This is a genomic window from Salmonella sp. NW38 (genome assembly GCF_051807745.1).
Lineage (GTDB): Bacteria > Pseudomonadota > Gammaproteobacteria > Enterobacterales > Enterobacteriaceae > Salmonella > Salmonella enterica.
Genome location: NZ_JAMMTO010000010.1, coordinates 171,018 through 223,259 on the forward strand (window position 1 = coordinate 171,018; position 52,242 = coordinate 223,259).

The window sequence follows — 52,242 nt, forward strand, 5'->3', positions numbered from 1 at the left end:
ACTCCATCACCCTGTCGGGGACGGAAAAGCCGAACAGCAGCGCCAGTCCCAGCGGACAAAACGCGGGTAATAGGTATTTTTGGCTATGACAGAGGCTATACCAGCCCACAAACGCCCAAACAGTAAAGACGCCCCAGACGCAAAAAACTTTATAGGTTTCGATATGCGTCCACACCGGCGATTTCAGCGGGCCCCATGAGGAGACGACAAACGCTGCGACGATCCCGACTAACCCGAACACCAGGTTGATCCCGCCGTTGACACGTAGCGCGGCGACGCCTTCTTTTACGTTATGCAGGACGAAGCGCGCCATGAGTATCGCTATCGGTGCGAAACAGGAAAGAACATAGGTAGGCAGTTTCCCTTTCGCAATGCTGAAAAAGAGAAGCGGCATGATCGTCCATCCGAGCAAATAGAATGCGCCGTTTCGCTCGCGCCAGCCTAGTTTAAGCGCGCCAGGCAGTAACCCCAGCCACGGTAAACTTCCCGCGATCAGTACCGGCAGATAGTACCAGAAAGGGGCCTTATGCTGGGCATCGCTCATGGCGAATCGCTGGATATGCTCCACCCAGAAAAAGTAATGCCAGAAATCGGCTTCGCGTCGCGCAATGGCGATCGCCCAGGGAAGGACAACCACAAAGCAGCTCAAGACCGCCAGCCAGCCGTAAAGCAAAAAGTCCTTCCAGCGTTTCTGAACAATGACCCACGGCAACACGCTCACCACCGGTACGGCCAGGGCGAGGAAGCCTTTAGTTAATACACCCAGACCGCAGGTTGCACCCAGTAGCAAAAACATCCCAATCTTGCCCGTTCGGGTCGTGGCCTGCATCCCCTGCCAGAAACAACACATCCCGGCCGTAAGCCAAAGCGCGATCATCGGGTCGAGTACCGCATACGTCCCGATACTGTAAACGGCAAAGAGGGAGAGAAAGATCACGGAGGCGAGCAACGCGGTACGTTTATCCCGCCATAAGCGGAACGTCAGCCACGCCACCAGCGCTGCGGCCAGCAATGTCGTTAAAATAGCGCCAGCCCGCACGCCAAAATTGGTAGCGCCAAAAAGCCACTGACCCAGACTGTTTATCCAGTAACCGGCTATCGGTTTTTCAAAATAACGTAATCCCAGAAAATGCGGCACGATCCAGTCGCCAGACGCCAGCATCTCCCGACTTATTTCGGCATAGCGCGTTTCATCCGGCTGCCAGAGCAGGCGGCTATTGACAGGAATAACATAGTAGAGCGCGATAAATGCGGCGAAAGCCAGATAATAGCGTATCGATTTCATCATGAGGCGCTCGCGGCCTGTTGGCACCCCAGCCAACCTTCACGGCCAGGGATGTGTCCACGTACAATTTGCCCCAACGGCAGAGACTCAGGCGATGTCGGCAGCAGTTCGCCCAGAGGACAAAAGGTGATCCCCGCGTCACGTGCACGAACGAGCAAATCTTCAAACAGCGGCTGATGGACAATACCTTCGACTTCCGCATGGATGGTATATACCGGCGTGCCTTTGTCCTGCAACATACGGGAGATAATCCAGGTATTGAACGACTGTGCCTGAACGGCGGGGCCGATAACCTCATCCCATGTGGGTAAGGTGACGGGGATTTGCGGCGTCCCTGTCTGGCCCGGCATCAGTAGCGGACGGAATAAGGTGGTTCCACGGCAATCGCTGTTATACCGCAGGTTGAACGGCTCTTTCGCACGAACAACGCGCCCATCCGCTCGCCAGCCGGCCGCGGCTGAGCAGGTGACGGGTTTTCCGATAATGGCCTCAAGCGCCGTTATGCCGCGCGCGATATCTTCTTCAAGCTGGCGGATACTCCAGTGGCCGCTGTGAGTCTGCCACGCATGGTGATCCCAGGCATGTAGTCCCGTCTCATGGTATGTTGCCGTTTCACGAATAATCCCGGCATTGGCGTTGCCGATATTTTTTCCCGGCCAGGCAGTACCGGCCAGCAGAATATCCCAACCGTAGAGCGAAGCGGCGTTTGAACGTAGCATTTTCCATAAAAATCGCGGTTTTATCAGACGCCAAAGATGACGTCCCATATTGTCCGGCCCGACGCTGAAGAAAAAGCTGGCCTGAACGCCGTGGCGATGCAATGTCTCCAGCAGCCGGGGAACACCTTCACGCGTTCCTCGCAAGGTATCAACATCAATGCGTAAACCGACTTTCGTCATGATGCGCGTTCCGCGATATCTACGCTGCGCAAAAAGAAGTCCAGCGTTTCTTCAACCGTATCCCGCATCGCAATAGACGGTTCCCAGTCCAGACAGCGCCTGGCATTGTCGATACTGGGTTTCCGGTGTGCGACATCCTGATAACCCTTGCCGTAATAACTACGGCTTTCGACGGCCTGGAAACCGGCAAACGGTGGGAAATGGCAGCGCAGCGGATGCTTATCAAAACTGTCGAGCAACAGCGTCGCCAGTTCCTGAATACTGGCTTCGTTGTCAGGGTTGCCGATATTAATGATTTTGCCATCGCACCGATCGCCATCATTCACAATAATGCGGAATAATGCTTCGATCCCATCGCGAATATCGGTGAAACAGCGCTTCTGCTGACCGCCGTCGATAAGCTTTATCGGCGTCCCTTCTACCAGGTTCAGAATCAACTGCGTTATCGCGCGTGAACTGCCGATACGCGCCGCGTTCAGGCTATCCAGCCGCGGCCCCATCCAGTTAAAGGGACGGAAAAGCGTGAAGCGCAATCCCTCTTTTTCGCCATAAGCCCAAATCACCCGATCGAGAAGCTGTTTGGAAACGGAGTAAATCCAGCGTGGCTTATTCACCGGCCCGACGATCAGATTCGATTTGTCCTCGTCAAAAGAGGCGTCCGTACACATGCCGTACACTTCAGAGGTAGACGGGAAAACCACGCGTTTACGGTATTTCACGCAATAACGGATAATCCGCAGGTTTTCTTCAAAATCAAGTTCAAAGACGCGCAGCGGGTTGCGGGTGTATTCAATCGGGGTAGCAATCGCTACCAGCGGCAGTACGACATCGCATTTTTTGACATGATATTCGATCCATTCTGAGTGGATGCTGATATCTCCCTCCACGAAATGAAAGCGAGGGTGGAGCAGGAATCGGCTAATGGCGTTGCTGCCGATATCCATACCGTAGACCTCGTAATTCTCTTCATTCAGTAACCGTTCGGTCAAATGATTGCCGATAAAACCGTTGACGCCGAGGATGAGAACGCGAATGCGACGTTTACCGCTGGTCGCTGGTGGACGGTTCAAACGCGCGCCCGCCACCAGACCAAGCGTCTGTGCAAGCTGCGAGCCCTGTACAGTAATACCGTCTCCGGCCTGGCCGGTAATAATCTCCAGCGCGCCATCGGCGCAGGCGACCCGCAGCGGAGAGACCGAAATTACCGAGCCGGGAAGCGCGCCCTGCGCATCCGGACAAATTCGGGAAGACCAGATAGTGAATTTTTGCGAGCCGTTATAGCTGAACGCGCCGGGCCAGGGGGCGGCTACCGCCCGCACCAGGTTATGCACCGTGGAAACCGGTTTGTGCCAGTCGATAAGGCCATCTTCCGGCCTGCGGCGACCATAATATGTAGCGTCAGACTCTCGCTGGGGAACAGAAGGTATATCGCCGCATTTCATGGTGGGCAGGATGCTATTAAGCAACTGGCGCGCGGCCTGACATAGCTTATGATGCAGGGTAAGCGCAACATCGTCCTGCGCAATAGCAACGCGTTGACTGGCGACAATCTCTCCGGCGTCGGCACGTTTGACCATACGATGCAGCGTTACGCCCGTTTCGCTTTCGCCGTTAACCAGAACCCAGTTTAGCGGCGCACGGCCACGATAGGCAGGCAATAGAGAACCGTGCAGATTGAACGCGCCAGCCGGGGCGAGGTGCAGAATTTCTTCGCTTAACAGGTTGCGGTAATAGAACGAAAAAATAATATCCGGCGCAAGCTCAGCGATGCGGTCGACCCAGATAGGATGGTTTACGTTATCCGGCGCATAAACCGGAATACCTAATTCTGCCGCCAGCCGGGAGACGGAGCCAAAAAAGGTGTTTTCCGCAGGACTGTCGGCATGAGTGAAAATCGCGGCAATCTCATACCCGGCATCCAGTACGGCTTGCACGCCCTGACATCCCATATCGTGATAGGCAAAAATAACGGCTTTCATTGGTGACTTTCCTCAGTAAACGGCGTGCTTTCCGGGTAGATAACTTGTTGAACAAAATAGCGGGGGCGGGCGCGGACATCGTTATAAATGCGACCGATGTATTCGCCCAGCAGTCCCATACCGATGAATTGCGCGCCGATGAAGGTAAACAGGACGGCAAAGAGCATAAATACGCCTTCCGCCGCCCACTGCGGCCCCAGCGCCAGGCGAAGTACAATAAGCAATACCGACAGGCTAAACCCGCCGATGGCGATAACGCTGCCCAGCAGGCTCAACAGGCGCAGCGGCGTCGTCGTCAGGCAGGTCACCAGGTCATACATCAGGTTAATGAGACGCATAAAACTGTATTTAGAGTCGCCAAATTCACGTTCAGCGTGATGCACCGGGATCTCGGTAGCCCGACGAGCGAAAATGTTGGCCAGAATAGGGATAAAGGTGCTGCGTTCATGGCAGCGCAACATGGTATCGATAATAGGGCGGCGATAGGCGCGTAACATGCAGCCGTAATCGCCCATCGCTTTGCCCGTTGTGCGCTGGATCAGCAGATTAATGATTTTTGACGCCGATTTGCGAAACAGGCTGTCCTGTCGGTTCTGTCGCACGGTGCCTACCACATCGAACCCTTCATCGGCTTTCGCCACCAGGCGCGGGATCTCTTCCGGCGGGTTTTGCAGATCGGCATCCAGCGTAATGATAAGATCGCCGCTTACATGGCTAAACCCCGCCATAATCGCTGCATGTTGACCGTAGTTACGGTTGAGTAAAATAGAGATGATATGGCTATCGGCCTCCTGGGACGCCTTAACCATCAGCTCCGCCGAGCTATCGCTGCTACCATCATCTATCAATAAAATCTCCCACGCTTTGCCCAGACTCTCGCAGGCGGTGGTGGTGCGTCTTATCAATTCCGGCAGGCTTTCCTGTTCGTTATAGACAGGAATAACCACCGAGACTTTTTTTATGGGGGCGGCGTCAAACATGCTTATTGTCCTGCTATCTGATGAAGGGCGGTAATGACCCGATCAAAGTCACTCTCGGTCATGTCCGGGAAGAGCGGCAGTGAGCAGATCCGCTCGCTGTTCCACTCGGTGTCAGGCAGCGTGAGCGTTGGGAAACGTTCGCGATAATATTTTTGCGTATGCGCGGCGCGGAAATGCAGCCCTGTGCCGATGCCTTTCGCTTTCAGCGATGCCATCAGAGCATCCCGGGTAATACCGCAGCGGGCTTCATCGACCCGGATAATGAATAAATGCCAGGCGTGAATATGTTCCCACGACGGAAGGCTCAGCGGCTGAAAAGGCAGGTCTGCCATTGCCTGGTGGTACTGCGCTGCGATGGCGGCGCGGCGAGCGTTAAGCGCATCCAGTTTCTGTAACTGAGCAAGCGCGATAGCGGCGTTGAGGTCGGGCAAATTATATTTGTAGCCCGGCGCCAGGACTTCCGCTTGTGGCGCGCGTCCTCCGCTCTGTCGATCCCAGGCATCAACGCCAAGCCCGTGAAACTTGAGACTGCGCAGTTTATCGGCGAATTGCGGGTTATCCGTGACGACGATACCGCCTTCAGCGCAGGTAATGTTCTTAATGGCGTGGAAGGAGAAAATCGCGGTGCCCCGGGCGCCAATGTGGCGACCTTTGTAGCTGGTTCCTGTCGCGTGCGCCGCGTCTTCAATCACCGGAATGCCATAACGCTCGCCAAGAGCGTAAATAGCGTCCAGATCGGCGGGCGCGCCAGCGTAGTGGACGGGGATAATTGCTTTGGTTTGTGGCGTAATCGCGGCTTCAATATGTTCAGGCGTGACCATCAGCGTATCGCGATCGACATCGACCATGACGGGGTTCGCGCCGAGTAAAACGATCATATTTAGCGTAGAAACCCACGTCATTGACGGTGTAATGACCTCGTCGCCTTCACCAATGCCCAGCGCCATCAACGCGATGTGCATACCGGCAGTGGCTGAACTGACGGCAACAGCATATTGATTGCCTGTTAGCCGACAAAACTCCGCTTCCAGTTCCTGATTTTTCGGGCCGGTTGTTATCCAACCTGAGTCCAGTACGGTCTTAACGGCAGCGAGCTCTTCCGCGCCCATCGCCGGACGAGAGAAAGGCAAAAAGTCCGACATCATTTTTCCTTCAGCCATTGAAAGCCGCTTTTCAAATATTTCGGGAATAGAAAAGGGCTTATTTTTTAACGCATTTAACTGAACCCTACTGGATGAATATTAAATTAACATTAAGAAATTAAGGTGAAGTAAAAAGATAATTTTTAACGGAATTATGCTTTGCTTTCGCCGAAAGTTTAAGGCATTTTATGCATGCCCAAAAGCTGTTTTTATGTTTCTGGTCTGGTCTTCCGTCGCGGGATTTCATTTTAATCGTATTGCTATTAAGTTAGCTGCACTGTTTGCCTGAGAGGTTAATGTGCTGGCATTTACCCTACGCTTTATTAAAAACAAACGCTATCGCGCGACTCTGGCGGGGGCGTTGGTTATTATCGCCGGGTTGATCTCACAACATGCCTGGAGTGGTAACGGTCTACCGCAGATTAACGGTAAAGCGCTGGCGGCGCTGGCGAAGCAGCATCCGGTAGTAGTGTTATTCCGCCATGCCGAGCGGTGCGATCGTTCCGATAATACCTGCCTGTCAGACAGCACGGGGATTACGGTCAACGGTGCGCAAGACGCCAGAGCGCTGGGTAAAGCCTTCAGTGCCGATATACAAAATTACAATCTCTATTCCAGTAATACGGTGCGCACCATCCAGTCGGCAACCTGGTTTTCTGCGGGCAGGTCGCTTACGGTGGATAAAAAAATGATGGATTGCGGCAGCGGTATTTATGCTTCAATCAATACGTTACTGAAAAAGTCGCAGAATAAAAATATAGTCATTTTTACCCATAATCATTGTTTGACGTATATTGCAAAAAATAAGCGCGGCGTAAAGTTTGATCCGGACTATCTTGATGCGCTCGTTATGCATGCGGAAAACGGAAAACTCTTTTTAGATGGTGAATTTGTTCCCGGCTAGCCGGCATGTTAAAAGCGTAAAGACAGCCTGAAGCGGCTGTCGTCATTATAATAACCCTTTCAATGCTAATGTGTGGCGTGTCGCTACATTCAAATCATACAGCGCCAGTTCTTCTGGCTTGACCCAGGCGTAGTCCTGAAATTCGTCGTTAATACATATATCGCGATTAGCGGAAACACAGTCGAAGATGAGATAAATCATATAAATCTCTTCTTGTCTGCCATCAGCGTACGTTTTAACACGGATATCGTCGCGGAAGGTCCATGGCGTAATATCGCTCAGAATCAGTTGTTCGCCGAGTTCTTCCCGAATCTCCCGACGCAGCGCCTCTTCAATGTGTTCGCCTGGCTCGACCCCACCGCCCGACAGCGCCCACTGACCGGGAAAGACGCCGCGGTTGTCGGCCATTTTGCACAGCAGATAACAGCCATCATTTTGAATTAATGGGCAAACTATAGTTCGTTGACGCATAAGTCGCTTCCTTAAACCACCAGGACATCAGCTTAACAAATCATTCTGCGAAATTCTTTGTGAAAAATGGAAGCGATAACGCAGACTGCGTTTTTGGTTAATTTTGTTGATGCAGGCGTCGCCATGTGATGGCGCAATGATGCGTCATGGCGAAAGTAGTATTTCGTTACAATATGTTTTTGGAATGGTTTCTTAGTGCATTGATTCCTCAGCGTCTGGCAGTACAATTCTGCCGTTTTGGGGAGTTTTTCTTTATGTGCTTGCTGGAAAGGGTAAAAATGAAAAAAAGCATATTATTAGGTTTTGCCGGAATGCTGTTCGTTTCTGCATCGGCGCAGGCTATCAGTATTAGCGGCCAGGCGGGCGAAGATTACACCAACATTGGCGTGGGTTTTGGTACGGAATCGACGGGACTGGCGCTAAGCGGTAACTGGATGCACAACGATGATGATGGCGATGCTGCGGGCGTTGGTCTGGGGCTGAACATTCCGGTGGGACCGCTGCTGGCGACGGTCGGCGGTAAAGGTATTTATACCAATCCGAAAGACAGTGATGAAGGCTATGCGGCGGCTGTCGGCGGTGGGTTACAATGGAAAATCGGCGACAGCTTCCGTCTGTTCGGCGAGTATTATTATTCACCAGATTCGCTGTCCAGCGGTATCGAAAGTTATGAAGAAGCGAATGCAGGCGCGCGTTTCACCATTATGCGCCCGCTGAGCATTGAAGCCGGTTATCGTTACCTGAACCTGGCGGGTAAAGACGGCAACCGCGACAATGCGATTGCTGACGGCCCTTATGTTGGCGTAAACGCCAGCTTTTGATGCTAACGGCGCGGCAATCGTCGCGCCATATTCCTCCTTTTCCCGTCATTCTTCTTTCCACGTCATATTCGTCTTTGCGTTATAGTGTTTTCATCATAAGAGCAGGAGAACACAATGCTAAATGTGGAAATGCTATCCACCGGGGATGAGGTGTTGCACGGACAAATCGTTGACACCAATGCCGCCTGGCTGGCTGATTTTTTCTTTCATCAGGGCGTTCCGTTATCACGGCGAAATACGGTAGGCGATAACCTGGACAGTCTGGTCGCTATCTTGCGTGAACGCAGTCAACATGCTGATGTTTTGATTGTTAATGGCGGGTTAGGGCCGACCAGCGATGATTTAAGCGCGCTCGCCGCGGCAACGGCAAAAGGCGAAGGATTAGTACTGCACCAGGCGTGGCTGACCGAAATGGAACGTTATTTTCAGCAGCGCGGTCGTGTGATGGCGCCGAGCAACCGTAAACAGGCGGAACTGCCTGCCAGCGCGGAGTTTATTAATAATCCGGTCGGCACTGCCTGTGGATTTGTGCTACAGCTCAACCGCTGCCTGATGTTTTTCACCCCCGGCGTACCGTCTGAATTTAAGGTTATGGTGGAGAAGGAAATCTTACCGCGGTTACGCGCGCGTTTTTCGCTGCCGGAGCCGCCGCTTTGCCTGCGGTTAACGACTTTTGGACGTTCAGAAAGCGACCTGGCGCAGCGTCTCGACGCACTGCCGTTGCCGCCCGGCGTGACGATGGGGTATCGCTCATCAATGCCGATCATTGAACTGAAGTTGACCGGCCCGGCGACGCAACGGGAGGCGATGCTGGCGTTATGGCCAGAGGTCAAACGGGTTGCCGGACAGAATCTGATTTTTGAAGGTACGGAAAACCTGCCAGCGCAAATAGCCCGCCGCCTGCAGGAAAGGCAGTTGAGTCTGACGTTGAGCGAGCAATATACCAGCGGCTTACTGGCGCTACAGCTTTCCCGCGCCGGGGCGCCTGTTCTTGCCAGCGAAGTCGTTCCCTCTCAGGAAGAGACGCTGGCGCAAACGGCGCACTGGACGACAGAACGGCGCAGCAATCATTATGCCGGTCTGGCGCTGGCCGTGTCGGGGCTGGAAAACGAACATCTTAATTTCGCGCTGGCGACGCCGGATGGCACGTATGCCTTACGCGTGCGTTTTAGCGCCAATCGGTATAGTCTGGCAATACGTCAGGAGGTCTGCGCGATGATGGCGCTAAATATGCTGCGCCGCTGGCTTAATGGCGAGGACATTATCAGCGAGCATGGCTGGATAGACGTGGTTGAATCATTGACGGCATAGAACTTTTAGTGGGAAGGCCTGGCCTTCCCATCCTTATATACTTATAAATTCTTCGCAGAGCATCATTTCAGGATAAGAGCCTATCCCACCAGGCGTAATTGTTGAAGCCAGTTTGGGGCCGGCCAGCGCGCAGAAACCGGAGCGTACACGTAGTACGTGAGGATTTTGAGCACTGCCCGGTCCCAAAATGGCGAATAAAATAGCCTAATGGGATAGGCTCTAAGTACTCACTATTACTGGAGACTGTATTCATATATTTGTCGCCGGGTTTGGGTGTTAAATAGTGCTTGTTCCTCTACTGAAAGCGTTAAGAATTTTTCCGCAAATTCTCGTAGTGTGGTAACAGGATCGTTTTGTCCGGCATTCGATAAGAGTTGAATTGTATGGTAACAAAATAGACCACAGCCGTTGGGTACATTGTTCTGTAAATTCATTTCAATAAAATTAACCTCATCGCTTTCTGATATGCCTGCAATTTTTGCTGCTTCTATAATCTCTTGCTTAGTATTTTCATTTAAATCATAATAAGTATTAAATATAAGGCATTTTATTTTTTCTGCAAGTTTATAAAATAAACAGAGAAGCCAGTGATCTCCTGTATTTACCAGGAAGACTTCATTGTGAGATAATCCTGATTGAGCAATCTTTTCAAGTAGCTGAGTGCTTAATATATTTTCTTTGGTGGTAGGATGAATAAGCCCAATAGGATAGTTTACCGAGAGAAAAGGTGATTCTTGAACCAGACCTTGCGTTGCAGCTGCTAGCTCATCTGACGACATCATTCGCGCACCACACCAAAGGTTTTCAACTCCCACCTGTTCTTGATCTGTCTGAGCGAACTGGTCGCCCATAATTTTATGTGCTATTTCTATTTTTTTAGAAAGGTCGGTTGTCGCGGAACCGGCCATATAAAGTAATCTGGAAGGGGCATGTAGCTTTTTCCACTCAGTATTATTTTTTGTTATATCGTTATTGGCGATTTGATGTAATACAAGGCAAGCCTGATTGATTTTTTTGTCTATATCTGGAGATCCCGATCTTTTTCCGCTAAAGAGATCAAAAAGTAATTTCTCAACTTTATGTCCCAGGTCATCGTTGCGTAACGCAAGATTGCATAACAGATCAATACAATTCTGATTACCGTTCTCTACTTCGCCAATCAACAACGCAAGCGCCTCATCGCTCACCTCTTCTGCATATAAACTGTGAAATTGCGGTGTGCTCAATCGGTAAAGTGAATTTACACATATATTCATTTTGCTCTGTTTCCTGGTAGGTGAAAGTAACGAATATGATGTCATGTATAATTATTTGTAAAAATATTATTGTTAGTGGGAGATATATTAAATCAGGCATAGACCTGATTTTATTATTATTCACATAACACTCAATTATTATTGGAGATATTCAGTTATCCCCCTCTTTAAAGGAGGCTGGTAACGCGGCGATACAAGAGATATTGCTCTATAAACAGTAACGTCGTTATCTGTCATGCCACCGTGGGTTAGCGGTCATGGTTAACCAAATAGGGCAGGTTATTGCAAAGAGACATCCGCGTTTATACCCAAAATAATCCGTAGCCAACACATAAGCAACTTGAAGTATGAAGGGTATATGTCTGATAGAAAATCGTCCCTGGTGAGTAGGGTAATAGCGCCGGAGGGGCTCCGGCGCTTTTTACTTAGCCGAGCGCCTGGGCCAGTAGCGTAATGGGGTGCTCGCAGCGTTTGCTTGTAGACATCTCAATTTGCCACTTACAGGTTTCACAATCGGTGACGACAATGTCGGCGCCGCTCTCTTCAATCTGGCGGAACAGCGGCGCGCCGATGGACTGTGATGTCGGATAGTTTTCCTTTTTAAATCCATACGTACCGGCAATGCCGCAGCACTGTGAATCAAGTACCGTCAATTCAAGCCCCGGAATTTGCCGCAACAGTTCAAGCGTGTAAAGCGTCCAGCCCATTTTTTCCATATGACACGGCGTATGGTAGACCACTTTCAGCGGCAAAGGATTAAGCGGCAGCGTTTTCCCGGCATCCAGTTTGCGCCATAGCCAGCGGGTGGCCAGCTCGATATGTTCGCGCAGCCCGGCGTTGTCCACGTCCAGCACTTCAGGATATTCATCGCGCAACGCAAACGTACAGGTGGATGACGTGGCGATGACCGGAATACCTTTGACGGCAATCGCCTCGCGTAGCGACTCCACATTGCTGATAGCCTGCTTGCGAGCTTTATCCGTAAAACCGTTAGCGATCAGCGGCACGCCGCAACATTTCTCTTTACTCAGTAACTGTACGCCGGTACCCATTGCGTTCAGCACCTTAATCAGATCTTTTCCGAGCTGCGGATGGTTGTAATTCACAAAACAGCCATGGAAAAAGGCGACCTGATCTTTGTATTTAGCCTGCTGCGCCGCCACGCTACGATACCAGCGGCGGAAGGTGCCGAAAGAGTATTTTGGTAAGGTGCGGCGATGATCGATTTTGAGCGCGTAATCAAGCAACTGGCGCACTGGCTTTAATGCGGTGGCGGTATTGACCACCGGCGCGAACGGCGTTGAAACGCTGCCCATCAGATCGGTATGGCTGAGAATAAAGTTACGCAATGACGGGCGCGTCGTATCGTATTTCGCGCGGGCGCGCTGGATGATATCGCCAATCTTCACGTCCGACGGACAGGCGACCTCACACCGTTTGCAGTTAATGCAATATTTCAGCGCCTCATCATACAGGGCGCCGTCTTTCAGACGCAGGCGTTCGCCATCCGGTCCGGCCTGTTTAGGGCCAGGGTAGCCAGGATTAACGCGGCTGACCGGGCACGCGGTGGTGCACACCGTACATTTAATACAACTTTCAAAACGTGTGTCGCTCATTGCTGTTCTCCTGCACGCTCAGCGATATGGTGCGCGGCCTGGAGGGCGCTGACTGCGCAGACGCCGCCGCCGCATCCCTCAGCTATAGGATCGAATCCCGCCAGCACAGAACCTATTGCATACAGATTTTCTACCGTGTTGCCCGCAAGGGAGGGGCGGAAAGCGTCATCCGTCACGACGCCAAACTGCTGCCAGGGCTGTGGGTCGAAGAAATGTTGTTGATACCATTCGGCGCGGGTGGCCGTTTGCTGTACGTCGAGCCCTAAAATAGGTTCGCGGATCCCTTCGCGCTCGGCAACCAGACCGCTACTAAAGAAGCTACCGCTGGCAAGTACGGCAAAACGCGGGCGCAGTGGGATATCGGCATGGTTGCGGGTCCATATTTCGCTCACGGTACCGCGACGGCAGGTGACTTTCTTCACTTCATCGCCCGGCATCCAGATGCCGCCCTGACGAACAAACTGGCGCTGGAGCTGATTGTGCAGACGAATACCGAGCACCGATGGCGGCAGCGTCGGCAGCAGCGTGAGCGCGCAGGGCAGACGTTCGTTAAGCCAGCGCCACAGCGTATCGTTCGCCAGCCCGAAACAGGCGGGCATGATGATCATGTCGCAGTTTGTCGCTATTGGCGACAGCGCGTCGTACAGCAGCGGCCATTTTTCTTCGTTATCAAGCAGACGCGCAATATTGACCGCGCGAAATTCCGTCGGGTTATCACGCAGTACGTCCAGTTCCGGAAGGTCGATTTCTGCGGTTTCCACGTTGAGATCGCGTTGACGCAGCGACGCTGCCGCAAGGTGCGCCTGGAAATCCAGTAATCCGCTAACGCCGACGACGCAAATTCGCTGTGCGGATAACGGCCAGACCGGTACTTCCGGCGAGCTAAGCCAGGTTGAACGCAATGTGCCAAGCGGCGTGACACGCTGGTGCGCCTGCTGTACGTCGCCGTATAACTGCGCGCCGCTGGCGTTAAGTAGCGTTTGCGCCTGTTGCGCCAGCGTAAGGACTTTTTGCGCGCCCAAACGTGAATAAGGATGTTCAGGTGCCTGGCGGCGCAGCGCATCAAGCCCGGCGGTAATGTCGGTCACCGATTGGCCGTCGGGCAGGGCGCTGAGTAGATCCAGCGAGCCGGAGGAAAAATGCAGTGCGCTTTGTCCGCGGGTGACGATGGCGCAGCGTAATCCATGCTGCTGGAGTTGCAGTCCGCACAGCAAACCGGCGAGACCGCCGCCCATAATAACCGTATCAAATTTCATCCTGGTGCTCCTTCTCCAGACCGCATAATCCCTGATAAACCCAGCGCGTGAATTCGCTTTCGCGCAGCGCGTCTCCCCAGGCGACAGGTTGTACGCCTTTCCAGCGCTCATTCAGAAATTCAGAGAGTTGCGTAATAGATTGCGCCGCGGTCGTCACATTAAAACGCTGCAATAGCCCGGCCGCGCGGCAGGCGCACAGCTCGCCCTGGCAAGTGCCCATCCCTACGCGGGTGCGACGACGCAGATCCAGCAGGCTATTCACGGTTAAGTTTTCGACGGCATACTGCACTTCTCCCGCCGTGACGGCCTCGCATTCACAGACCAGGCTACGGTGTTGGCGGCCTTCGCTCAGCCACCCCGGCGTGCGATCGCCATGCCGATAAACCGCCGATCCGCGTAGCGGCGCGGGAAGCGAGATAATGCGTTTCAGCGTATGTTCCGTAGACTCTTTTGAGCCAGGCAACGGCGTATCCGCCGTGATGCAGGGGCGAGTATTGCCCAACTTGCGGCACACGGCGTCGGTCGCCCATTCCGCCATCAGGCGGTAAGTCATTAGCTTCCCGCCGGTAATGGTAATGAAGCCATCAAGCCCGTCGCGTTCGGCGTGGTCGAACAACACAATACCGCGGCTGACGTTACGACCGCTGGGATCGTCATCGCTGGCCACCAGCGGGCGGACGCCGGAATACGCGCGCAGAATACGCGTCTTCGCCATGACAGGGGCCAGTTTTTCCCCTTCACGCAGCAGGATATCGACTTCATCTGCGGTGACGCGGTTGCTGTCTATCTCATTGTAATCAATATGGGTAGAGGTAGTGCCGATCAGTGAAATTGTATCGCCAGGTACCAGAATGTCGGCATCCGATGGTTTCCGGCAGCGGTTAATGACATGCTGGTTGATCCGATGGTCCATGATCAACAGCGAGCCTTTCGCCGGGAACATGCGAATACTCAGGTCGGCGTATTCGGCGATCCGTTGCCCCCAGATACCAGCCGCATTGACCACCACCGGCGCGTGAAGCGTCTGGGTTTCGCCAGTGAGATGGTTGCGCACATGGACGCCGCAGACCGTTGCGCCTTCACGAATGAGCCCGGTCACTTCATGCGCCGTTAACACGATTGCGCCATGTTCTCTGGCATCCAGCATATTGGCGGCGGTAAGGCGGAAAGGGTCCACGGTGCCATCCGGCACTTTTACCGCACCGATGAGCGCAGGGTTAACGGAAGGTTCGATGATGCGAGCCTGCTGCGGATCGATGGCTTCAGCGCGAATGCCCGCCGCTTCACAGGCGCGAATAAAGGTGGCCTGAAACGCAAGATCATCTTCCGGTAACGTAATAAACAGACCATCCGTCGGTTCGACGCAATGGCGGGCGATCCGTTTTAAAATCTGGTTTTCACTAATGCACTCGCGCGCGGATTCCGCATCGGTAACCGCATAACGAGCGCCGCTGTGCAGCAGCCCGTGGTTACGCCCGGTTGCGCCGGTCGCTATATCATGCCGCTCCACCAGAATGACACGTAAACCGCGCAGCGCGCAGTCGCGGGCGATCCCTGCGCCTGTTGCTCCACCGCCAATGATAATCACGTCACTTGCTTGCGAGTCGCGAGTTTTCATTGTTTTTCCTCACAGTTCGTTTTTTATCATTTAGCCATACAAATCATATGGAATGTTTGATTTCGCGCATAATCGCTCACTATTCGAAAATGAAACGTGATTTCGTGCGCCTTTCTGAACATTAGTCATAAAACTGTAACAATATGTGCTGTAATTCACATTAACGTGACGTATCTTTACTTAACATCGCGGCCACACTGGGAGCAGCGGGGTTGTTTGAACAAACTGCGGTGTTTACCTCTAAATAAAATACGGGCCACGGAGGCTACAATATGTTGAGTATTTTTAAACCAGCGCCGCATAAAGCGCGCTTGCCAGCGGCGGAGATTGATCCGACCTATCGCCGATTACGCTGGCAGATTTTCTTGGGGATATTCTTTGGCTATGCCGCGTATTATCTGGTGCGCAAGAACTTTGCCCTCGCGATGCCCTACCTGGTAGAACAGGGTTTTTCACGCGGCGATCTGGGCTTTGCGCTGTCCGGGATTTCCATCGCTTATGGTTTTTCGAAATTTATAATGGGTTCGGTGTCCGATCGCTCGAATCCGCGCGTTTTTCTGCCGGCAGGGCTGATTCTGGCCGCAGCAGTCATGTTGTTTATGGGCTTTGTACCGTGGGCGACATCCAGCATCGCCGTGATGTTTGTGCTGTTGTTCCTTTGCGGCTGGTTCCAGGGGATGGGGTGGCCGCCGTGCGGACGTACGATGGTTCACTGGTGGTCGCAGAAAGAACGCGGCGGCATTGTGTCGGTCTGGAACTGTGCGCATAACGTCGGCGGCGGGATCCCGCCACTGCTGTTCCTGCTGGGGATGGCGTGGTTTAACGACTGGAAAGCGGCGCTCTATATGCCAGCCTTTGGCGCGATTGTGGTGGCGCTGTTCGCTTTCGCAATGATGCGCGATACGCCGCAATCCTGCGGTCTGCCGCCTATCGAAGAGTATAAAAACGACTATCCGGACGACTACAACGAAAAAGCGGAAGAAGAGCTGACCGCGAAGCAAATCTTCATGCAGTACGTACTGCCAAACAAACTGTTGTGGTACATCGCTATCGCCAACGTGTTTGTTTATCTGCTGCGCTACGGCATCCTCGACTGGTCGCCAACGTACCTGAAAGAAGTGAAGCATTTCGCACTGGATAAATCCTCCTGGGCCTACTTCCTGTATGAATACGCGGGTATTCCGGGCACGCTGCTGTGTGGCTGGATGTCGGATAAAGTCTTCCGCGGCAACCGTGGCGCGACCGGCGTGTTCTTTATGACCCTGGTGACTATCGCGACCATCGTTTACTGGATGAACCCGGCAGGAAACCCGAACGTTGATATGGCTTGTATGATTATCATCGGCTTCCTGATCTACGGCCCGGTAATGTTGATCGGTCTGCACGCGCTGGAACTGGCGCCGAAAAAAGCGGCGGGTACGGCGGCGGGCTTTACCGGTCTGTTTGGTTACCTGGGCGGTTCTGTCGCTGCAAGCGCCATTGTGGGTTATACCGTTGACTTCTTCGGTTGGGATGGCGGCTTTATGGTGATGATTGGCGGCAGCATTCTGGCGGTAATCCTGCTGGTGGTCGTGATGATTGGTGAAAAACGCCATCATGATGAGCTGCAGTTAAAACGCAACGGAGGCTAATAACATGAAAACCACACTGAAAAACCTTAGCGTGGCGTTAATGTTGGCAGGAATGACCATCGGAAGCGGCGCCGTGGCGGCTGAAAAAGTCGTTATCGCCCACCGTGGCGCCAGCGGTTATCTGCCGGAGCATACGCTACCGGCGAAAGCGATGGCGTATGCGCAAGGGGCAGATTATCTGGAACAAGATTTAGTGATGACAAAGGACGACCATTTGGTCGTCCTCCATGACCACTACCTTGACCGGGTGACTGACGTCGCTGATCGTTTTCCGGACCGGGCGCGTAAAGATGGGCGCTATTACGCTATCGATTTTACGCTGGATGAAATTAAATCCCTGAAGTTTACCGAAGGGTTTGATATTGAAAACGGCAAAAAAGTACAAACTTATCCGGGCCGTTTCCCGATGGGAAAATCTGATTTCCGCATTCATACCTTTGAAGAGGAAATTGAATTCGTTCAGGGATTAAATCACTCTACCGGTAAAAATATCGGTATTTATCCGGAAATTAAAGCGCCGTGGTTCCATCATCAGGAAGGGAAAGATATTGCCGCGAAAACGCTGGAAGTGCTGAAGAAGTATGGTTACACCGGCAAGCAGGACAATGTCTATTTGCAGTGTTTTGATGTCGCTGAGCTGAAACGTATTAAGAATGAACTGGAACCCAAAATGGGGATGGATCTCAATCTGGTTCAACTTATTGCGTATACCGACTGGAATGAAACACAGCAGAAACAGCCGGACGGTCGTTGGGTAAATTACAACTACGACTGGATGTTTAAGCCGGGCGCTATGAAGCAGGTGGCGGAATATGCGGACGGTATTGGTCCGGATTACCATATGCTGGTCGCGGAAGGCTCAACGAAAGGGAATATCAAGCTGACTGGAATGGTGCAAGACGCACATCAGAATAAGATGGTAGTGCATCCTTACACCGTGCGTGCCGATCAATTGCCGGACTATGCCACAGACGTTAATCAGTTGTACGACATCCTGTATAACAAGGCGGGCGTCGACGGGCTGTTCACTGACTTCCCGGATAAGGCGGTCATGTTCCTGCAAAAAAATGACTAAAGGTTTGCCATAGTAGAAGTGACGCGCCGGATGAGGGCATAAACGCCTCATCCGGCCCGGCGCAACGTTTGCCAGCGTAAGTCTGGTAAACGCAATGCCATCAGGCGGTGTTGTTTTATAGCAAACCCTCATCGGTCAGTGTTTCCATACATTTTTGTAATAAAAATAGCGGACTTCCTTCTACCGGCGGTTCTTTTGCTAACAGGGAAATTTGTCGATAAAAGGTGGGTTCCAGCGCCACGGAGCATAATTTTCCTGTCGTGGCTTTTAAGGTTAATTCTGGCAATAAGGCGATACCTAATCCCTGGCGAATAAAATTCAGCGCAGTATCGGGATGGTTAAATTCATATTTAAATATCGGCTCAATACCCTTTTCTTTAAACAACGCCATAATGCTTAATTCATAACGACCTTTACTGACAATAAGTGGTTCGTCCATCAGTTCTTCGACCGTTACTGTACTATTGGCCGCCAGGGGATGATTTTCAGGCACCACTACGGTGAATTTATCCCGGTAAATGGGGACGCAATACATACCGTTGACCGGAAAAGGAACGAAACCGGCATCAATACTTCCGTCCTGCAGCGAATCAATAATAGCCGTACTATTCTCTTCATAGGGGATAATTTTTACATTTGGATGATGGCTTTCAAAATAGCGAATGACGCCGGGTAAAATGCAGGCGCAGGCGCTGGGAAAACAGCCAATCCGTAGCGTACGGGCCGGGTTCTTTTTTTCTTGTTCGGCAATCTCTTTTACCGCGTTGACGTCGCGCTGGATCGCGCGTAAATGCCTGACGATGCGGCTACCGGCGGCGGTAAGCTCAATCTCTTTACGACGCTCACGAATCAATATGTCAACGCCGAGCTCCTCCTCAAGCGCGGAGATGGCCTGACTGACGGCGGATTGCGTCATGTATAGCCGTTTGCTGGCCTCGGTAAATCCGCCGTACTCCAGTACGGCAAGCAGGGCGTGGATTTGGGTTAGCGTCATTAGTAAAACCTAATCAATATAATTAAAACGATTAATTTTTCTAATATAGTGCGCTTGTTTATACTGTGATTCTATCGAATACATCACATTTTGACGCACCTGATAGGTGTTCAGTTGAGCTGAGCGTTGCCTGCGTGCGCCATCTGAACGGGTCGTTAAGAATGAAAGAAAAATTATGGACGAAGGATTTTTGGGCAATCACCATAGTCAGTTTTATTATCTTTTTTGTTTTTTATGTACTGCTAACTTTATTACCCATTTATATCGCTGACCGCCTGCATGCTTCTGCAGATAAGGCCGGGCTGTTAGTGACATGTTTCCTGGCCGCGGCAATTGTTATTCGGCCATTTGCCGGACAGTGGGTGGGAAAATATTCGAATAAAAAGATTCTGGTGCTCTCTTCTCTGGCTTTTTTGGTGATTACCGCGCTGTATCCGGTTTGCCATTCTATCGAGTCGCTGCTCTTTATCCGCGTACTTCATGGGATTACGTTTGGTGTTATTACCACGGTAAAAGGAACTATTTCAGCGCGGTTAATTCCGGCCTCCCGACGTGGAGAGGGCATCAGCTTTTTCTCTTTAGCGATGGGCCTGGCGATGGTCGTAGGACCGTGGATCGGTTTGAATATGGCCCGCTGGAACGCGTTCACTGCCGCATTCTGGCTTTGTTCCGCTGTAGCGGCGTTAGGGATTGTGCTTTCCCTGATTGTGACGGTCCCTCCGGTAATTCGTCATGCCGATGGTTCGAAGCCGAATCTGGGTTTTGCCGCGATGTTTGACCGCGCCGCCTTGCCTTTTGCGCTGGTCACCTTTTTTATGACTTTCTCCTATGCCGGCGTATCGGCTTTCCTGGCGCTGTATGCGCGTGAGCTGGATTTAATGGCGGCGGCCAGTAATTTCCTGCTGTGCTACGCGATTTTCCTGATGATATGCCGTACCTTCACCGGGAATATTTGTGATAAAAAAGGGCCGAAATATGTTGTTTTCCCATGCCTGTTGGCTTTTACCATCGGTCTGGTGGCGCTGGGCTACACCAATGGCAGCATCATGATGATTATTTCCGGCGGTCTAATCGGTATCGGCTACGGTTCGGTCACGCCGGTTTTCCAGACGCAAATTATCAGCTCGGTTGAACCGCATAAAATCGGCGTGGCGAATTCACTGTTCTTTAACGCGATGGATGCCGGAATGGCGATTGGCGCCTTTATCATGGGAATGATGGTTGAGTCGGTTGGCTATCGTATGATTTATGTCGCTGGCGCGGTGCTGGTGGTACTCGCTGGCGCACTGTATGCCGTGCAGATGAAAAAACGTGGCGTGATGCCTTTGGTTTCCACCAGCGAGTTGCACTGAGTTACATCTCGATTTCGATATCGCCTTTTGCCCTGCAGCAGCAGGGCAAAATCTCTCCCGGCTGGATAAACGCTAAAGGTTCCGTAATCCAGTCAACCTGACCGGCAACCAGCCGGGTTCGACAGGAGCCGCAATAACCTTCGCGGCACTGATACTCCACCTCAACGTTATGCGATTCCAGCGCGGCCAGCAGAGAAGGGTGTTCATCCTGGCACAGCAGCTGTGTGCCAGTGATACGCAGCGTGACGCGTCCCATCAGAGCTGGAAATTACTCAGATCGTCGGTATCGACTTCCGAATCGATTTGTCCGACCAGATAAGAGCTAACTTCCACTTCCTGTGGCGCGACCTGAACGTTATCGGACACCAGCCAGGTATTGATCCACGGGATTGGGTTGGAGCGGGTCTGGAACGGCAGATCCAGCCCTACCGCCTGCATACGAATATTAGTAATATATTCAACGTATTGACACAGGATATCTTTATTCAGGCCGATCATCGAACCGTCGCGGAACAGATAGTCCGCCCACTCTTTTTCCTGCTGCGCCGCCTGCACGAACAGGTCATAACATTCCTGTTTACACTCTTCGGCGATTTCCGCCATCTCCGGGTCGTCCACGCCGCTACGCAACAGGTTCAGCATATGTTGCGTGCCGGTCAGATGCAGAGCTTCGTCACGGGCGATCAGACGGATAATTTTGGCGTTGCCTTCCATCAGTTCACGCTCGGCAAATGCGAAAGAGCAGGCGAAGCTGACGTAGAAGCGGATGGCTTCCAGCGCGTTCACGCTCATCAGGCACAGATACAGTTTTTTCTTCAGCTCACGCAGATTCACGACAACCGTTTTGCCATTAACGGTATGGGTGCCTTCACCGAGCAGATGCCAGTAACTGGTCATCTCAATAAGTCCGTCGTAGTAGGCGGAGATACCTTCGGCGCGCTTCTGAATTTGCTCATTGGTCACGATATCGTCAAACACGACCGCCGGATCGTTGACGATGTTACGAATAATGTGGGTGTAGGATCGTGAGTGAATCGTCTCAGAAAACGCCCAGGTCTCTACCCACGTCTCCAGCTCCGGGATGGAAATGAGCGGCAGCAGGGCGACGTTCGGGCTACGTCCCTGAATGGAATCCAGCAGCGTCTGGTATTTGAGGTTGCTGATGAAGATATGTTTTTCGTGCTCCGGCAACGCCTGATAATCGATACGATCGCGGGAGACGTCGACCTCTTCCGGACGCCAGAAGAAAGAGAGCTGTTTTTCGATCAGTTTTTCGAAGATGTCATATTTCTGCTGGTCATAGCGTGCAACGTTGACCGGCTGGCCAAAGAACATGGGTTCCTTGAGCTGATCGTTTTTCGTCTGTGAAAAAGTGGTGTATGCCATTGAAGTGAATCCTTTATGGGATGAGCGCCGGATGGCGGCGCAAGCGCCTTATCCGGCCTACAAACCGTACAATCGTAGGCCGGGTAAGCATAGCGCTACCCGGCACTATTCATCAGATCTTACAAGCGCCGCTTTCGCAGCCATCGTCCTGAATAGAAGGCGCCAAATCGTCCTGCGCATCTTCCGCGCCGTCGCGGGTATTTTGATAGTACAGAGTTTTCACGCCAAACTTATACGCGGTGAGCAAATCTTTCAGCAGTTGCTGCATCGGCACTTTTCCTGACGGGAAACGTGACGGATCGTAGTTGGTATTGGCGGAAATAGACTGATCGATAAACTTCTGCATGATACCCACCAGTTGCAGATAACCGTCGTTGTTCGGCATCTCCCACAACAGTTCGTAAGCGTCTTTCAGATGCTCATAATCCGGCACGACCTGACGCAAAATACCGTCTTTCGAGGCCTTGATGCTGACGTAGCCGCGCGGCGGCTCAATGCCGTTGGTGGCGTTGGAGATCTGGGACGACGTTTCCGACGGCATTAGCGCCGATAGCGTGGAGTTACGCAGACCGTGGGTTTTGATCGACTCACGCAGCTGTTCCCAGTCGTAGTGCAGCGGTTCGTTGACGATCGCATCCAGATCTTTTTTGTAGGTGTCGATCGGCAAAATGCCTTTTGCATAGGTGGTTTCGTTGAACCATGGGCAGGCGCCTTGCTCTTTCGCCAGTTCGTTGGACGCTTTAAGCAGATAGTATTGAATGGCTTCAAAGGTTTTATGCGTCAGATTATTGGCGCTGCCGTCGGAATAACGCTTACCGTTTTTCGCCAGCCAGTAGGCGAAGTTAATCACGCCAATGCCCAGCGTACGACGGCCCATTGCGCCGCGTTTGGCAGCCGGAATCGGGTAATCCTGATAATCGAGCAGAGCATCCAAAGCGCGTACTGCCAGAATAGCCAGTTCTTCCAGCTCGTCCAGAGTTTTAATGGCGCCCAGGTTGAATGCAGACAGCGTACACAACGCAATTTCGCCGTTTTCATCGTTGACATCGTGCAGCGGTTTGGTCGGCAGGGCAATCTCCAGACACAGGTTAGACTGGCGTACCGGGGCGACAACCGGATCGAACGGACTGTGAGTATTGCAGTGGTCAACGTTCTGGATATAGATACGACCGGTAGAGGCGCGTTCCTGCATCATCAGCGAGAACAGTTCGACCGCTTTCACACGCTGTTTGCGGATGCTGTCGTCGTTTTCATATTTCACGTACAGGCGTTCGAATTCGTCCTGGTCGGCGAAGAACGCATCGTATAGTCCGGGTACATCAGACGGACTGAACAGCGTAATGTCGCCGCCCTTCAGCAGGCGGGTGTACATCAGTTTGTTGATCTGTACGCCGTAATCCATGTGACGTACGCGGTTGCCTTCCACGCCACGGTTGTTTTTCAGCACCAGCAGGCTTTCCACTTCCAGGTGCCACATCGGATAGAACAGTGTCGCCGCGCCGCCGCGCACGCCGCCCTGCGAGCAGGATTTCACCGCCGTCTGGAAGTGCTTGTAGAACGGAATACAGCCGGTGTGGAAGGCTTCGCCGCCGCGAATCGGGCTGCCCAGCGCACGAATGCGTCCCGCGTTGATACCGATACCGGCGCGCTGAGAAACGTATTTCACGATAGCGCTGGAGGTGGCGTTGATGGAATCCAGACTGTCGCCACACTCGATCAGTACGCAGGAGCTGAACTGACGGGTTGGGGTACGCACGCCGGACATAATTGGCGTCGGCAGCGAGATTTTGAACGTAGAGACCGCATCGTAAAAACGTTTTACATAGTCAAGACGCGTTTCACGCGGATAGTTCGAGAACAGGCAGGCCGCTACCAGAATGTAGAGGAACTGCGCGCTTTCATAGATTTCGCCGGTCACGCGGTTTTGCACCAGATATTTCCCTTCCAGCTGCTTAACGGCAGCGTAGGAGAAGGTCATATCGCGATCGTGAACGATAAACGAATCCATCTGCTTGAACTCTTCTTCCGTGTAGTCTTCCAGCAGATGATTGTCGTATTTGCCAAGCTCAACCATTTTTACCACATGGTGGTAAAGTGCGGGCGGCTCAAACTGGCCGAAGGCTTTCTTACGCAGGTGGAAAATCGCCAGACGTGCAGCCAGGTATTGATAATCCGGCGCATCGCGAGAGATCAGGTCTGCGGCAGCCTTAATGATAGTTTCATGGATATCGGAGGTCTTAATCCCATCATAAAACTGAATATGCGAGCGTAGCTCGACCTGAGAAACCGATACGTTATTCAGTCCTTCTGCCGCCCAATCAAGCACGCGATGAATTTTGTCGAGATTGATGCGCTCAGTACGGCCGTCACGCTTTGTCACCAGCAGACTCTGATTCATGTGGTTTTCTACCTGTTTACCTGTCCGTGAAAGAAAAAATATCCCCCCGCTTATCCACAACGCCACGTTGTGACTAACTCTGTGGATAAATACTATATATAGGGGGTAATCGATAAGTGAAACGCTATATGGTGAGTATTCTAGTAGGGATTCTTTTGAGTACAAGAGTTGATTTTGGCGTTAAATTGCGGTTGTAAAAGAGTAAGAATCGCTAAATGCGCGTCTGATAAGGCCTGGAGAGGATGTCAACAATTCATAAAAAAAAATCAAAATTTGATCGAATGCTGATTTCTTCATCGAAGAGAAAGGTTGCGCCCGATGATCTAACGCAACCCTTATAGGAAAATTCTTTGATGTCAGGCTTTTTTAGCGCGGGTATGCAACATGTAGTTAACGTCTACTCCGGGACCGAGTTTGAAAGTATTGGTTATCGGGTTGTAGTGCAGCCCGGTGATATGTTGCTCTTTCAGGACGGTTTCATCTACCCAGCTTAACAGTTCAGCAGGCTTAATGAATTTCTTCACGTCGTGCGTGCCTTTTGGCACCATGCGCAGAATATACTCAGCGCCGACGACCGCCATCAGCCAGGATTTCCCATTGCGGTTCAACGTTGAGAAGAACACCTCACCGCCGGGTTTAACCAGTTGGGCGCAGGCGTGGACGACCGATTGCGGATCGGGAACGTGCTCCAGCATTTCCATACAGGTGACGACGTCGTATTGCTGGGCGTGTTTTGCCGCATGTTCCTCAACCGTCTCCTGCACGTACTCTACCTCGATGCCGCTTTCCAGCGCATGCAGTTTGGCGACCTGCAAAGGCTCAAAGCCCATATCCAGCCCGGTGACGGTTGCGCCTTCGCGTGCCATACTTTCCGCCAGAATGCCGCCGCCACAGCCGACGTCGAGTACCTTTTTGCCAAACAGGCCGCCTGAGCGCTCAGTAATGTAGCCAAGGCGTAGGGGGTTGATGCGATGCAATGGCTTGAATTCGCCCTCCAGATCCCACCAGCGCGACGCGACGGCTTCGAATTTGGCGATTTCATTATGGTCAACGTTGTGAGCTACCGACGGTTTTTCAGTGTTCATGAGTACATGAGATTCCGCTATTGATCTATCGGGGCAGTATAGCAGGTGCAAAGTCGCTGCGTTATATCTACTGCCGTCTTTATTACGCTTTCAGCGCAAGAAGTTTTCTTGCACGTTCTGTAAAACCGCTACCGATGTGGTGCGTGATAAAATTACAGACGCCCTCGACGTTGTTGTTTTTTAACATATCCAAAATAGTGGCATGTCCCCGGTTAGAGCTGGTGATATATTCAGCGGTAAAATCCAGTCTGTAGCGAATTGCCAATAAACGTGCTGAGATCAACAGGTGTGCTTGCGAAATGTATTTATTATCGGCATATTTCACAAAAACATAATGAAAATCATGATCCAGTTTGAGGTAAGCTTGCGTATCTCGCTCTGCATTAATTTTTGCTGACTTCGATAAAATATTGCTTAATTCGACTATGACATTGTTAGCATTTTTCTCCATCGCTTCACGAATTGCGCCCTGTTCAAGGATAACTCTCATTTTGATGAGATCATTGATATCCTCGTCGGTGACAGAAAAAACAAATGTCCCACTGCGGGGAATGATGTTGACCAGGTTTTCATTATAGCTCAGCCAAATAAAAGCTTCACGAATTGGTGTTTTACTTACCATCAGAATATTTGATAGTTCATTTTCACTGATCGCTTGCCCAAGATCGAAATCGCCATGGATAATCATCTCCCTTATTTTCTCTTTAATCACCTGGGTGATGGATTTGGGTATTTCAATTGATATGTGACTAAAGTCACGCTTTAATCTATTTTTCATTTTCTTCTCCTCCATGGTTAAACCCGGCTCCATTGTAATTAATTTATTCAAAATTAACGGATCTAATATATCAGATATAAGAAAATTTACATACTTTATTGTTGTTATTGTATATTTCATTAAGTTTGCTTGCTGATATATCAGATATGACACATTAGCTTTTGAATTGTATTGTTTTTTACGTAACATCGATTCCGGTCAATACCCTTATTCATTGAATCATAAAAGGTGATGCAAAATGAGTAGTCCACAAGAAAATTTATACGATGCAATTCGTATTGTAAAAAGGAAAATCATTCCTTTGGCCTTTATTCTTTACTTTTTTAACTATATGGATCGTGTCAATATTGGGTTTGCTGCATTACGTATGAATGAATCTCTCGGTATTACGCCTGAGGATTTCGCTAATATTTCTTCTATATTCTTCATATCATATTTAATCTTTCAAATTCCGAGTAGCATTGGCTTGCAAAAGCTTGGCGCAAGAAAATGGATTAGTTCCATTATTATCGGCTGGGGAGCGGTAACTGGGCTGATTTTTTTTGCTAAAGATACTCAACATATTTTGCTGGCTCGCATTTTTTTGGGGGTATTTGAAGCTGGCTTTTTTCCGGGCATGGTTTATTATCTTGCATGCTGGTTCCCGGCTCGTGAACGCGGAAAAGTCAATAGTTTCTTCATGTTATCTATTGCTGTAGCATCGGTATTGGCTGCACCGATGTCTGGTTGGATCATCGAGCATTTGAATACCCCGGATTATGAAGGCTGGCGCTGGCTTTTTGCTATTGAAGGTATCCCTACCGTATTCCTTGGCATCCTGACATTTTATTTACTGCCTGACAGTCCAGAAAAGGCTAAATGGCTTACGCCACAGCAGATATCGGCCTTAGTTAATAAATTACGCACTGACAATGAAACCGCAGCTGCATTAAATAAAAATACCAACTCATCCTTTCTTTCAGTAATCAAAAATCCAGTTTTGCTTCAGCTTTCTTTCGCCTACATGTTGATTCAGGCGGCTGCTCTGGCGGCAAACTACTGGTTGCCGGGGTTGGTGAAGGGATTTTCAGCTGATTTTACGGATACTGACGTTGGTTTAATCATGAGTATTCCGTTTATTTTCGCTATGTTCAGCATGCCCTGGTGGGGCTGGCATTCCGATAAAAAGAATGAACGAAAATGGCATGCTGCATTACCCATGTTTCTGGCGGGCTGTGGTTTTCTGATGATTGCTCTTGTCCCCTCAATGTCGTTGAGAATGCTGGGGCTAACGTTTTATGGTGTTGGGATCCTCAGCTATTACGGACCTTACTGGGCGCTGCCTTCTGCATTATTGTCGCCGTCAGGGTTGGCTATCAGCATTGCGTTTATTAACTCATGTTCAAGTCTTGGCGGATTCCTGATTAATAAATCACTGGGATTCGTTTCTACTCATTATGGTGCGACAGGAATATTTATTGTAGAGGCAATACTTTGCTTCGCTGCGGTAGCCGTTCTGGCGTTAATGAAAATTGATGTGAAAAAAGAAAAAAACCAACAAATAAATGTTGTATTACGAACCTGATAAATGGAGAAATTATGAAAATTACGTCTATTGAAGTTTTTGACTGTGAATTAAAAAAAAGAGATCAAACGATGTCCTCCTATAATCCAGTACTTATTCGGGTGAATACCGACTCAGGATTAAGTGGTATTGGCGAAGTAGGACTGGCCTATGGCGCAGGCGCTAAAGCTGGCGTAGGGATCATCAGAGATCTGGCGCCATTGATTGTGGGTGAAGATCCATTAAATATCGAAAAAATTTGGGAGTTCTTTTTCAGAAAGACTTTTTGGGGGATGGGGGGCGGGAACGTTTTTTATGCCGGAATGAGCGCTATTGATATTGCTCTTTGGGATATCAAAGGTAAATATTTAGGTGTACCTGTTTATCAGCTCCTTGGTGGGAAAACCAATGAAAAATTAAGAACCTATGCTAGTCAGTTACAATTTGGTTGGGGGGATAAACGCCAGATATTAGTGACACCTGATGAATATGCTGAGGCGGCGCGTGCGGCTCTTGACGATGGATATGATGCGATTAAAGTGGATCCACTCGAAATCGATCGTAATGGCGATGACTGTGTTTTTCAGAATAAAAATCGTAACTATTCAGGATTGTTACTGGCCGATCAATTAAAAATGGGGGAAGCGCGAATTGCCGCTATGCGTGAAGCAATGGGGGATGATGCTGATATTATCGTGGAAATCCATTCTCTTCTCGGTACCAACTCAGCTATTCAATTTGCGAAGGCGATAGAAAAGTATCGTATCTTTCTTTATGAAGAACCGATTCATCCATTAAATTCTGATAATATGCAGAAAGTTTCCCGTTCAACAACGATTCCAATCGCCACTGGCGAGCGTTCCTACACAAGATGGGGATACAGGGAATTACTGGAGAAGCAGTCTATTGCCGTAGCTCAACCTGATTTGTGTCTCTGCGGCGGAATTACCGAAGGAAAGAAAATCTGTGACTATGCTAATATTTATGACACCACTGTACAGGTGCATGTTTGCGGCGGTCCTGTTTCCACGGTAGCCGCGCTGCATATGGAAACAGCAATTCCCAACTTTATTATTCATGAGCATCATACTAATGCGATGAAAGCATCTATTCGGGAACTTTGTACCCACGATTATCAGCCGGAAAATGGCTATTATGTCGCGCCGGAACAGCCCGGATTGGGTCAGGAATTAAACGATGAGGTAGTGAAAGAATATCTGGCCTATGTGATTAAATAGCATCTGGTGATACTGATTATTGTTTATGCCTCCCGGCATATTCCCTAAATAATTCGAGTTGCAGGATAAAATGGTTAACCGTCTTGAACAGCGCTTGCGCTAACCCCGACGGGGCGAGGCCCAGGGATGGGCCGAGTAACTCGCTGCCAACGCACATGAAACTTGAAGTATGACGGGTATACACGGGAGGTATTGATTTTCTAACCTCTTCCTGGCCAGGCCCCGATCTCCCCTGTGTCGCCTCTGAAGCCGATCGCCAATAAACGCCGAGACCACGCTTATAAATGAAGAGAGCATGCGGCACCCGAATAAAGCATTGTCTGGCTGCATTCCGTTTACCAGTACGTGGGCGAATGTGTTATAATTTGCGACCTTTGAATCCGGGATACAGTAGAGGGATAGCGGTTAGATGAGCGACCTTGCGAGAGAAATTACACCGGTCAACATTGAGGAAGAGCTGAAGAGCTCCTATCTGGATTATGCGATGTCGGTCATTGTTGGCCGTGCGCTGCCGGATGTCCGAGATGGCCTGAAGCCGGTACACCGTCGCGTACTTTACGCCATGAACGTATTGGGCAATGACTGGAACAAAGCCTATAAAAAATCTGCCCGTGTCGTTGGTGACGTAATCGGTAAATACCATCCCCACGGCGATTCCGCAGTGTATGACACCATCGTTCGTATGGCGCAGCCATTCTCGCTGCGTTACATGCTGGTGGATGGTCAGGGTAACTTCGGTTCTATTGACGGCGACTCCGCGGCGGCAATGCGTTATACGGAGATCCGTCTGGCGAAAATCGCCCACGAACTGATGGCCGATCTCGAAAAAGAGACGGTGGATTTCGTGGATAACTATGACGGTACGGAAAAAATTCCGGACGTCATGCCGACCAAAATTCCGAATCTGCTGGTGAACGGTTCTTCCGGTATCGCAGTAGGTATGGCGACGAATATCCCGCCGCACAACCTGACGGAAGTGATTAATGGCTGCCTGGCGTATATCGACAACGAAGACATCAGCATTGAAGGGCTGATGGAACATATTCCGGGTCCGGACTTCCCGACCGCCGCGATCATCAACGGTCGTCGTGGTATCGAAGAAGCCTACCGTACCGGTCGTGGCAAAGTGTACATCCGCGCCCGCGCGGAAGTTGAAGCTGACGCCAAAACGGGCCGTGAAACCATCATCGTCCATGAAATTCCCTATCAGGTGAACAAAGCGCGCCTGATCGAGAAAATCGCCGAGCTGGTGAAAGATAAACGCGTGGAAGGCATCAGCGCGCTGCGTGACGAATCCGACAAAGACGGTATGCGCATCGTGATTGAAGTAAAACGCGATGCGGTGGGCGAGGTGGTGCTTAATAATCTCTACTCCCAGACCCAGCTACAGGTTTCCTTCGGTATTAACATGGTGGCGCTGCATCACGGCCAGCCGAAGATCATGAACCTGAAAGACATCATTTCAGCGTTCGTGCGCCACCGCCGTGAAGTGGTGACGCGTCGGACTATTTTTGAACTGCGTAAAGCCCGTGACCGCGCGCATATCCTTGAAGCTCTGGCGATTGCGCTAGCTAACATCGACCCGATTATCGAACTGATTCGCCGCGCGCCAACGCCGGCAGAAGCGAAAGCGGCGCTGATTTCGCGTCCGTGGGATCTGGGTAACGTTGCTGCGATGCTGGAGCGCGCCGGTGATGACGCCGCGCGTCCGGAATGGCTGGAGCCAGAATTTGGCGTGCGTGACGGTCAGTACTACCTGACTGAACAGCAGGCGCAGGCGATTCTGGATCTGCGTTTGCAGAAACTGACCGGCCTGGAGCATGAAAAACTGCTCGACGAATACAAAGAGTTGCTGGAGCAGATTGCTGAACTGCTGCACATTCTGGGCAGCGCCGATCGCCTGATGGAAGTGATCCGCGAAGAGATGGAGTTAATTCGCGATCAGTTCGGCGATGAGCGTCGTACCGAAATCACCGCCAACAGCGCCGATATTAATATCGAAGATCTGATTAGCCAGGAAGATGTTGTCGTGACGCTGTCTCACCAGGGTTACGTCAAATATCAACCGCTGACGGATTACGAAGCGCAACGTCGTGGTGGGAAAGGTAAATCTGCCGCGCGTATTAAAGAAGAAGACTTTATCGACCGCCTGCTGGTGGCCAACACCCATGACACCATCCTCTGCTTCTCCAGCCGGGGCCGTCTGTACTGGATGAAGGTCTATCAGTTGCCGGAAGCCAGTCGTGGCGCGCGCGGTCGTCCGATCGTCAACCTGCTGCCGCTGGAAGCCAACGAACGTATCACCGCGATTCTGCCGGTTCGTGAGTACGAAGAAGGCGTCAACGTCTTTATGGCGACCGCCAGCGGTACCGTGAAGAAAACGGCGTTGACCGAATTCAGCCGTCCGCGTTCCGCCGGTATTATCGCGGTGAACCTCAACGACGGCGACGAGCTGATTGGCGTTGACCTGACTTCTGGTTCTGACGAAGTCATGCTGTTCTCGGCTGCGGGTAAAGTGGTGCGCTTCAAAGAAGACGCCGTCCGTGCGATGGGGCGTACCGCGACCGGTGTGCGCGGTATTAAGCTGGCGGGAGACGATAAAGTCGTCTCTCTGATCATCCCACACGGCGAAGGCGCTATTCTGACCGTAACGCAAAACGGCTACGGGAAGCGTACCGCAGCGGACGAGTACCCGACCAAGTCTCGTGCGACGCAGGGCGTTATCTCTATCAAAGTGACCGAGCGCAACGGTTCCGTTGTCGGTGCGGTACAGGTAGACGATTGCGACCAGATCATGATGATCACGGATGCCGGTACTCTGGTGCGTACCCGAGTGTCCGAGATCAGCGTAGTGGGACGTAATACCCAGGGCGTTATCCTTATCCGCACGGCGGAAGATGAAAACGTGGTGGGTCTGCAACGCGTTGCTGAACCGGTAGATGACGAAGAACTCGACGCTATCGACGGCAGCGTGGCGGAAGGGGATGAGGATATCGCCCCGGAAGCGGAAAGCGATGACGACGTTGCGGATGACGCTGACGAGTAATGTTATTACTGTGCGAGGGCCGGATATCCGGCCCTTTTTCTTTGCCGTTGCGGGCTACGTCATTTACCGCTACCTTAGTCACACTCTATTTACATCCTGAGGCGGAGCTTCGCCCCTTTGAAATACCTTGCTTCCTTTCGAACTACGCTGAAAGTCTCGCGCTACTTATTCAGAGCGTTAGCGTTACTCATTTGGCTCTTAATCGCCTTTGTTTCGGTGTTTTACATCGTCAATGCCCTGCACCAGCGGGAATCTGAAATTCGTCAGGAGTTCAACCTTAGCTCCGATCAGGCGCAGCGTTTTATCCAGCGCACATCGGATGTGATGAAAGAGCTCAAATATATTGCCGAGAACCGTTTAACGGCGGAAAACGGCGTTATGTCGTCGCGTGCGCGTGATGACAAAATGGTGGTGCCGGACTTTGAACCGCTATTCGCCGACTCAGACTGTGCGGCGATGGGCTCCGCATGGCGCGGATCGCTGGAGTCGCTGGCCTGGTTTATGCGTTACTGGCGCGACAACTTTTCAGCGGCGTATGATCTTAACCGCGTTTTCCTGATTGGCAGCGATAACCTCTGTATGGCGAATTTCGGCCTGCGTGAAATGCCCGTGGAGCGCGATGATGCGTTAAAAGCGTTACATGAGCGGATTATGAAATACCGCAACGCGCCGCAAGAAGAAAGTGGGAATAACCTTTTCTGGATAAGCCAGGGCGCGCGTCAGGGCGTGGGCTACTTTTATGCGCTGACGCCGGTGTATCTGGCCAACCGTCTGCAGGCGCTGCTGGGCGTCGAGCAGTCCATCCGCATGGAAAATTTTTTCACGCCGGGCAGTTTGCCGATGGGCGTCACCATTATTGATGAGAACGGCCATTCGCTGATTTCGTTGGCCGGTCCTGACGGCATTATTAAAGCGGAGCCGCGCTGGATGCAGGAGCGCTCCTGGTTTGGTTATACGCCAGGTTTTCGCGAACTGGTACTCAAAAAAAGCCTGCCGCCTTCCTCGCTCAGTATTGTCTATTCTGTGCCTGTAGATTTAGTCCTGGAGCGTATTCGTATTCTTATCCTGAACGCTATCCTGCTGAACGTGCTGGTGGGCGCAGGGCTGTTTACGCTTGCGCGGATGTATGAGCGGCGAATTTTTATTCCGGCGGAGAGCGATGCCCAGCGTCTGGAAGAACATGAACAGTTCAACCGTAAAATCGTCGCCTCCGCGCCGGTGGGGATCTGTATTCTGCGCACTATTGATGGCGTCAATATTCTGAGTAACGAACTGGCGCACACCTACCTGAACATGCTCACGCATGAAGACAGACAGCGCCTGACGCAAATCATTTGCGGCCAGCAGGTCAACTTTGTTGATGTATTGACCAGCAATAATACCAATTTGCAAATTAGCTTCGTCCATTCCCGCTATCGTAATGAAAACGTCGCGATTTGCGTGTTGGTAGATGTGAGTACGCGCGTCAAAATGGAAGAGTCGCTGCAGGAGATGGCGCAGGCGGCGGAACAGGCAAGCCAGTCTAAATCCATGTTCCTTGCAACGGTCAGCCATGAATTGCGCACACCGCTGTACGGTATCATCGGCAATCTCGATCTGCTGCAAACCAAAGAGTTGCCAAAAGGCGTGGATCGTCTGGTCACGGCGATGAATAACTCCTCCAGTCTGTTGCTGAAAATTATCAGCGACATTCTCGACTTCTCGAAAATTGAGTCGGAACAGCTAAAGATTGAGCCGCGCGAATTTTCACCGCGAGAGGTGATGAACCATATCACCGCCAATTATCTGCCGCTGGTGGTGCGTAAGCAGCTCGGCCTGTATTGTTTTATTGAGCCTGACGTGCCGGTATCGCTGAACGGCGACCCGATGCGTTTACAGCAGGTCATTTCAAACCTGTTGAGCAACGCCATTAAGTTTACCGATATTGGCTGCATCGTGCTGCATGTGCGCTGTGATGGGGATTATCTCAGCATTCGCGTGCGGGATACCGGGGTTGGTATTCCGGCAAAAGAGGTGGTTCGCCTGTTCGATCCCTTCTTCCAGGTGGGAACCGGCGTACAGCGTAACTTTCAGGGGACCGGTCTGGGGCTGGCGATTTGCGAAAAATTGATCAGCATGATGGACGGCGATATTTCCGTCGATTCGGAGCCGGGCATGGGAAGCCAGTTTACGCTGCGCATCCCGCTTTATGGCGCGCAATACCCTGTGAAAAAGAGCGTGGAAGGACTCGCCGGAACCTGCTGTTGGCTGGCGGTGCGCAATACTTCTTTGTGCCAGTTTATTGAGACCAGTCTGGCGCGTAGCGGCGTTCATACGCAGCGTTATGAAGGGCAAGAACCCGCTGCTGACGATATTTTGATTGTCGATGACGCGCTGGAGCATACCTGGCAGGGGAGGGCGGCGGTCGTCTTTTGCCGCCGTCATATCGGGATTCCGTTGGAAAGAGCGCCGGGCGAGTGGGTGCATAGTGTGGCGTCGGTGCATGAGTTGCCCGCGCTGTTGGCGCGTATCTATAGTATTGAGCTGGATAGTGAAGCGCTTTCCAGCGCATTGCCGACGACGGATAAAACCGCAGATTCAAATGACGATATGATGATTCTGGTCGTTGACGATCATCCTATCAATCGCCGCTTGCTGGCCGATCAATTGGGATCGCTGGGGTATCAGTGTAAGACAGCCAATGATGGCGTGGACGCTCTGAATGTGCTGAGTAAAAATGCTATCGATATTGTTCTGAGCGATGTGAACATGCCGAACATGGACGGCTACCGCCTGACGCAGCGTATCCGTCAGCTTGGGCTGACGCTGCCGGTCGTCGGCGTGACGGCGAACGCGCTGGCGGAAGAGAAACAACGTTGCCTGGAGTCCGGTATGGACAGCTGTTTGTCAAAGCCTGTGACGCTGGACGTGTTGAAACAGACGCTGGCGGTGTATGCCGAGCGGGTACGTAAAACGCGGGCATAAAAAATGCCGGATGGCGGCGTCGCCTGTCCGGCCTGCAAAAGATGAGTCGACTGGTAGGCCTGATAAGCGTAGCGCCATCAGGCTGGGTAACATAAAAGCGATTTATTCTTTGTCTGTCGGACTCAGGGTGACGGAAGAGAGATAGTTGAGCAGCGCGATATCATTCTCTACGCCCAGTTTCATCATCGCCGATTTCTTCTGGCTGCTGATGGTCTTAATGCTGCGGTTGAGCTTCTTGGCGATTTCGGTGACCAGGAAACCCTCGGCGAACAGGCGTAATACTTCGCTCTCTTTTGGCGACAGGCGCTTGTCGCCGTAACCGCCTGCGCTGATTTTCTCCAGCAGACGAGAAACACTTTCTGGGGTGAATTTTTTGCCTTTTTGCAGCGCGGCCAGCGCCTTAGGCAGATCGGTTGGCGCACCCTGCTTGAGTACGATCCCTTCAATATCAAGATCCAACACGGCGCTCAGGATCGCCGGATTGTTGTTCATGGTCAGAACGATAATAGACAGGCTCGGAAAATGACGCTTGATGTACTTGATCAAGGTGATCCCATCGCCGTATTTATCTCCCGGCATGGAGAGGTCAGTGATCAACACATGCGCATCTAATTTCGGCAGGTTGTTGATCAATGCTGTGGAATCTTCAAATTCGCCGACAACATTCACCCACTCGATTTGTTCAAGTGATTTGCGAATACCGAACAGTACAATCGGGTGGTCATCGGCAATAATTACGTTCATATTGTTCATGTATTGGGCTACCTTGCTACAGCAAGCTTTTGACGTAGGCGTCAATGTCGCTGATATATTTTTCTATACCTGGAGCATCTTTCTCACGAATCAGATGTTCCAGCGTTTCACATAACTGCTTGCCGGGTACCAGATTAAGCATGGCAAACACCCCTTTCAGGCGGTGGGCCGTTTGGGCCAGCGCAGCGAAATCGCTGGTTGCCGCCTCAGTATACAACCTCTTAACATCATCCGGTACTGTGTCTACAAATAGCGCATAATAGCCGCTGGCATGAAGCTCGGCATTTTCATCTCCGCCGAGCGGGGAGGCGGGAATCTCTTCCTGCGCCAGCTGCTCTTCGATAAGTTGTAGTACAGCTTCCTGCATAGCATTGCTCATATTAAAGTTGACGCGCAACTGACCCGGGCCAATTTTCCGCACGCCTGACTCATCATCGCTTAAAAGCAAGCCCGAGGCAGTAAGATTAGACGGATTATCCGTTAAAAAGAGATCATATTCTTGACTTATCTGCCTTTCATCCGGCGTGATGCAGGTGGCGCCCCAGTTTTCTAACTGACGCAGCACAATCGCGCGAACCTCGTTGGACGTCACATCGACCATCACGCTCACGTCGTCCAGCAGGCGCTCTTCGACCTGGGTATGCTGATCGTGAGGAAGCATTTTGACATGAACGGTATAGCGCGTGCCCAGCGTTTCCCGCGCTTTAATGTTGAGATGACCGCCCAGTTTGCGCGCCAGTTGATTGCACAGCCAGAAGGTGAGCGGATTTGCTTTGCCGTAACGGTCGCCCTGCGTTTCATTCATATACGGGAAATGCAGATTATCAATCTCGTTTAACGTTACGCCTTCGCCCGTATCCAGAATACGGAAAGTCAGACGCTCCGCGATAGATTCATCCTGCTCGACTTCAAGCGTAATTTTACCCATAGCGGTCGTCGTGACGGCATACTGAATCAACAGCAGCAAAATCCGGCGCAGGGCGTCGCGATCGCCCCAGCGTTCATCGTTGCCGCTAAGATGGTTATTAATCAGCAGTTGCAGCCCTTTACGCTTAATGGCGGGCAGCACTTCCGGCACGACTTCGTCAATAAGATCCTGCAGGGAGAACAGCGTTGCTTCGCTCTTCCATGCGTCATTTTCCAGCATATTCGCCAGTTGGATTTCATCGATCATACGTACCAATACATCCGCCTGATCCGCCAGTTTCAGGCTTTCCGGCGTGGTGACTGCCGCGGCGTTAACCGCCAGTTGGCGTACGGGCTCTTTAAGCGTGTTGCTGATATTTTGCATAAAGGCGGCACGGCCCTGCTGATTCTTCTCATACAAACGCTGCGCCTGTTTAAGCTTCTTATTCACCAGCACTTCCCGGTCCTGATCGCGGATAATAAAGATCTGCGTGCGGGGGGCGATCTGGCTGCGAAACAGACGGATCTCATACAGTTCGTTATTAATTGTCGCCTGAATCACGCCCTGATGCTGTTCCGCCATGCTGGTAATATTTTGCAGGTTAAGATGCGGCAACAGATGATCGGCGATTTTATTGCTGATCACGGTGCGGTTTCCTTCCTGATCGTAGACCAGCAGACCCAGCGGCAGCAGAGAAACGATCTCTTCATTAATGGCGCGTAAGACGCGAAGCTCGTTATTCGCCGCGTTGCCAGATGTCGATTCCGTCGTCCGTCCCGGCTGATGACGGAACGTAGCGTAGCCAAATAACGCCAACGCCAGCAGCCCGATGTTCAGCAGTAAAGGCAGCAGAATATTTTGCAACGTATCAAGCAAAAGCGTACCGAACGGTACCTGCCAGATCAGGCGCATTCCGGTAGAGTTAAGCGCTGAGGAGATCTCAATTTTTGAACCGTTAAAGCTAATCGTGACGCTATCAGGCGCTTCCTTTTCACTGCTTCGCCCCGTCGCCTGGGTTGCGTCAGGCTCTATCCGAAAACTGTCCAGCGGCATTCCTGGCGGGATTAAATCATTAATGGGCAGATCAAACGCCACCACGGTCGCCAGATGTCCTGGCTGATTGAAGGTCGTGCGCAGCGTAAAATAGTGACCGTTTTGCCAGGCCAGTTTTCGCAATGAGGAGAAACTTTCGCGCTCATCCAGCGCATTTGCCTGTTGCAACATCTCTGCCCGGCGGGAATCGACGATATTGCCAATAGTGGACTCTTTAAAGCCGGAAGAGAGATCTTTCAACGGTAGGGTAGAGATAAGAATCAGGCTGTTATCCTGTCCGTTGAGGTAATACATTGACCACGGCACGTTTTCCGCGCCCCACAGCGTATCCAGATAGGTTGACATACGCTGCGTCATTTCCAGCGTGGCGCTGTCATGGGAACCGAAAATCAGCGCTTCAGTTTTACGTCGCGGCTTTTCAAGATAATACACATCCTGCTTCAGACGCGTTTCCTGAAGTCCTTCACCTGTCGATGGCGTAGTGGTCGCGGCGATGTTGTCATAAATTTGCCAGGTAACATACCGCCAGGTATCCACGCGTTTATGAATAGCGTGGGTGATATCGACAATTTGATAGCTTTTGTCTTTCAACCAGGCGTTGACGGCGCTCTGTACCATAACGCCCATCGTTACCAGCAGCACAATGATCAGCAATAAGAAGAAACGGGTAATGCTTCCCGGTAGAAGGGAGAATCGGGTAGAGACCGTTGTGTCAGACTGACTCATTTATGTTTACGACCTGTAAAAGCAACGCTGAAGGTGAAGGGCAGTATAAAGGGTAATGAATGAATTTCCAGACTCTTACGTCATGCCGGGCAACTTAACACGCGCTCCGTCGGCGGGACGGAAAAAGCGTACAACCTTCGCAGAACGGCACAAATATAAAGACTACTTATAAATGTTTAGCACTAAATATCAAGAAATTATTTGCTAATGTCTTACGAACGGTAGAGCTGCGAGAGTAGTGAATAACCGTGATAGTTTTAGGCAGGTAGCATAAATCTGCCGGGTGTGTCTGAAAAAGGGTAAAAAAAACCGAATGCGAAGCATCCGGTTGAAATAGGGGTAAACAGACATTCAGAAGTGAATGACGGTAATAAATAAAGTTAATGATGATAGCGGTCACTATTTTAGTTGCGAATGAAGATTCTGTTTTATCATTCAGTGCTATGAATTTCATCAATTTAACCCATTGATTTTAAAAGTCTCGTGAATATATTTTGTCTATTTGTGCTTATTTTTACTTGATTTTTGCTTTAAAAAAGTTCCGTAAAATTCATATTTTGAAACATCTATGTAGATAACTGTAACATCTTAAAAGTTTTAGTATCATATTCGTGTTGGATTATTCTGTATTTTTGCGGAGAATGGACTTGCCGACTGGTTAATGAGGGTTAACCAGTAAGCAGTGGCATAAAAAAGCAATAAAGGCATATAACAGAGGGTTAATAACATGAAAGTTAAAGTACTGTCCCTCCTGGTACCAGCTCTGCTGGTGGCAGGCGCAGCGAATGCGGCTGAAATTTATAATAAAGACGGCAACAAATTAGACCTGTTTGGTAAAGTTGATGGCCTGCACTACTTCTCTGACGACAAAGGCAGCGACGGCGACCAGACCTACATGCGTATCGGCTTCAAAGGCGAAACGCAGGTTAACGATCAGCTGACCGGTTATGGCCAGTGGGAATATCAGATTCAGGGCAACCAGACTGAAGGCAGCAACGACTCCTGGACGCGTGTGGCGTTTGCGGGTCTGAAATTCGCTGACGCAGGTTCCTTCGATTATGGTCGTAACTACGGCGTAACCTATGACGTGACCTCCTGGACCGACGTTCTGCCGGAGTTCGGCGGCGACACCTACGGCGCTGACAACTTTATGCAGCAACGTGGTAACGGCTATGCCACTTACCGTAACACCGACTTCTTCGGCCTGGTGGATGGTCTGGACTTCGCGTTACAGTATCAGGGCAAAAACGGCAGCGTGAGCGGTGAAAACACCAACGGTCGCAGCCTGCTGAACCAGAACGGCGACGGTTACGGCGGATCGCTGACTTATGCAATCGGCGAAGGCTTCTCTGTCGGTGGCGCTATCACCACGTCTAAACGTACTGCCGATCAGAACAACACCGCTGACGCTCGCCTGTATGGTAACGGCGATCGCGCTACGGTCTACACCGGCGGCCTGAAATACGATGCGAACAACATCTATCTGGCAGCGCAGTATTCTCAGACCTATAACGCAACCCGTTTTGGTACCTCTAACGGCAACAATAAGTCCGACTCTTACGGTTTTGCCAACAAAGCGCAGAACTTTGAAGTGGTTGCTCAGTACCAGTTCGACTTTGGTCTGCGTCCGTCTGTGGCTTACCTGCAGTCTAAAGGTAAGGACATCAGCAACGGCTACGGCGCCAGCTATGGCGACCAGGACATCGTAAAATACGTTGATGTCGGCGCGACTTACTACTTCAACAAAAACATGTCCACCTATGTTGATTACAAAATCAACCTGCTGGATAAAAACGACTTTACCCGCGATGCGGGCATCAACACCGACGACATCGTAGCGCTGGGTCTGGTTTACCAGTTCTAATCAGCAAAAGATGTTGCTAAAGGGCCTGCGGGCCCTTTTTTCATGCCTTATTCCGGCGTACAAATACGACGTTTTGATATACGCTTGCGTCCATTCGAATGAGGATAAACAGCGATGAAAATGACTTTTTGCCGGGCCGTGTGTCTGGCGGCGGCTTTTTTACTTATGGGCTGCGATGAGGCTCCCGAAACGACAACAGCGTCACCTGCCGCTCAGGTGCTGGAAGGTAAGACGATGGGGACTATCTGGCGGGTGAGCGTGGTTGGCATCGATGCGAAACGCGCCGCAGAGCTACAGACTAAAATCCAGACTCAGCTTGATGCTGATGATTGGTTGCTTTCTACCTATAAAAATGACTCCGCGCTGATGCGTTTTAACCATTCACGCAGTCTTGCGCCCTGGCCGGTCAGCGAAGCCATGGCGGATATCGTGACCTCGGCGCTGCGTATTGGCGCGAAGACGGATGGCGCGATGGATATCACCGTGGGCCCGCTGGTCAATCTGTGGGGGTTTGGACCGGATCGGCAGCCGCTGCATATCCCAACACCAGCACAAATCGATGCGGCAAAAGCGAAAACAGGCCTGCAACATTTGCAGGTTATCGACAGGGCTGGACATCAGTTTTTGCAAAAAGATCTTCCGGATCTTTATGTCGATCTCTCCACGGTCGGGGAGGGCTATGCGGCGGATCATCTGGCGCGTCTGATGGAGCAGGAGGGCATTGCGCGTTATCTGGTCTCGGTGGGCGGCGCATTAAGCAGTCGCGGGATGAATGCGCAGGGGCAGCCGTGGCGCGTCGCGATTCAGAAGCCGACCGACCGGGAAAACGCGGTGCAGGCGATTGTGGATATCAACGGGCATGGCATCAGCACCTCCGGCAGCTACCGTAACTATTATGAGCTGGATGGCAAGCGTGTCTCGCACGTTATCGATCCGCAAACGGGGCGCCCCATTGAACACAACCTGGTATCGGTTACGGTTATCGCGCCAACGGCGCTGGAAGCGGACGGCTGGGACACCGGCCTGATGGTGCTCGGTACACAAAAGGCGCAAGAGGTCGTGCGGCGGGAAGGGCTGGCGGTATTTATGATCATGAAAGAAGGTGAAGGCTTTAAAACCTGGATGTCGCCGCAGTTCAAAACGTTCCTGGTGAGCGATAAGAATTAAAACGCAAGATTACGGGTTTTTGTGGGCGGATTTACGGACACACTGCATGTAAGCAAGCACTATGCTTAATGAAGGAGTCTATGATGAAAAAAGCGTTACTTACCGATGATGAATGCTGGCTGCGGGTGCAGGCGCGCGATGCCAGCGCGGATGGGCGTTTCGTTTTTGCGGTGCGAACTACCGGCGTTTTTTGCCGCCCTTCTTGTCGCTCGAAGCGGGCATTACGTAAAAATGTTCGCTTTTTTGCCAACGCGCAGCAGGCGCTGGACGCCGGTTTTCGCCCCTGCAAGCGCTGTCAGCCGGATAATGCGCGCGCGCAGCAACGGCGGTTGGATAAGATTGCCTGTGCCTGCCGTTTACTTGAGCAGGAGACGCCGGTAACGCTGGCGTCTCTGGCGCAGGCGGTGGCGATGAGTCCGTTTCATCTGCACCGTCTGTTTAAAGCGAGCACCGGAATGACGCCGAAAGGGTGGCAGCAGGCGTGGCGCGCCCGGCGGCTGCGTGAGGCGTTGGCGAAAGGAGAGCCGATCACGGCGGCTATTTACCGCGCCGGCTTCCCGGATAGCAGTAGCTACTACCGACATGCCGACCAGACGCTGGGCATGACGGCAAAACAGTTTCGCAAAGGCGGCGATAATGTCTCCGTTCGCTATGCGCTGACGGACTGGGTTTACGGACGGTGCCTGGTGGCGGAGAGCGAGCGGGGGATTTGCGCGATTCTCCCCGGTGATAGCGACGACGCGCTACTGGCTGAATTACACACCCTTTTCCCGGCGGCCCGCCACGCACCTGCTGACGCGCTTTTTCAGCAACGGGTGCGGCAGGTTGTCGCGGCTATCAACACACGCGATGTGCTGCTCTCGTTGCCGCTGGATATCCAGGGAACCGCGTTTCAACAGCAGGTCTGGCAGGCGTTATGCGCAATTCCCTGCGGAGAAACCGTAAGCTATCAACAGCTTGCCGCGACTATCGGCAAACCCACGGCAGTACGCGCGGTCGCCAGCGCGTGCGGCGCGAATAAACTGGCGATGGTGATCCCGTGTCATCGGGTCGTGCGTCGTGATGGCGCGCTCTCCGGTTATCGTTGGGGCGTGCGTCGAAAAGCGCAGCTATTAAAGCGAGAAGCGCAAAAAGAGGAGTAGCAATGCTGGATCTATTTGCTGATGAAGCGCCCTGGCAAGAGCCCCTGGCGCCTGGCGCGGTGGTGTTGCGCCGCTTTGCGTTTCGCGCGGCGCAGTCGCTATTAGACGATATCGGGTTTGTCGCCAGTCAGTCTCCGTTTCGTCAGATGGTGACGCCGGGCGGCTACACCATGTCGGTGGCGATGACCAACTGCGGCGCGTTAGGGTGGACCACCGATCGTCACGGTTATTGTTATGCCGTGCGCGATCCGTTGACCGATAAACCCTGGCCTGCGCTGCCGTTATCGTTTGCCAGCGTATGTCGTCAGGCGGCAATCGCGGCAGGGTATGCGAGCTTCCAACCGGACGCCTGCCTGATCAATCGCTACGCGCCCGGCGCAAAACTGTCGCTGCATCAGGATAAAGACGAGCCGGATCTGCGCGCGCCTATCGTCTCAGTTTCGTTGGGGGTGCCGGCGATTTTTCAGTTTGGCGGCCTGCGTCGCAGCGATCCGCTCCAGCGGATCTTACTGGAGCATGGCGATATCGTGGTCTGGGGCGGCGAGTCCCGGCTGTTTTATCATGGTATCCAGCCGCTTAAAGCGGGCTTTCATCCCATGACCGGTGAATTTCGTTACAATCTCACCTTCCGTCAGGCGGCTGAAAAAGAATAAAAATAAGAATTATTATTGCTGTGCAGGTGGAGTTAGTTAAACTGCGGGCTGTTATTATCGGTCCGGGTTGTATGCATGGAACTTCTTATTCTTGTCTGGCGGCAGTACCGCTGGCCATTTATTAGCGTGATGGCGCTGAGCCTCGCCAGCGCGGCGCTGGGGATTGGCCTGATCGCGTTTATCAATCAGCGCCTGATTGAAACGGTGGACACCACCGTCATGGTGCTGCCGGAATTTCTCGGTCTGCTCCTGTTGCTAATGGTCGTCACATTAGGTTCCCAACTGGCGCTTACCACTCTGGGACACCATTTCGTTTACCGCCTGCGCAGCGAATTTATCAAGCGCATTCTGGATACGCACGTTGAACGCATTGAGCAACTGGGCAGCGCCTCTTTACTGGCCGGTCTGACCAGCGATATTCGCAATATTACTATCGCCTTTGTGCGTCTGCCTGAGCTGGTGCAGGGCATTATCCTCACCGTCGGCTCGGCGGCGTATCTGGCGATGCTATCGACAAAAATGCTGCTGGTTACGGCTATCTGGATGGCGGTCACTATCTGGGGCGGATTTGTGCTGGTGGCGCGGGTTTACCAGCATATGGCGACCCTGCGCGAGACCGAAGATAAGCTGTACAACGACTATCAGACGGTGCTGGAAGGACGCAAAGAGCTGACGCTAAACCGCGAGCGTGCGGAGCAGATTTTTCAGCAATGCTATATCCCGGACGCCAAAGAGTACCGTTATCACATTATCCGTGCCGATACTTTTCACCTGAGCGCCGTCAACTGGTCGAATATCATGATGCTGGGGGCGATAGGCCTGGTCTTCTGGATGGCGAATAGTCTCGGCTGGGCGGATACCAACGTCGCGGCGACCTATTCACTGACGTTGCTGTTCCTGCGCACGCCGCTGCTGTCTGCGGTGGGGGCGTTGCCAACGCTACTGACCGCCCAGGTGGCGTTTAATAAACTGAATAAATTCGCGCTAGCCCCGTATAAGCCTGATTTTCCGCAGCCGAAAGCCTTTCCCGACTGGAAGACGCTGGAGCTGCGCAACGTGGTTTTCCACTATCAGGATAACGCGTTTTCCGTGGGGCCCATCAACCTGACGATTCACCGCGGCGAACTGCTGTTTTTAATTGGCGGCAACGGTAGCGGGAAATCGACGCTGGCCATGTTATTGACCGGTTTATACCAGCCGCAATCGGGAACGATTTTACTTGATGGTCAACCTATTGCCGCCGGGCAGCCGGAAGATTATCGCAAACTGTTTTCTGCGGTGTTTACCGATGTGTGGTTATTCGACCGCCTGCTGGGGCCGCAGGGGAAACCCGCCAATCCCGCGCTGGTCGAAAAGTGGCTTGAGCACCTGAAAATGACGCACAAGCTGGAGCTAAACGACGGGCGCATTTTGAATCTTAAACTGTCGAAAGGGCAAAAAAAGCGCATTGCGCTGCTGCTGGCGCTGGCGGAAGAGCGCGATATTATTTTGCTGGATGAGTGGGCCGCCGATCAGGACCCGCATTTCCGCCGGGAATTTTATCAGGTACTGTTGCCGTTAATGCAGGAAATGGGCAAAACCATTTTCGCCATCAGCCATGATGATCACTATTTTATTCATGCCGATCGTCTGCTTGAAATGCGCAACGGACAGCTAACCGAACTCACCGGCGACGAACGTGACGCCGCCTCGCGTGATGCGGTTGCGCGTACTGCGTAATGGACTATGGCGCCGGATGAACCACCTGATGGCAGCCCTACGTCCGCACGCGGGTAGGCCTGATAAGATGCCACGCGTCGCCACCAGGCATCGGGGTATTTTTTGCGGCGGGCGAGCGGATTTCCAGACGTGTTTTAAAAAGAACCCCGGAGCGCTGCGTGAGCCGGCGTGTTCAGATGCCCGGTAAGTGTGACCGGGCAGCGTAACATTATCGCGCGACGGCGTTCTGTACGTTAGCGTCCGCTTTCCAGATGCGGTATTTCACGTCTACATTCGCCGGGGTATACACCACGATCGGCAGCTTGCTGTTGTAGCGCAGCATCCCGTCTTCACCCAGCCAGGCGGTGACGAATTTTTGCTCTTTCTTACCTTCAGGGCAGGCCATCATGGTTGATACCGGAGAGGTGACGTTATCAAAGACATAATAGTCATAGCCCCAGCCTTCCAGCGTTTTTGTTTCCAGCGTGCCGCCGAGGCGATGCTGGTTACAATCCACATTCAGCGTTTGGCCAATCAACAGTTCCACTTTGAGGGTAGATTCATCCTGCTGAGGGGTAAGGGTTATCACTTGCCGCTTCATTCCTTTTTCCGCCTGCGGATAGGGGGCGATTTTCTCCAGCGGCTGGGCGGTATCGCTATTGTTAGCCCAGGCAGAGGCGCTGGCGAGGGCGGCGAAGACGACGGCAGGGACAAACATCTTCATTTGATTGTTCACAGTATTTCCTTTCTGCTGTTTTCGGTATGCACTGACAACAGATTAACACATTCATATTATCTATTAATCTGTATTTACTCATATTTTCAAGATTATTAATAAAATATCATCTTTTTATATAGTGGAATATTCCGATATTGATAATGTAAATGAAATTATCAACTATTAGTGATTTTCGTTATATAAGCATCTATATAACTCATTGAAATGTGAGAAAAAGCACGTTTACGGGTCTTTACCCGGCACTCTTTTGATCCGGCAACAGCATTTACCTCTATCGGGGTATGCATCTCTTACACATCCTGAAATATCTTATTTACAAAAACAACTACTCATAAATTGTACGGTTTTTATTGGTATTCACTCCCTATGGAAGCGTGTCGTTATGGAAGGGCGATATCATGGTTGATTTATCCCGTCGAAGCATGTTGACCGGCAGTTGGCGCAACGCCAGCAATGGGATTCTTCCGCCGTGGACCAGAGAAACAACCTATTTTCTCGCACATTGTCTGCGTTGCGACGCCTGCATCCAGGCGTGTGAGGCCGACATCCTGCAGCGAGGGACGGGGGGATATCCGAGCGTAGATTTCAAACGGGGCGAGTGCAGCTTTTGTTATGCCTGCGCGCAGGCCTGTACTGAATCGCTTTTTCTTCCGCGCCACACCAGGGCCTGGGATCTGATTTTTACACTCACGGAAAACTGCCTCGCCAGGCAATCGGTTGAATGCCATCGTTGCCAGGACAGTTGTGAACCTATGGCCATTACCTTTCGTCCCACGCTATCCGGTATTTACCAGCCGCAGCTTGACTCGCAGGCCTGTAACGGATGCGGGGCGTGTGTGGCTATCTGTCCCGTGTCAGCCATCAAAGCGGAGAACCACCATGCGCACTAACTGGCAGGTCTGTAGCCTGGTCGTGCAGGCCAAAAGTCAGAACATCGCCGCCATTGGCACACAGTTGAACACGTTGCCGGGTTGCGAAGTCGCGTTAAGCGACGTTGAAAGCGGGCAACTGATCGTGGTGGCGGAAGCAGATCAGAGTGAAACGCTGATGCAAACAATTGAGTCAGTACGCAATGTCGAGGGCGTACTGGCGGTGTCGCTGGTTTATCACCAGCAGGATGAGCAAGGTGAGGAAACACCATGAAACTCAGTCGTCGTAGCTTTATGAAAGCTAACGCCGTTGCGGCCGCTGCGGCGGCTGCCGGTCTGAGCGTGCCGGGCGTCGCCCGCGCCGTTGTCGGGCAGCAGGAAGCCATCAAATGGGATAAAGCGCCGTGCCGTTTTTGCGGAACGGGTTGCGGTGTGTTAGTGGGCACGCAGCAGGGCCGTGTGGTCGCCTGCCAGGGCGACCCCGACGCGCCGGTCAACCGTGGTCTGAACTGCATTAAAGGCTACTTCCTGCCCAAAATCATGTACGGTAAAGATCGTCTGACGCAGCCGATGCTGCGCATGAAAGACGGCAGCTATCACAAAGACGGCGAGTTTACGCCGGTGAGCTGGGAACAGGCCTTCGATGTGATGGAAGAGAAGTTTAAAACCTCTCTGAAAGAGAAAGGACCAGAAGCGATCGGCATGTTTGGATCGGGTCAATGGACCATCTGGGAAGGCTATGCCGCCGCGAAACTGTTCAAGGCTGGTTTCCGCTCTAACAACATTGACCCGAATGCGCGTCACTGCATGGCCTCGGCGGTGGTGGGCTTTATGCGCACCTTTGGCATGGATGAACCGATGGGCTGCTACGACGATATTGAGCAGGCCGATGCGTTTGTGCTGTGGGGTTCCAACATGGCGGAGATGCACCCGATTTTATGGTCGCGCATCACTAACCGCCGTTTGTCCGACCCGAATGTGAAAGTCGCTGTCCTCTCCACCTTCCAGCACCGTAGCTTTGAGCTGGCGGACAACGGTATTGTCTTTACCCCGCAAAGCGATCTGGTGATCCTTAACTATATCGCGAATTACATTATTCAGAACAACGCGGTAAATCAGGATTTCTTCACAAAGCATGTGAATCTGCGTAAAGGGGCGACGGATATCGGCTACGGCTTACGCCCGACGCACCCGCTGGAAAAAGCGGCGAAGAATCCGGGCTCCGATGCTTCCGAGCCGATGAGCTTCGACGAGTATAAAGCCTTCGTGGCGGAATATACGCTGGACAAGACCGCTGAAATGACCGGCGTGCCGAAAGATCAGCTGGAACAGTTGGCACAGCTCTACGCCGATCCGAATAAGCGCGTGATCTCTTACTGGACGATGGGTTTTAACCAGCATACCCGTGGCGTGTGGGCGAATAACCTGGTTTACAACCTCCATCTGCTGACCGGAAAAATCTCCCAGCCTGGCTGTGGTCCTTTCTCGCTGACCGGCCAGCCTTCCGCCTGCGGTACGGCGCGTGAAGTGGGAACCTTCTCACACCGTCTGCCCGCAGACATGGTCGTGACGAACGAAAAACACCGTGATATCTGCGAAAAACACTGGCAGATCCCTGCTGGCACTATTCCGGCAAAAGTGGGTTTACACGCGGTGGCGCAGGATCGCGCGTTGAAAGACGGCAAGCTGAACGTCTACTGGGTAATGTGTAATAACAATATGCAGGCCGGGCCGAACATCAATGAAGATCGGATGCCGGGCTGGCGCGATCCGCGTAACTTCATCATTGTCTCCGATCCTTACCCGACGGTGAGCGCGCTGTCTGCGGATCTGATCCTGCCGACCGCCATGTGGGTTGAGAAAGAAGGCGCTTACGGCAACGCCGAACGCCGCACGCAGTTCTGGCGTCAGCAAATTAAAGCGCCGGGCGAAGCTAAATCCGACCTCTGGCAACTGGTGCAGTTCTCCCGTCGTTTTAAAACCGAGGAGGTCTGGCCGGAGGCGTTGCTGGCCCAGAAGCCGGAGCTGCGCGGTAAAACGCTGTATGACGTTCTGTTCGCCACGCCGGCGGTCAGCAAATTCCCGCTGAGCGAGCTGAAAGAGGAGCAGTTAAACGATGAGTCTCGTGAGCTGGGCTTCTATCTGCAAAAAGGGTTGTTTGAAGAATATGCCTGGTTTGGACGTGGCCATGGTCACGATCTGGCGCCGTTCGACGATTACCACAACGCGCGCGGTCTGCGCTGGCCGGTCGTCGAAGGCAAAGAGACGCAATGGCGTTACAGCGAAGGCAACGACCCGTATGTAAAAGCGGGGGAAGGGTACAAATTCTACGGTAAACCGGATGGCAAAGCGGTGATCTTCGCGCTGCCATTTGAACCCGCGGCGGAGTCGCCGGACAACGAGTACGATCTGTGGCTTTCCACCGGTCGCGTGCTGGAACACTGGCATACCGGCAGTATGACGCGCCGCGTGCCTGAATTGCATCGCGCCTTCCCGGAAGCGGTGGTCTTTATTCACCCGCTGGATGCGAAAGCGCGCGATCTGCGTCGTGGGGATAAGGTTAAAGTGTCGTCCCGCCGCGGCGAAGTGATTTCGATTGTCGAAACGCGTGGACGTAACCGTCCGCCGCAGGGACTGGTGTATATGCCGTTCTTCGATGCCGCTCAGCTAGTGAACAACCTGACGCTGGATGCGACGGACCCGCTCTCTAAAGAGACGGACTTCAAGAAGTGCGCCGTTAAGCTGGCGAAGGTGTAACGCGTTATGTCCCGTACAGCGAAACCCCAAAATGGCCGCCGCCGCTTTCTGCGTGATGTTGTGCGCACTGCGGGCGGGCTGGCGGCGGTTGGCGTGGCGCTGGGCTTGCAACAGCAAACCGCGCGCGCAACGGGCGTGCGGCTGCGTCCGCCTGGCGCGCTGAATGAAAATGTCTTCGCCAGCGCCTGTGTGCGCTGCGGGCAGTGCGTTCAGGCGTGTCCATACGACACGCTAAAACTGGCGACGCTGGCCTCCGGGCTATCGGCAGGTACGCCCTATTTTGTCGCTCGCGACATCCCCTGCGAAATGTGTGAAGACATTCCGTGCGCCAAAGTCTGCCCCAGCGGGGCGCTGAATAAAGATATCGCCTCCATTGATGATTCGCGCATGGGGCTGGCGGTGCTGCTGGATCAGGAAAACTGCCTCAACTTTCAGGGGCTGCGCTGCGACGTTTGTTACCGCGAATGCCCGAAAATCGATGAGGCCATCACGCTGGAGCTGGATCGCAACATGCGCACCGGCAAACATGCGCGCTTTCTGCCCACCGTACACAGCGACGCCTGTACCGGCTGCGGCAAATGCGAAAAAGTCTGCGTACTGGAGCAACCAGCGATAAAAGTGTTGCCGTTGTCATTGGCGAAAGGGGAGTTAGGACACCATTACCGCTTCGGCTGGCTGGAGGGGAAAGATGGCAAATCGTAAACGCGACGCCGGGCGAGAAGCGCTGGCGAAAAAAGGCTGGTGGCGTAGCCACCGCTGGCTGGTGTTACGTCGTATCAGCCAGTTTATGGTGCTGGGGATGTTTCTCAGCGGCCCGTGGCTGGGCTTTTGGGTTTTGCATGGCAACTACAGCAGTAGTTTGCTGTTCGATACCCTCCCGTTGACCGATCCGCTGATTACCCTGGAAAGTCTCGCCAGTGGACATCTTCCCGCTACCGTGGCGCTGACGGGAGCAGTGATTATCACTGTGCTGTATGCGCTGGCGGGAAAGCGATTATTTTGCAGTTGGGTTTGCCCGCTAAACCCCGTTACCGATTTGGCTAACTGGATGCGCAGGAAATTTGACCTGAACCAGTCTGCGACGATTCCACGCCATATACGGTACGTCCTTCTGGTGGTGGTGTTAATCGGTTCGGCGTTGACCGGCACGCTGCTGTGGGAATGGATTAATCCCGTGTCGCTGTTAGGCCGTAGTCTGGTTATGGGATTTAGTAGCGGCGCGTTTCTGATTATTGCTTTGTTTTTATTTGATTTATTAGTCGTTGAGCACGGTTGGTGCGGTCATATTTGCCCGATGGGCGCGCTGTATGGCGTGCTGGGCAGTAAAGGCGTAGTGACCGTGACGGCCAAAAAACGTGAGAAATGTAATCGCTGTATGGATTGTTTTCATGTTTGCCCGGAACCGCATGTGCTACGTGCGCCGGTGCTGGATGAGCAAAGCCCGGCGCAGGTCACTCACCGCGACTGCATGACCTGCGGTCGCTGTGTGGATGTCTGTTCTGAGGATGTTTTTACAATAACGATACACAACATCATTCGGGATGCATCGCGGCGGTAAGCGAGGAAATCCCCAGGAGCATAGATAACGATGTGACTGGGATTTTCGAGCGCAGCCAACAAAGAGGCAGCTCGAAGGATGAAGTGTAAATGCGATGGAGTTCGGGAGCGAAACAATGAAAAGCCATGACCTGATGAAAGCGCTGTGTCAATGGATGGCCACGCTTGCCCTGGTGGTAAGTGGTGCGGTTTGGGCGGCAAACGGAGTGGATCTGAGCCAGTCGCCGGAAGTATCCGGGACGCAGGAAGGGGCGATTCGTATGCCGAAAGAGCAGGAACGTATGCCGCTAAATTACGTCAACCAGCCGCCGATGATCCCGCACAGCGTCGAGGGCTACCAGGTGACGACCAATACCAACCGCTGTCTGCAATGCCACGGCGTGGAAAGTTATCGTACGACGGGCGCGCCGCGTATCAGCCCGACGCACTTTATGGACAGCGACGGTAAAGTGTCGGGCAATGTCGCGCCGCGTCGTTATTTCTGCCTGCAGTGCCACGTACCGCAGTCTGATACCGCGCCGATTATCGACAATACCTTTACCCCCTCGCAAGGTTACGGGAAATAAGAGGTCATTATGGAAAATTCTAACCGTAAACCCGGCTGGATAAAGCGCGTCTGGCGATGGTGGCGCAGCCCCAGCCGCCTGGCGTTGGGGACGCTGCTGTTAATCGGTTTTATCGGCGGCATCATCTTCTGGGGCGGCTTCAATACCGGAATGGAAAAGGCTAACACCGAAGAGTTTTGTATTAGCTGCCATGAAATGCGCAACACGGTGTATGAGGAGTATATGGAAACCGTCCACTACAACAACCGTAGCGGCGTTCGTGCCACCTGTCCTGACTGCCATGTGCCGCATGAGTGGGGGCCGAAGATGATCCGTAAGATCAAAGCCAGTAAAGAGCTGTACGCGAAGGTATTTGGGCTGATAGATACACCGCAGAAATTTGAAGCTCATCGCCTGACAATGGCACAAAATGAGTGGCGGCGCATGAAAGACAACAACTCGCAGGAATGCCGTAACTGCCACAATTTCGATTTTATGGATCTGACCGCGCAAAAAGGCGTCGCGGCGAAAATGCACGATCAGGCGGTCAAAGACGGACAGACCTGTATCGATTGCCACAAAGGGATCGCGCATAAACTGCCGGATATGCGTGATGTTAAACCAGGTTTCTGACAGGACGTTGATGAGTGGGAATGCTTGAAGCCAGAGATCTGTACTGCGAGCGGGACGAGAGGACGCTGTTCAGTGGGCTGTCGTTCACCGTGGAGGCCGGGGAGTGGGTGCAGGTCACCGGCGGCAACGGCGCCGGAAAAACCACCCTGCT

Annotated in this window: 42 protein-coding genes (1 of these 42 cut by a window edge); 23 read left to right on the forward strand and 19 right to left on the reverse strand. The window is 52.2% G+C overall.

Features of this window, described 5'->3' with window-relative positions:
* The 5 genes in view from arnT to arnB are tightly spaced (at most 2 nt apart) and all read right to left on the reverse strand, a layout consistent with a single transcriptional unit that may run on beyond the window.
* A protein-coding gene (gene arnT / locus NA624_RS17970; RefSeq protein ID WP_000978043.1) for a lipid IV(A) 4-amino-4-deoxy-L-arabinosyltransferase crosses the window boundary here: on the reverse strand, positions 1–1,288 show its 5' portion. 359 nt of this gene lie to the left of the window's left edge; 1,288 of the gene's 1,647 nt are visible here — the first part of the coding sequence; its start codon is at positions 1,286–1,288; its stop codon lies beyond the left edge, outside the window.
* Positions 1,285–2,184 carry a 4-deoxy-4-formamido-L-arabinose-phosphoundecaprenol deformylase gene (gene arnD / locus NA624_RS17975; protein ID WP_000169775.1) on the reverse strand — a complete coding sequence of 300 codons (900 nt, stop codon included), beginning with the start codon at positions 2,182–2,184 and terminating at the stop codon, positions 1,285–1,287. Before arnD ends, arnT begins: the two co-directional genes overlap by 4 nt.
* Positions 2,181–4,163, reverse strand: coding sequence for a bifunctional UDP-4-amino-4-deoxy-L-arabinose formyltransferase/UDP-glucuronic acid oxidase ArnA (gene arnA, locus NA624_RS17980; RefSeq protein ID WP_000648777.1), 1,983 nt, complete (start codon positions 4,161–4,163; stop codon positions 2,181–2,183). The genes arnD and arnA overlap by 4 nt, the downstream gene beginning before the upstream one ends.
* Entirely contained in the window at positions 4,160–5,143 is a 984-nt protein-coding gene (arnC, locus tag NA624_RS17985; RefSeq protein ID WP_000458893.1) for an undecaprenyl-phosphate 4-deoxy-4-formamido-L-arabinose transferase, read from the reverse strand. The genes arnA and arnC overlap by 4 nt, the downstream gene beginning before the upstream one ends.
* Before the next feature lie 2 nt (positions 5,144–5,145).
* Positions 5,146–6,285 carry a UDP-4-amino-4-deoxy-L-arabinose aminotransferase gene (gene arnB, locus NA624_RS17990; protein ID WP_001279302.1) on the reverse strand — a complete coding sequence of 380 codons (1,140 nt, stop codon included), beginning with the start codon at positions 6,283–6,285 and terminating at the stop codon, positions 5,146–5,148.
* 298 nt (positions 6,286–6,583) lie between these two features.
* On the opposite strand from arnB, the gene pmrG reads away from it, so the two are divergent.
* Complete coding sequence (gene pmrG, locus NA624_RS17995; protein ID WP_000879260.1) at positions 6,584–7,189, forward strand: lipopolysaccharide core heptose(II)-phosphate phosphatase PmrG; 606 nt, start codon at positions 6,584–6,586, stop codon at positions 7,187–7,189.
* 45 nt (positions 7,190–7,234) lie between these two features.
* On the opposite strand, the gene nudI is transcribed toward pmrG, so the two are convergent.
* Complete coding sequence (nudI, locus tag NA624_RS18000; protein WP_001249896.1) at positions 7,235–7,660, reverse strand: nucleoside triphosphatase NudI; 426 nt, start codon at positions 7,658–7,660, stop codon at positions 7,235–7,237.
* Between the two features lie 278 nt (positions 7,661–7,938).
* Between nudI and NA624_RS18005 the strand changes: the two genes are divergently transcribed.
* A complete protein-coding gene (locus NA624_RS18005; RefSeq protein WP_001562414.1) occupies positions 7,939–8,481 on the forward strand; it encodes a YfaZ family outer membrane protein in 543 nt (180 codons plus the stop codon).
* A 114-nt stretch (positions 8,482–8,595) separates the two neighbouring features.
* Entirely contained in the window at positions 8,596–9,792 is a 1,197-nt protein-coding gene (locus NA624_RS18010; RefSeq protein ID WP_000935690.1) for a nicotinamide mononucleotide deamidase-related protein YfaY, read from the forward strand.
* A gap of 233 nt (positions 9,793–10,025) precedes the next feature.
* Here NA624_RS18010 and sseL read toward each other — a convergent pair whose 3' ends face one another.
* The 4 genes from sseL to glpA all read right to left on the reverse strand — a co-directional run bounded on the left by sseL (position 10,026) and on the right by glpA (position 15,538).
* Entirely contained in the window at positions 10,026–11,048 is a 1,023-nt protein-coding gene (gene sseL, locus NA624_RS18015) for an SPI-2 type III secretion system effector deubiquitinase SseL (RefSeq protein WP_001017727.1), read from the reverse strand.
* Between the two features lie 425 nt (positions 11,049–11,473).
* On the reverse strand, positions 11,474–12,664 hold the full coding sequence (gene glpC, locus NA624_RS18020; RefSeq protein ID WP_001285726.1) for an anaerobic glycerol-3-phosphate dehydrogenase subunit GlpC: 1,191 nt from the start codon (positions 12,662–12,664) through the stop codon (positions 11,474–11,476).
* Positions 12,661–13,920 carry a glycerol-3-phosphate dehydrogenase subunit GlpB gene (gene glpB, locus NA624_RS18025; RefSeq protein WP_000667156.1) on the reverse strand — a complete coding sequence of 420 codons (1,260 nt, stop codon included), beginning with the start codon at positions 13,918–13,920 and terminating at the stop codon, positions 12,661–12,663. Before glpB ends, glpC begins: the two co-directional genes overlap by 4 nt.
* Complete coding sequence (gene glpA, locus NA624_RS18030) at positions 13,910–15,538, reverse strand: anaerobic glycerol-3-phosphate dehydrogenase subunit A (RefSeq protein WP_000857205.1); 1,629 nt, start codon at positions 15,536–15,538, stop codon at positions 13,910–13,912. The genes glpB and glpA overlap by 11 nt, the downstream gene beginning before the upstream one ends.
* A 272-nt stretch (positions 15,539–15,810) precedes the next feature.
* Here glpA and glpT point away from each other — a divergent pair, with 272 nt between their 5' ends.
* Both glpT and glpQ read left to right on the forward strand, forming a co-directional pair.
* Complete coding sequence (gene glpT / locus NA624_RS18035; RefSeq protein ID WP_000948739.1) at positions 15,811–17,169, forward strand: glycerol-3-phosphate transporter; 1,359 nt, start codon at positions 15,811–15,813, stop codon at positions 17,167–17,169.
* 4 nt (positions 17,170–17,173) lie between these two features.
* Positions 17,174–18,244, forward strand: a complete 1,071-nt coding sequence (gene glpQ / locus NA624_RS18040) for a glycerophosphodiester phosphodiesterase (RefSeq protein ID WP_000858952.1) — start codon at positions 17,174–17,176, stop codon at positions 18,242–18,244.
* Positions 18,245–18,359: 115 nt separating this feature from the next.
* On the opposite strand, the gene NA624_RS18045 is transcribed toward glpQ, so the two are convergent.
* A complete protein-coding gene (locus NA624_RS18045) occupies positions 18,360–19,238 on the reverse strand; it encodes a LysR family transcriptional regulator (RefSeq protein WP_000176719.1) in 879 nt (292 codons plus the stop codon).
* A 161-nt stretch (positions 19,239–19,399) separates the two neighbouring features.
* Here NA624_RS18045 and NA624_RS18050 point away from each other — a divergent pair, with 161 nt between their 5' ends.
* The gene (locus NA624_RS18050) at positions 19,400–20,590 is read left to right on the forward strand and encodes an MFS transporter (protein ID WP_000660247.1); all 1,191 of its coding nucleotides are present in this window, start codon (positions 19,400–19,402) and stop codon (positions 20,588–20,590) included.
* A gap of 1 nt (position 20,591) precedes the next feature.
* Here the strand turns inward: NA624_RS18050 and yfaE are convergent, their stop codons facing one another.
* From yfaE to NA624_RS18075, 5 genes are all read right to left on the reverse strand, one after another.
* Entirely contained in the window at positions 20,592–20,846 is a 255-nt protein-coding gene (yfaE, locus tag NA624_RS18055; RefSeq protein ID WP_000533921.1) for a ferredoxin-like diferric-tyrosyl radical cofactor maintenance protein YfaE, read from the reverse strand.
* The gene (nrdB, locus tag NA624_RS18060) at positions 20,846–21,976 is read right to left on the reverse strand and encodes a class Ia ribonucleoside-diphosphate reductase subunit beta (RefSeq protein ID WP_000332033.1); all 1,131 of its coding nucleotides are present in this window, start codon (positions 21,974–21,976) and stop codon (positions 20,846–20,848) included. Before nrdB ends, yfaE begins: the two co-directional genes overlap by 1 nt.
* Before the next feature lie 112 nt (positions 21,977–22,088).
* Positions 22,089–24,374, reverse strand: coding sequence for a class 1a ribonucleoside-diphosphate reductase subunit alpha (nrdA, locus tag NA624_RS18065; RefSeq protein ID WP_001076491.1), 2,286 nt, complete (start codon positions 24,372–24,374; stop codon positions 22,089–22,091).
* 356 nt (positions 24,375–24,730) lie between these two features.
* A complete protein-coding gene (gene ubiG, locus NA624_RS18070; RefSeq protein ID WP_001091009.1) occupies positions 24,731–25,459 on the reverse strand; it encodes a bifunctional 2-polyprenyl-6-hydroxyphenol methylase/3-demethylubiquinol 3-O-methyltransferase UbiG in 729 nt (242 codons plus the stop codon).
* 82 nt (positions 25,460–25,541) lie between these two features.
* Positions 25,542–26,426: a GntR family transcriptional regulator gene (locus tag NA624_RS18075; RefSeq protein ID WP_000944714.1), complete on the reverse strand. Its 885-nt coding sequence runs from the start codon at positions 26,424–26,426 to the stop codon at positions 25,542–25,544.
* A 49-nt stretch (positions 26,427–26,475) separates the two neighbouring features.
* Here NA624_RS18075 and NA624_RS18080 point away from each other — a divergent pair, with 49 nt between their 5' ends.
* From NA624_RS18080 to rcsC, 4 genes are all read left to right on the forward strand, one after another.
* Positions 26,476–27,801 (forward strand): MFS transporter, encoded by a 1,326-nt coding sequence (locus NA624_RS18080; protein ID WP_000098077.1) that lies wholly within the window; start codon positions 26,476–26,478, stop codon positions 27,799–27,801.
* A 14-nt stretch (positions 27,802–27,815) separates the two neighbouring features.
* The gene (locus NA624_RS18085) at positions 27,816–29,018 is read left to right on the forward strand and encodes a mandelate racemase/muconate lactonizing enzyme family protein (protein WP_000705581.1); all 1,203 of its coding nucleotides are present in this window, start codon (positions 27,816–27,818) and stop codon (positions 29,016–29,018) included.
* A gap of 409 nt (positions 29,019–29,427) precedes the next feature.
* Entirely contained in the window at positions 29,428–32,064 is a 2,637-nt protein-coding gene (gene gyrA, locus NA624_RS18090) for a DNA topoisomerase (ATP-hydrolyzing) subunit A (RefSeq protein ID WP_001281269.1), read from the forward strand.
* 117 nt (positions 32,065–32,181) lie between these two features.
* Entirely contained in the window at positions 32,182–35,028 is a 2,847-nt protein-coding gene (gene rcsC, locus NA624_RS18095) for a two-component system sensor histidine kinase RcsC (RefSeq protein WP_000876070.1), read from the forward strand.
* Between the two features lie 102 nt (positions 35,029–35,130).
* On the opposite strand, the gene rcsB is transcribed toward rcsC, so the two are convergent.
* On the reverse strand, positions 35,131–35,781 hold the full coding sequence (gene rcsB, locus NA624_RS18100; protein ID WP_001061919.1) for a response regulator transcription factor RcsB: 651 nt from the start codon (positions 35,779–35,781) through the stop codon (positions 35,131–35,133).
* 16 nt (positions 35,782–35,797) lie between these two features.
* Complete coding sequence (gene rcsD / locus NA624_RS18105; protein WP_000083205.1) at positions 35,798–38,467, reverse strand: phosphotransferase RcsD; 2,670 nt, start codon at positions 38,465–38,467, stop codon at positions 35,798–35,800.
* A gap of 727 nt (positions 38,468–39,194) precedes the next feature.
* Between rcsD and NA624_RS18110 the strand changes: the two genes are divergently transcribed.
* The 5 genes from NA624_RS18110 (at position 39,195) to NA624_RS18130 (ending at position 45,012) form a co-directional block, all read left to right on the forward strand.
* Positions 39,195–40,331, forward strand: a complete 1,137-nt coding sequence (locus NA624_RS18110; RefSeq protein ID WP_000865520.1) for a porin OmpC — start codon at positions 39,195–39,197, stop codon at positions 40,329–40,331.
* Between the two features lie 114 nt (positions 40,332–40,445).
* The gene (gene apbE, locus NA624_RS18115) at positions 40,446–41,498 is read left to right on the forward strand and encodes an FAD:protein FMN transferase ApbE (RefSeq protein WP_000784299.1); all 1,053 of its coding nucleotides are present in this window, start codon (positions 40,446–40,448) and stop codon (positions 41,496–41,498) included.
* Positions 41,499–41,578: 80 nt separating this feature from the next.
* On the forward strand, positions 41,579–42,640 hold the full coding sequence (gene ada / locus NA624_RS18120) for a bifunctional DNA-binding transcriptional regulator/O6-methylguanine-DNA methyltransferase Ada (RefSeq protein WP_000975966.1): 1,062 nt from the start codon (positions 41,579–41,581) through the stop codon (positions 42,638–42,640).
* 2 nt (positions 42,641–42,642) lie between these two features.
* The gene (gene alkB, locus NA624_RS18125) at positions 42,643–43,293 is read left to right on the forward strand and encodes a DNA oxidative demethylase AlkB (protein ID WP_000884989.1); all 651 of its coding nucleotides are present in this window, start codon (positions 42,643–42,645) and stop codon (positions 43,291–43,293) included.
* Positions 43,294–43,368: 75 nt separating this feature from the next.
* Positions 43,369–45,012, forward strand: coding sequence for a multidrug ABC transporter permease/ATP-binding protein (locus tag NA624_RS18130; RefSeq protein ID WP_000421586.1), 1,644 nt, complete (start codon positions 43,369–43,371; stop codon positions 45,010–45,012).
* A 208-nt stretch (positions 45,013–45,220) separates the two neighbouring features.
* Here NA624_RS18130 and eco read toward each other — a convergent pair whose 3' ends face one another.
* Positions 45,221–45,715: a serine protease inhibitor ecotin gene (gene eco, locus NA624_RS18135; RefSeq protein WP_001550295.1), complete on the reverse strand. Its 495-nt coding sequence runs from the start codon at positions 45,713–45,715 to the stop codon at positions 45,221–45,223.
* Positions 45,716–46,128: 413 nt separating this feature from the next.
* Here eco and napF point away from each other — a divergent pair, with 413 nt between their 5' ends.
* From napF to NA624_RS18175, 8 genes are all read left to right on the forward strand, one after another.
* Positions 46,129–46,620, forward strand: a complete 492-nt coding sequence (gene napF / locus NA624_RS18140) for a ferredoxin-type protein NapF (RefSeq protein ID WP_000228076.1) — start codon at positions 46,129–46,131, stop codon at positions 46,618–46,620.
* Entirely contained in the window at positions 46,610–46,873 is a 264-nt protein-coding gene (napD, locus tag NA624_RS18145) for a chaperone NapD (protein WP_001260058.1), read from the forward strand. Before napF ends, napD begins: the two co-directional genes overlap by 11 nt.
* Positions 46,870–49,356, forward strand: a complete 2,487-nt coding sequence (gene napA / locus NA624_RS18150) for a nitrate reductase catalytic subunit NapA (RefSeq protein ID WP_000778099.1) — start codon at positions 46,870–46,872, stop codon at positions 49,354–49,356. Before napD ends, napA begins: the two co-directional genes overlap by 4 nt.
* A gap of 6 nt (positions 49,357–49,362) precedes the next feature.
* Positions 49,363–50,058: a ferredoxin-type protein NapG gene (gene napG / locus NA624_RS18155; RefSeq protein ID WP_000091679.1), complete on the forward strand. Its 696-nt coding sequence runs from the start codon at positions 49,363–49,365 to the stop codon at positions 50,056–50,058.
* Positions 50,045–50,914, forward strand: coding sequence for a quinol dehydrogenase ferredoxin subunit NapH (napH, locus tag NA624_RS18160; RefSeq protein WP_000013483.1), 870 nt, complete (start codon positions 50,045–50,047; stop codon positions 50,912–50,914). The genes napG and napH overlap by 14 nt, the downstream gene beginning before the upstream one ends.
* 115 nt (positions 50,915–51,029) lie before the next feature.
* Positions 51,030–51,479, forward strand: coding sequence for a nitrate reductase cytochrome c-type subunit (gene napB / locus NA624_RS18165; RefSeq protein WP_000835182.1), 450 nt, complete (start codon positions 51,030–51,032; stop codon positions 51,477–51,479).
* A 9-nt stretch (positions 51,480–51,488) separates the two neighbouring features.
* Positions 51,489–52,091 carry a cytochrome c-type protein NapC gene (gene napC, locus NA624_RS18170; RefSeq protein WP_000431778.1) on the forward strand — a complete coding sequence of 201 codons (603 nt, stop codon included), beginning with the start codon at positions 51,489–51,491 and terminating at the stop codon, positions 52,089–52,091.
* A gap of 20 nt (positions 52,092–52,111) precedes the next feature.
* The coding region (locus tag NA624_RS18175; protein ID WP_119757578.1) for an ATP-binding cassette domain-containing protein at positions 52,112–52,242 on the forward strand (131 nt) is incomplete at its 3' end.

Excerpts from the sequence above, each read along its gene's own strand:
- arnD (WP_000169775.1), bottom strand. The coding sequence starts at position 2,184 with ATGACGAAAGTCGGTTTACGCATTGATGTTGATACCTTGCGAGGAACG.
- arnA (WP_000648777.1), bottom strand. The coding sequence starts at position 4,163 with ATGAAAGCCGTTATTTTTGCCTATCACGATATGGGATGTCAGGGCGTG.
- arnC (WP_000458893.1), bottom strand. The coding sequence starts at position 5,143 with ATGTTTGACGCCGCCCCCATAAAAAAAGTCTCGGTGGTTATTCCTGTC.
- arnB (WP_001279302.1), bottom strand. The coding sequence starts at position 6,285 with ATGTCGGACTTTTTGCCTTTCTCTCGTCCGGCGATGGGCGCGGAAGAG.
- nudI (WP_001249896.1), bottom strand. The coding sequence starts at position 7,660 with ATGCGTCAACGAACTATAGTTTGCCCATTAATTCAAAATGATGGCTGT.
- NA624_RS18005 (WP_001562414.1), top strand. The coding sequence starts at position 7,939 with ATGAAAAAAAGCATATTATTAGGTTTTGCCGGAATGCTGTTCGTTTCT.
- NA624_RS18010 (WP_000935690.1), top strand. The coding sequence starts at position 8,596 with ATGCTAAATGTGGAAATGCTATCCACCGGGGATGAGGTGTTGCACGGA.
- sseL (WP_001017727.1), bottom strand. The coding sequence starts at position 11,048 with ATGAATATATGTGTAAATTCACTTTACCGATTGAGCACACCGCAATTT.
- glpC (WP_001285726.1), bottom strand. The coding sequence starts at position 12,664 with ATGAGCGACACACGTTTTGAAAGTTGTATTAAATGTACGGTGTGCACC.
- glpB (WP_000667156.1), bottom strand. The coding sequence starts at position 13,920 with ATGAAATTTGATACGGTTATTATGGGCGGCGGTCTCGCCGGTTTGCTG.
- glpA (WP_000857205.1), bottom strand. The coding sequence starts at position 15,538 with ATGAAAACTCGCGACTCGCAAGCAAGTGACGTGATTATCATTGGCGGT.
- glpT (WP_000948739.1), top strand. The coding sequence starts at position 15,811 with ATGTTGAGTATTTTTAAACCAGCGCCGCATAAAGCGCGCTTGCCAGCG.
- glpQ (WP_000858952.1), top strand. The coding sequence starts at position 17,174 with ATGAAAACCACACTGAAAAACCTTAGCGTGGCGTTAATGTTGGCAGGA.
- NA624_RS18045 (WP_000176719.1), bottom strand. The coding sequence starts at position 19,238 with ATGACGCTAACCCAAATCCACGCCCTGCTTGCCGTACTGGAGTACGGC.
- NA624_RS18050 (WP_000660247.1), top strand. The coding sequence starts at position 19,400 with ATGAAAGAAAAATTATGGACGAAGGATTTTTGGGCAATCACCATAGTC.
- yfaE (WP_000533921.1), bottom strand. The coding sequence starts at position 20,846 with ATGGGACGCGTCACGCTGCGTATCACTGGCACACAGCTGCTGTGCCAG.
- nrdB (WP_000332033.1), bottom strand. The coding sequence starts at position 21,976 with ATGGCATACACCACTTTTTCACAGACGAAAAACGATCAGCTCAAGGAA.
- nrdA (WP_001076491.1), bottom strand. The coding sequence starts at position 24,374 with ATGAATCAGAGTCTGCTGGTGACAAAGCGTGACGGCCGTACTGAGCGC.
- ubiG (WP_001091009.1), bottom strand. The coding sequence starts at position 25,459 with ATGAACACTGAAAAACCGTCGGTAGCTCACAACGTTGACCATAATGAA.
- NA624_RS18075 (WP_000944714.1), bottom strand. The coding sequence starts at position 26,426 with ATGTTACGTAAAAAACAATACAATTCAAAAGCTAATGTGTCATATCTG.
- NA624_RS18080 (WP_000098077.1), top strand. The coding sequence starts at position 26,476 with ATGAGTAGTCCACAAGAAAATTTATACGATGCAATTCGTATTGTAAAA.
- NA624_RS18085 (WP_000705581.1), top strand. The coding sequence starts at position 27,816 with ATGAAAATTACGTCTATTGAAGTTTTTGACTGTGAATTAAAAAAAAGA.
- gyrA (WP_001281269.1), top strand. The coding sequence starts at position 29,428 with ATGAGCGACCTTGCGAGAGAAATTACACCGGTCAACATTGAGGAAGAG.
- rcsB (WP_001061919.1), bottom strand. The coding sequence starts at position 35,781 with ATGAACAATATGAACGTAATTATTGCCGATGACCACCCGATTGTACTG.
- rcsD (WP_000083205.1), bottom strand. The coding sequence starts at position 38,467 with ATGAGTCAGTCTGACACAACGGTCTCTACCCGATTCTCCCTTCTACCG.
- NA624_RS18110 (WP_000865520.1), top strand. The coding sequence starts at position 39,195 with ATGAAAGTTAAAGTACTGTCCCTCCTGGTACCAGCTCTGCTGGTGGCA.
- apbE (WP_000784299.1), top strand. The coding sequence starts at position 40,446 with ATGAAAATGACTTTTTGCCGGGCCGTGTGTCTGGCGGCGGCTTTTTTA.
- ada (WP_000975966.1), top strand. The coding sequence starts at position 41,579 with ATGATGAAAAAAGCGTTACTTACCGATGATGAATGCTGGCTGCGGGTG.
- alkB (WP_000884989.1), top strand. The coding sequence starts at position 42,643 with ATGCTGGATCTATTTGCTGATGAAGCGCCCTGGCAAGAGCCCCTGGCG.
- NA624_RS18130 (WP_000421586.1), top strand. The coding sequence starts at position 43,369 with ATGGAACTTCTTATTCTTGTCTGGCGGCAGTACCGCTGGCCATTTATT.
- eco (WP_001550295.1), bottom strand. The coding sequence starts at position 45,715 with ATGAAGATGTTTGTCCCTGCCGTCGTCTTCGCCGCCCTCGCCAGCGCC.
- napF (WP_000228076.1), top strand. The coding sequence starts at position 46,129 with ATGGTTGATTTATCCCGTCGAAGCATGTTGACCGGCAGTTGGCGCAAC.
- napD (WP_001260058.1), top strand. The coding sequence starts at position 46,610 with ATGCGCACTAACTGGCAGGTCTGTAGCCTGGTCGTGCAGGCCAAAAGT.
- napA (WP_000778099.1), top strand. The coding sequence starts at position 46,870 with ATGAAACTCAGTCGTCGTAGCTTTATGAAAGCTAACGCCGTTGCGGCC.
- napG (WP_000091679.1), top strand. The coding sequence starts at position 49,363 with ATGTCCCGTACAGCGAAACCCCAAAATGGCCGCCGCCGCTTTCTGCGT.
- napH (WP_000013483.1), top strand. The coding sequence starts at position 50,045 with ATGGCAAATCGTAAACGCGACGCCGGGCGAGAAGCGCTGGCGAAAAAA.
- napB (WP_000835182.1), top strand. The coding sequence starts at position 51,030 with ATGAAAAGCCATGACCTGATGAAAGCGCTGTGTCAATGGATGGCCACG.
- napC (WP_000431778.1), top strand. The coding sequence starts at position 51,489 with ATGGAAAATTCTAACCGTAAACCCGGCTGGATAAAGCGCGTCTGGCGA.